This is a genomic window from Mesorhizobium sp. M0802, assembly GCF_040320115.1.
Taxonomy (GTDB): domain Bacteria; phylum Pseudomonadota; class Alphaproteobacteria; order Rhizobiales; family Rhizobiaceae; genus Mesorhizobium.
Window position 1 is genome coordinate 111,043 of the sequence record NZ_JAMYOY010000005.1, and the last position, 56,220, is coordinate 167,262.

General features: G+C 63.3%; 53 protein-coding genes (1 of these 53 only partly in view). 29 read left to right on the top strand and 24 right to left on the bottom strand.

The genetic code is table 11. The features are described 5' to 3' along the window. The 4 genes in view from NKI10_RS10300 to NKI10_RS10315 are tightly spaced (at most 37 nt apart) and all read left to right on the top strand, a layout consistent with a single transcriptional unit that may run on beyond the window. Positions 1-1,132: the 3' portion of an MlaE family ABC transporter permease gene (locus NKI10_RS10300; protein ID WP_023708615.1), read on the top strand. The gene continues 56 nt to the left of window position 1, outside the view; the window shows 1,132 of its 1,188 coding nt (coding positions 57-1,188); the start codon falls outside the window, past its left edge; it ends in the stop codon at positions 1,130-1,132. A 1-nt stretch (position 1,133) separates the two neighbouring features. Continuing rightward, complete coding sequence (locus NKI10_RS10305) at positions 1,134-1,952, top strand: ABC transporter ATP-binding protein (RefSeq protein ID WP_502897538.1); 819 nt, start codon at positions 1,134-1,136, stop codon at positions 1,950-1,952. Positions 1,953-1,966: 14 nt separating this feature from the next. Further along, the gene (locus tag NKI10_RS10310; protein ID WP_352859784.1) at positions 1,967-3,340 is read left to right on the top strand and encodes an MlaD family protein; all 1,374 of its coding nucleotides are present in this window, start codon (positions 1,967-1,969) and stop codon (positions 3,338-3,340) included. A 37-nt stretch (positions 3,341-3,377) separates the two neighbouring features. Further along, positions 3,378-4,019: an ABC-type transport auxiliary lipoprotein family protein gene (locus NKI10_RS10315; protein WP_502897539.1), complete on the top strand. Its 642-nt coding sequence runs from the start codon at positions 3,378-3,380 to the stop codon at positions 4,017-4,019. A 316-nt stretch (positions 4,020-4,335) separates the two neighbouring features. On the opposite strand, the gene NKI10_RS10320 is transcribed toward NKI10_RS10315, so the two are convergent. Next, positions 4,336-10,545 (bottom strand): kinesin, encoded by a 6,210-nt coding sequence (locus NKI10_RS10320; protein ID WP_352859787.1) that lies wholly within the window; start codon positions 10,543-10,545, stop codon positions 4,336-4,338. A gap of 313 nt (positions 10,546-10,858) precedes the next feature. Between NKI10_RS10320 and NKI10_RS10325 the strand changes: the two genes are divergently transcribed. The 3 genes from NKI10_RS10325 (at position 10,859) to NKI10_RS10335 (ending at position 12,811) form a co-directional block, all read left to right on the top strand. Beyond that, positions 10,859-11,197, top strand: a complete 339-nt coding sequence (locus NKI10_RS10325; protein WP_023688665.1) for an Hpt domain-containing protein — start codon at positions 10,859-10,861, stop codon at positions 11,195-11,197. A 157-nt stretch (positions 11,198-11,354) separates the two neighbouring features. After that, positions 11,355-11,675: a 2Fe-2S iron-sulfur cluster-binding protein gene (locus NKI10_RS10330; protein ID WP_023707481.1), complete on the top strand. Its 321-nt coding sequence runs from the start codon at positions 11,355-11,357 to the stop codon at positions 11,673-11,675. Positions 11,676-11,779: 104 nt separating this feature from the next. Beyond that, positions 11,780-12,811 carry an NAD(P)/FAD-dependent oxidoreductase gene (locus tag NKI10_RS10335; protein ID WP_352859789.1) on the top strand — a complete coding sequence of 344 codons (1,032 nt, stop codon included), beginning with the start codon at positions 11,780-11,782 and terminating at the stop codon, positions 12,809-12,811. Between the two features lie 20 nt (positions 12,812-12,831). Here NKI10_RS10335 and NKI10_RS10340 read toward each other — a convergent pair whose 3' ends face one another. Next, entirely contained in the window at positions 12,832-14,316 is a 1,485-nt protein-coding gene (locus tag NKI10_RS10340; protein ID WP_352760031.1) for an MDR family MFS transporter, read from the bottom strand. 232 nt (positions 14,317-14,548) lie between these two features. After that, positions 14,549-15,169 carry a DUF922 domain-containing Zn-dependent protease gene (locus tag NKI10_RS10345; protein ID WP_031196153.1) on the bottom strand — a complete coding sequence of 207 codons (621 nt, stop codon included), beginning with the start codon at positions 15,167-15,169 and terminating at the stop codon, positions 14,549-14,551. A gap of 148 nt (positions 15,170-15,317) precedes the next feature. Here NKI10_RS10345 and folP point away from each other — a divergent pair, with 148 nt between their 5' ends. From folP to folK, 3 genes are read left to right on the top strand one after another with little or no spacing between them, the layout of a single operon-like run. Further along, entirely contained in the window at positions 15,318-16,163 is an 846-nt protein-coding gene (folP, locus tag NKI10_RS10350) for a dihydropteroate synthase (protein ID WP_352859792.1), read from the top strand. 17 nt (positions 16,164-16,180) lie between these two features. Continuing rightward, positions 16,181-16,540, top strand: coding sequence for a dihydroneopterin aldolase (folB, locus tag NKI10_RS10355; protein ID WP_023673502.1), 360 nt, complete (start codon positions 16,181-16,183; stop codon positions 16,538-16,540). Then, positions 16,524-17,042 carry a 2-amino-4-hydroxy-6-hydroxymethyldihydropteridine diphosphokinase gene (gene folK, locus NKI10_RS10360; RefSeq protein ID WP_023685987.1) on the top strand — a complete coding sequence of 173 codons (519 nt, stop codon included), beginning with the start codon at positions 16,524-16,526 and terminating at the stop codon, positions 17,040-17,042. Before folB ends, folK begins: the two co-directional genes overlap by 17 nt. Here folK and NKI10_RS10365 read toward each other — a convergent pair. Together NKI10_RS10365 and NKI10_RS10370 are read right to left on the bottom strand one after the other, a co-directional pair. After that, entirely contained in the window at positions 17,039-17,587 is a 549-nt protein-coding gene (locus tag NKI10_RS10365) for a DUF924 family protein (RefSeq protein ID WP_023673500.1), read from the bottom strand. The two genes, folK and NKI10_RS10365, sit on opposite strands and share 4 nt — an antisense overlap. Beyond that, complete coding sequence (locus tag NKI10_RS10370; RefSeq protein ID WP_352859794.1) at positions 17,587-19,434, bottom strand: monovalent cation:proton antiporter-2 (CPA2) family protein; 1,848 nt, start codon at positions 19,432-19,434, stop codon at positions 17,587-17,589. Before NKI10_RS10370 ends, NKI10_RS10365 begins: the two co-directional genes overlap by 1 nt. A gap of 160 nt (positions 19,435-19,594) precedes the next feature. Between NKI10_RS10370 and NKI10_RS10375 the strand changes: the two genes are divergently transcribed. The 3 genes from NKI10_RS10375 to NKI10_RS10385 all read left to right on the top strand — a co-directional run bounded on the left by NKI10_RS10375 (position 19,595) and on the right by NKI10_RS10385 (position 22,303). Further along, positions 19,595-20,584 carry an AraC family transcriptional regulator gene (locus NKI10_RS10375; RefSeq protein ID WP_023706171.1) on the top strand — a complete coding sequence of 330 codons (990 nt, stop codon included), beginning with the start codon at positions 19,595-19,597 and terminating at the stop codon, positions 20,582-20,584. 60 nt (positions 20,585-20,644) lie between these two features. Next, on the top strand, positions 20,645-21,853 hold the full coding sequence (locus tag NKI10_RS10380) for an MFS transporter (protein ID WP_023827001.1): 1,209 nt from the start codon (positions 20,645-20,647) through the stop codon (positions 21,851-21,853). A gap of 183 nt (positions 21,854-22,036) precedes the next feature. Further along, positions 22,037-22,303 carry a hypothetical protein gene (locus NKI10_RS10385; protein ID WP_023688654.1) on the top strand — a complete coding sequence of 89 codons (267 nt, stop codon included), beginning with the start codon at positions 22,037-22,039 and terminating at the stop codon, positions 22,301-22,303. Positions 22,304-22,646: 343 nt separating this feature from the next. Here the strand turns inward: NKI10_RS10385 and NKI10_RS10390 are convergent, their stop codons facing one another. The 4 genes from NKI10_RS10390 to NKI10_RS10405 all read right to left on the bottom strand — a co-directional run bounded on the left by NKI10_RS10390 (position 22,647) and on the right by NKI10_RS10405 (position 26,410). Beyond that, positions 22,647-23,195, bottom strand: coding sequence for a hypothetical protein (locus tag NKI10_RS10390; RefSeq protein WP_023673495.1), 549 nt, complete (start codon positions 23,193-23,195; stop codon positions 22,647-22,649). 82 nt (positions 23,196-23,277) lie between these two features. Further along, positions 23,278-24,345: a YcjF family protein gene (locus tag NKI10_RS10395; protein WP_023834141.1), complete on the bottom strand. Its 1,068-nt coding sequence runs from the start codon at positions 24,343-24,345 to the stop codon at positions 23,278-23,280. Next, positions 24,342-25,820 (bottom strand): YcjX family GTP-binding protein, encoded by a 1,479-nt coding sequence (locus NKI10_RS10400; RefSeq protein WP_023693369.1) that lies wholly within the window; start codon positions 25,818-25,820, stop codon positions 24,342-24,344. The genes NKI10_RS10395 and NKI10_RS10400 overlap by 4 nt, the downstream gene beginning before the upstream one ends. 86 nt (positions 25,821-25,906) lie before the next feature. Beyond that, a complete protein-coding gene (locus NKI10_RS10405; protein WP_352859797.1) occupies positions 25,907-26,410 on the bottom strand; it encodes a SixA phosphatase family protein in 504 nt (167 codons plus the stop codon). Between the two features lie 255 nt (positions 26,411-26,665). Between NKI10_RS10405 and dksA the strand changes: the two genes are divergently transcribed. Continuing rightward, on the top strand, positions 26,666-27,082 hold the full coding sequence (gene dksA / locus NKI10_RS10410) for an RNA polymerase-binding protein DksA (RefSeq protein ID WP_023673491.1): 417 nt from the start codon (positions 26,666-26,668) through the stop codon (positions 27,080-27,082). 179 nt (positions 27,083-27,261) lie between these two features. Here dksA and NKI10_RS10415 read toward each other — a convergent pair whose 3' ends face one another. Beyond that, positions 27,262-27,978, bottom strand: coding sequence for a flagellar biosynthetic protein FliO (locus NKI10_RS10415; protein WP_023693371.1), 717 nt, complete (start codon positions 27,976-27,978; stop codon positions 27,262-27,264). A gap of 205 nt (positions 27,979-28,183) precedes the next feature. On the opposite strand from NKI10_RS10415, the gene cckA reads away from it, so the two are divergent. Beyond that, the gene (gene cckA, locus NKI10_RS10420) at positions 28,184-30,754 is read left to right on the top strand and encodes a cell cycle histidine kinase CckA (protein ID WP_352859799.1); all 2,571 of its coding nucleotides are present in this window, start codon (positions 28,184-28,186) and stop codon (positions 30,752-30,754) included. Positions 30,755-30,838: 84 nt separating this feature from the next. Beyond that, a complete protein-coding gene (locus tag NKI10_RS10425) occupies positions 30,839-31,549 on the top strand; it encodes a purine-nucleoside phosphorylase (protein WP_023736554.1) in 711 nt (236 codons plus the stop codon). A gap of 5 nt (positions 31,550-31,554) precedes the next feature. Here NKI10_RS10425 and NKI10_RS10430 read toward each other — a convergent pair whose 3' ends face one another. Further along, positions 31,555-31,857, bottom strand: a complete 303-nt coding sequence (locus NKI10_RS10430) for a ribbon-helix-helix domain-containing protein (protein WP_023670924.1) — start codon at positions 31,855-31,857, stop codon at positions 31,555-31,557. A gap of 220 nt (positions 31,858-32,077) precedes the next feature. Here NKI10_RS10430 and NKI10_RS10435 point away from each other — a divergent pair, with 220 nt between their 5' ends. The 3 genes from NKI10_RS10435 to NKI10_RS10445 all read left to right on the top strand — a co-directional run bounded on the left by NKI10_RS10435 (position 32,078) and on the right by NKI10_RS10445 (position 34,701). Further along, the gene (locus NKI10_RS10435; protein ID WP_352859802.1) at positions 32,078-32,473 is read left to right on the top strand and encodes a VOC family protein; all 396 of its coding nucleotides are present in this window, start codon (positions 32,078-32,080) and stop codon (positions 32,471-32,473) included. Between the two features lie 80 nt (positions 32,474-32,553). After that, a complete protein-coding gene (locus NKI10_RS10440) occupies positions 32,554-33,078 on the top strand; it encodes a gluconate 2-dehydrogenase subunit 3 family protein (protein ID WP_352859804.1) in 525 nt (174 codons plus the stop codon). Positions 33,079-33,129: 51 nt separating this feature from the next. Continuing rightward, positions 33,130-34,701: a GMC family oxidoreductase gene (locus tag NKI10_RS10445; RefSeq protein WP_023684618.1), complete on the top strand. Its 1,572-nt coding sequence runs from the start codon at positions 33,130-33,132 to the stop codon at positions 34,699-34,701. Positions 34,702-34,765: 64 nt separating this feature from the next. Here NKI10_RS10445 and NKI10_RS10450 read toward each other — a convergent pair whose 3' ends face one another. Together NKI10_RS10450 and NKI10_RS10455 are read right to left on the bottom strand one after the other, a co-directional pair. Beyond that, a complete protein-coding gene (locus tag NKI10_RS10450; RefSeq protein WP_352859806.1) occupies positions 34,766-36,679 on the bottom strand; it encodes a PhoX family protein in 1,914 nt (637 codons plus the stop codon). 117 nt (positions 36,680-36,796) lie between these two features. Further along, positions 36,797-37,192 (bottom strand): hypothetical protein, encoded by a 396-nt coding sequence (locus tag NKI10_RS10455; protein WP_352512622.1) that lies wholly within the window; start codon positions 37,190-37,192, stop codon positions 36,797-36,799. A gap of 313 nt (positions 37,193-37,505) precedes the next feature. On the opposite strand from NKI10_RS10455, the gene urtA reads away from it, so the two are divergent. From urtA to NKI10_RS10485, 6 genes are all read left to right on the top strand, one after another. Then, on the top strand, positions 37,506-38,816 hold the full coding sequence (gene urtA, locus NKI10_RS10460) for an urea ABC transporter substrate-binding protein (RefSeq protein ID WP_023684621.1): 1,311 nt from the start codon (positions 37,506-37,508) through the stop codon (positions 38,814-38,816). A 112-nt stretch (positions 38,817-38,928) separates the two neighbouring features. After that, a complete protein-coding gene (urtB, locus tag NKI10_RS10465) occupies positions 38,929-40,545 on the top strand; it encodes an urea ABC transporter permease subunit UrtB (protein WP_352859809.1) in 1,617 nt (538 codons plus the stop codon). Beyond that, positions 40,542-41,774, top strand: coding sequence for an urea ABC transporter permease subunit UrtC (urtC, locus tag NKI10_RS10470; RefSeq protein ID WP_352859811.1), 1,233 nt, complete (start codon positions 40,542-40,544; stop codon positions 41,772-41,774). Before urtB ends, urtC begins: the two co-directional genes overlap by 4 nt. A gap of 4 nt (positions 41,775-41,778) precedes the next feature. Then, entirely contained in the window at positions 41,779-42,525 is a 747-nt protein-coding gene (urtD, locus tag NKI10_RS10475; protein ID WP_352859813.1) for an urea ABC transporter ATP-binding protein UrtD, read from the top strand. 69 nt (positions 42,526-42,594) lie between these two features. Continuing rightward, positions 42,595-43,290 (top strand): urea ABC transporter ATP-binding subunit UrtE, encoded by a 696-nt coding sequence (gene urtE, locus NKI10_RS10480; protein ID WP_023688639.1) that lies wholly within the window; start codon positions 42,595-42,597, stop codon positions 43,288-43,290. A 531-nt stretch (positions 43,291-43,821) separates the two neighbouring features. Next, positions 43,822-43,998: a hypothetical protein gene (locus NKI10_RS10485; protein WP_023670936.1), complete on the top strand. Its 177-nt coding sequence runs from the start codon at positions 43,822-43,824 to the stop codon at positions 43,996-43,998. A gap of 92 nt (positions 43,999-44,090) precedes the next feature. Here NKI10_RS10485 and NKI10_RS10490 read toward each other — a convergent pair whose 3' ends face one another. From NKI10_RS10490 to NKI10_RS10525, 8 genes are all read right to left on the bottom strand, one after another. Further along, a complete protein-coding gene (locus NKI10_RS10490; protein WP_023670937.1) occupies positions 44,091-45,236 on the bottom strand; it encodes a GGDEF domain-containing protein in 1,146 nt (381 codons plus the stop codon). A 307-nt stretch (positions 45,237-45,543) separates the two neighbouring features. Then, complete coding sequence (locus tag NKI10_RS10495) at positions 45,544-46,347, bottom strand: DUF72 domain-containing protein (protein WP_023696502.1); 804 nt, start codon at positions 46,345-46,347, stop codon at positions 45,544-45,546. Between the two features lie 28 nt (positions 46,348-46,375). Next, entirely contained in the window at positions 46,376-46,840 is a 465-nt protein-coding gene (locus tag NKI10_RS10500; RefSeq protein ID WP_352859816.1) for a GNAT family N-acetyltransferase, read from the bottom strand. Positions 46,841-46,874: 34 nt separating this feature from the next. Beyond that, the gene (gene uvrA / locus NKI10_RS10505) at positions 46,875-49,796 is read right to left on the bottom strand and encodes an excinuclease ABC subunit UvrA (protein WP_023696504.1); all 2,922 of its coding nucleotides are present in this window, start codon (positions 49,794-49,796) and stop codon (positions 46,875-46,877) included. 783 nt (positions 49,797-50,579) lie between these two features. Next, the gene (locus NKI10_RS10510) at positions 50,580-50,801 is read right to left on the bottom strand and encodes a hypothetical protein (RefSeq protein WP_245261915.1); all 222 of its coding nucleotides are present in this window, start codon (positions 50,799-50,801) and stop codon (positions 50,580-50,582) included. A 146-nt stretch (positions 50,802-50,947) separates the two neighbouring features. Further along, entirely contained in the window at positions 50,948-51,556 is a 609-nt protein-coding gene (locus tag NKI10_RS10515; protein WP_023684630.1) for an ATP-dependent Clp protease proteolytic subunit, read from the bottom strand. A 29-nt stretch (positions 51,557-51,585) separates the two neighbouring features. Further along, entirely contained in the window at positions 51,586-52,053 is a 468-nt protein-coding gene (locus NKI10_RS10520; RefSeq protein ID WP_023696505.1) for an SRPBCC family protein, read from the bottom strand. Then, positions 52,050-52,364, bottom strand: coding sequence for an ArsR/SmtB family transcription factor (locus NKI10_RS10525; RefSeq protein ID WP_023670944.1), 315 nt, complete (start codon positions 52,362-52,364; stop codon positions 52,050-52,052). Before NKI10_RS10525 ends, NKI10_RS10520 begins: the two co-directional genes overlap by 4 nt. Positions 52,365-52,496: 132 nt before the next feature. On the opposite strand from NKI10_RS10525, the gene NKI10_RS10530 reads away from it, so the two are divergent. From NKI10_RS10530 to NKI10_RS10545, 4 genes are all read left to right on the top strand, one after another. Next, positions 52,497-52,898 carry a hypothetical protein gene (locus NKI10_RS10530; protein WP_023684632.1) on the top strand — a complete coding sequence of 134 codons (402 nt, stop codon included), beginning with the start codon at positions 52,497-52,499 and terminating at the stop codon, positions 52,896-52,898. A gap of 210 nt (positions 52,899-53,108) precedes the next feature. Then, the gene (gene ssb, locus NKI10_RS10535; protein ID WP_023684633.1) at positions 53,109-53,642 is read left to right on the top strand and encodes a single-stranded DNA-binding protein; all 534 of its coding nucleotides are present in this window, start codon (positions 53,109-53,111) and stop codon (positions 53,640-53,642) included. A gap of 37 nt (positions 53,643-53,679) precedes the next feature. After that, on the top strand, positions 53,680-54,078 hold the full coding sequence (locus NKI10_RS10540) for a DUF2306 domain-containing protein (RefSeq protein WP_023684634.1): 399 nt from the start codon (positions 53,680-53,682) through the stop codon (positions 54,076-54,078). Positions 54,079-54,101: 23 nt separating this feature from the next. Further along, a complete protein-coding gene (locus tag NKI10_RS10545) occupies positions 54,102-54,527 on the top strand; it encodes an OsmC family protein (RefSeq protein ID WP_023684635.1) in 426 nt (141 codons plus the stop codon). 9 nt (positions 54,528-54,536) lie between these two features. Here NKI10_RS10545 and NKI10_RS10550 read toward each other — a convergent pair whose 3' ends face one another. The 3 genes from NKI10_RS10550 to NKI10_RS10560 form a co-directional block, all read right to left on the bottom strand. Continuing rightward, on the bottom strand, positions 54,537-55,166 hold the full coding sequence (locus NKI10_RS10550) for a MarC family protein (RefSeq protein WP_023670949.1): 630 nt from the start codon (positions 55,164-55,166) through the stop codon (positions 54,537-54,539). Positions 55,167-55,272: 106 nt separating this feature from the next. Continuing rightward, positions 55,273-55,650: a VOC family protein gene (locus tag NKI10_RS10555; protein WP_023684636.1), complete on the bottom strand. Its 378-nt coding sequence runs from the start codon at positions 55,648-55,650 to the stop codon at positions 55,273-55,275. 33 nt (positions 55,651-55,683) lie between these two features. Further along, positions 55,684-56,220 carry a hypothetical protein gene (locus NKI10_RS10560; RefSeq protein ID WP_023670951.1) on the bottom strand — a complete coding sequence of 179 codons (537 nt, stop codon included), beginning with the start codon at positions 56,218-56,220 and terminating at the stop codon, positions 55,684-55,686.

Sequence of the window (56,220 nt, forward strand, 5' to 3'; positions counted from 1 at the left end):
CCAGCCCCGCGTTGCGGTCGGCGAGGAGGGCGGCGTCCTCGGCTGCGCTTTCTCCGGCATCTGGACTACGACGACAGTGGCGCTCATCGACGCCGAGATGCGCAAGATCGAGCAGCGCAAAGGCTTCCAGACGCTCGCTTTGGATCTTTCCCACATCGAGAAGATGGACACCGCCGGAGCCTGGCTGATCGATCGCCTGGTCAGTGTCTTCGAAAAGAAGGGTGTCGAGATCAAGATGCAGGGGCAAAGCGATGTCGCCTCGATCCTGCTCGGCGCCGTTGGCGAAGCTGTCCGGCGCGAGCCCGAATCGCGCGGCGTCCGGCGCCCCAACATCATCCTCCGCGGGCTGGAGGCGGTCGGCCGCCGCATCTATGAGATGCGCGACGATTTCCTCGCCTCGATGAACATCCTCGGCGCCACCATCGGCGGCGCCCAGATGAAGCTCGGGCGCGGCCATGCCATCAATCCGGCGGCGATCTTCAACCAGATCGATCGCATGGGTGTCGGCGCCATCCCCGTGGTGGTGCTGATGTCGGCGATCGTCGGCGCCATCGTCGCCCAGCAGGGCGCCTACCAGCTCAACTATTTCGGCGCCAACATTTTCGTTGTCGATCTGGTCGGCGTGCTGATCCTGCGCGAGCTCGGCGTGCTGATGACCGCCATCATGATCGCCGGCCGTTCCGGCAGCGCCATCACCGCCGAGATCGGCTCGATGAAGATGCGCGAGGAGGTCGACGCGCTGAAGGTCATCGGCCTCAACCCGATCGGCGTGCTGGTGTTTCCGCGCCTGGTGGCGCTGGTGATCGCGCTGCCCTGTCTCACCATCGTCGCCAATTTTGCCGCTCTTGGCGGCGGCATCCTAGCCGCCTGGCTTTATTCCGGTATTGCGCCGACGGCCTTCATCGACCGGCTGCGCGGGGCAATCGATATCAGCACCATCTTCGCCGGGCTGATCAAGGCGCCGTTCATGGCCATGATCATCGGTACCATTGCTTCCGTAGAAGGCATGAAGGTCGGCGGCAGCGCCGAATCGCTGGGTCTGCACGTCACCGCCTCGGTTGTGAAATCGATCTTCGTTGTCATCATCCTCGATGGCCTTTTTGCCATCTTCTACGCATCGATCGAGTTCTGACATGATGCGCAGAAACTCAAAGGCGACCAAGGCTGTGCAGGGAATGGAAGAAGACGATATCGTGCTGTCGGTGCGCGATATTACCGTTGCCCTGGACGACAAGCTGATCCTCGACAAACTGGCGCTCGACATCAAGCGCGGCGAAATCCTCGGTTTCGTCGGCGCCTCGGGCGCCGGCAAATCGGTGCTGCTGCGCACGATTCTCGGCCTGCTGCACAAGCAGTCCGGCACGATCAAGCTGTTTGGTCTCGACCTCGAAAAGGCCAGCGACATCGAGCGGTTGCGCATCGACATGCGCCTTGGCGTGCTTTTCCAGCACGGCGCCCTGTTTTCGGCGTTGACCGTGCAGGAAAACGTGCAGGTGCCGATGCGCGAATATCTCGATCTGCCGAAGAAACTGATGGACGAGCTGGCCTTGCTCAAGATCGAACTGGTCGGCCTGCCGCCGGACGCCGCGCAAAAATTTCCCTCGGAGCTTTCGGGCGGCATGATCAAGCGCGCCGCCCTGGCGCGGGCGCTGGCGCTCGACCCCGACATCGTCTTCCTCGACGAGCCGACGTCCGGCCTCGACCCGATCAGCGCGTCCGAATTCGACGAATTGGTGGTGAAGTTGCGCGATACGATGGATCTGACGGTCTATATGGTGACGCACGATCTCGACACGCTGTTTGCCGCTTGCGACCGCGTGGCGGTGCTCGGCAACAAGAAAATCCTGGTCGAAGGCACGATCGACGACATGCTGAAAAGCGAAGAACCGTGGGTCAAATCCTATTTCCGCGGAAAACGCGCTCGGCAACTTGATCTTGCCGCGCGCGCATAGACATAAGTGGGGCAATGGAAACCAGAGCCAACTACGTAATTGTCGGCATTTTCACCCTGGCTGCGATCCTGGCGGCGTTCGGGTTCGTCTATTGGACCGCCCAGATCGGTGATCGCGGCGAGACGGCGGAGCTGCGCGTGCGCATTCAGGGTTCGGCCTCCGGCCTCGGCCCCGGCAGTCTGGTGCTGTTCAACGGCGTCAAGGTCGGGGTGGTCAAGCGCGTCTATTTCGACCGCAATGACCCGAATGCCGCCATTGCTACGACCGAGATCGACCAGACAACGCCGCTCACCAAATCGACGCAGGCCGATATCGGCATCGCCAGCCTTGCCGGCCAGGTCAACATCGAATTGAAGGGCGCCGATCCCAAGGAACCGAACCTGCTGGATGAGGCGGCAAAGGAAGGCAGGACGGCCGAGATCATCGCCAATCCGTCAGCGGTCACCAACCTGCTGCAGACGGCGCAGAACATCTTCACCCGCGCCGACAAGGTGCTTTCCGACCTAGAAGGGTTCACCAGGGATGTGCGCGGGCCGCTGACCCAGACCGTCAAGAACGCCCAGACATTTTCCGATGCGCTGGCCAGGAATGCCGACGGCATCGACAAGTTCCTGACCGCCGTCAGCGCGCTGTCGGATGAGCTGAAGGGTGTTTCCGGCAAGCTCGACGGCACGCTGAAGGCTGCCGAAGGCCTGCTCAATGCCGTCGACAAGGACAAGATCAAGAGCATCGTCGCCAATGTGGACGCCGTCACCGCCAATCTGAAGGAGACCAGCGGACAGCTCGACGGAGTGATCAAGAACGTCGATACCGCGGTCGGCTCGGTCAACGATTTCGCCACGCGCACGCAAGGCACGCTGGCAAAGGTCGACAATGTGCTCGACGGCATCGATCCGGCGCAGGTGCGCGTGGCGCTCGCCAACATTCAGAAGGCCAGCGAAAATGCCAACAAGGCCGCCGCCGACATCGCCAAGGTGACCGACAAGTTCGCCGACCGGGCCGACGACATCGACGAGACGATCAAGGACGCCAAACAGCTTGCGTCGCGCCTCAACGATGCCTCGGTGCGCGTCGACGGCATCCTGAAAAGGGTCGATACGCTGCTCGGTTCGGGCCAAGCCGACGGCGTCATGGCCGATGCCAGGGACACGCTGAAGTCGTTCAAGCAGGTCGCCGACACGCTGAACGCCCGGCTTGGCACGATCACCGACAATATTGCGCGCTTCTCGGGCCAGGGCCTGTCGAATGTCGAGGCGCTGGTCCAGGACAGCCGGCGTTCGATCAGCCGCATCGAAGAGGCGGTGACCGATCTCAGCCGCAACCCGCAGCGCATCCTGTCGGGCGGCGACGGCGAGGTCCGGCAGTTCGATGGCAGGGCACGGCGTTGACTTCCGTGCCCGCCCGCAGCAATTACATGGACCGGGGATGCGGATTCATCATACGATCCGGGGACAGTGGGGATCACGCGTGACGTTCGGGTTGGGTGGGTATAGATCGGCAGTCGTTTTGCTTGGCCTGACGCTGGCTGGTTGCGCGGCATTGGGAGGCAAGCCGGCGCCACTCGATACGTTCGAGCTGTCCGCCCCGTCGATCGACGCCCATGGCCACAGCCGCCGCCAGATCCTGATCGCCCAGCCCTCCGCGCTCAAGGCGCTGGACAGCCAGAACATCGTCATCAAGCCGTCAGATCGCTCGATCCAGTATCTCAAGGGCGCGCAATGGGCCGACCGGCTGCCGCTGATCGTGCAGGCGAGGCTCGCCGAAACCTTCCAGCGCTCCGGAAGCTTTGCCGGCGTCGGCAAGCCGGGCGAGGGGCTGGCGATAGACTTCCAGGTGATCGTCGAGATCCGCTCCTTCGAAGTCCGCGTCAATGGTGGCGAGCATGCCGAGGTCAATCTCTTCGTGCGCATCCTGAACGACCGCAACGGCGAGGTGCGCGCCTCGAAGAGCTTCACCGCATCCGCTCCCGTCTCCGGCGGCGGCAATCCGGCCTATGTCAACGCGCTCGACAGCGCCTTCGGCGAGGCGGCGAAGGATATCGTGGGCTGGACGGATTCGGTTATCTGAGCCGGTCGAGGCTTCGAACGATCGTTCGTCGCGTTAAGCCAGCACTCGACCAAATATCGCAGGTCCGCGCTGACCCTCATTGCGCTGCCGGGCATTTCTCCCCGTATAGTGACGGGAGAAAGAACGCCATCGCCAATGATTTCGCCAATTGTCACCGTCGCAGTATGGGCGGCGAGGCTGATGCCATCTCCCTTCACCCCGTCGCTATACGGGAGAAGGTGCCGGCAGGCGGATGAGGGGCAGCGCAGACCGACGATTTTGCACAAAGAAAAGGCGGGAACTTCCCGCCTTTTCTGTGTCTGTGGTGTCGCCTCAATCAGTGCAAACGGCCGCTCGCATGGGCCAGCATGGTGTAGACCTTGCCGGTGTCCGACGTCAGGTAGGTCTGCGCCATGATGTTGTCGCGGTCGTTGCGCGAGACGTCCTTGAGCAGCTTCTCGAAATCGTCGCAGTAGCGGTCGACGGCGGCGCGGAACTCCGCCTCGGCCTGATATTTGCGGCGGATTTCGTCAAAGGTCTGCTGGCCCTTGAGCGTGTAGAGGCGGCGCGTGAACACGTCACGCTCGCCGCGCCGGTAGCGGTTCCACAGCTCGATCGAGGCGTCGTGGTCGATCGCCCGGGCAATATCGACCGAGAGCGAGTTGAGCGACTCCATGACATGCAGCGGCGAGCGCTGGGCGGGAGTTGCGCGCGGTGCTTCCGCGGGCGCTGCCGGCCTGGCGACTTCCTCCTCGCGCGATGCCCCGGTCAGGAGATCGCGTACCCAGCCGCCTTGCGGCGTGCGGGCGTTGGCGTCGCGCTGGCGCGGTGCTTCGGCAGGGCGTTCGATATCGAGCGTGCCACGCAGGCCGCCGAGCGGCGCCTGCGGAGCAGGGCGCTCCGGCTGTGGCGCCGGCGGCGGGCGGCGTACCGGCTCGGCCGGGCGCTGCACTGGCGCCTGCGGCGCCGGGCGCAGGGCGCGCGGTTCGGCATTGTCGCCGCCGCGTCCCGATTTCGCAACGATATCCGAAAGTTCCTTGAGCGCGTTGATCTGCTCGGCAACGGCACGGCGGATCGCCGAGGTCGATTCCTTGGCCTCTTCCGGCATCTCGATGACGCCCTTCTTGAGCTCGGCGCGGGTGAGGTCGAGCTCGCTCTTGATCGAGCTTGCGGTGCGCCGCATCTCCTCGGTCGCGTCGGCGAACCGGCTGGTTGCCGAATCGACCACTTCCGTTATGGCGATGCGGATCTTGTCTGCTGATGCCAGCGTCTTGCCTTCGGCATTCTGCATCGTCTGGCCGACAAGGTTTTCGAACGAACGCATGACCTTCTCGAGGTCTTCCGACTTCTTGACCAGGCCGACGGCTAGGTCTTCGAGCGACGACTGCCGCTCAAGCGTGTGTTCGAGATTGCTCTGCGCCGAGCTCAACAGATCCGAAGCCGAGGACAGCAAGCGGCTGTGCTCGTCGAACTTGGTGGCGATCGAGGCCACTTCGCGCAGGGTCGACGACGACAATTCGGTAAGCCGCGTGGTGTTCGAATCGACCAGGCGTGCCGAGCTGGCGAAGGTCTGCGCGGCCTTTTCGGTGGTCGCCGCGAAGCTTTGCGTGCTGCCGCTCAGACGTTCGTCGACCTGGCCGAGGTTGATCGCCGCCTGTTCGATCAGCTCACCAAGCTGCGAACTGGAGACGCTCATGCGGCCGATGAGGTCGGCGACGCTATCGGCGAGCGACGAGCGCGCGCCTTCGACGGCCGACAGCGTTTCGGCGGTGCGGCTGGCGAGCGCGTTGACGAGGGCGGCATTTTCGCTGCGCAACTTCTCGGTCGCGCGTTCGGTGACCTCTTCCATGCTCTTTTGCAGTTCCGAGCCGCCCTGGGCGAAGCGCTCGACCAGCGGCCGCGCGGTTTCGTCCAGGATCTTCGCCATCTCGGCCGAACGCGCCGCCAGCATCGTGTTGAGCTCGCGGGTATTGGTGCCGATGGTCTTGGCAGCGTCGTTGGTGCTCTGGCCGATGTGCTGACCGACCGCGGTAAAAGTCTCCGCAATCGTGTTGGCGCGCGAGATCAGCTGAGCTTCTGCGCTGGAAACCTGCTCGTTGAGCTTCTGACCCATCGTCTCCGTCGTATAAAGAAGGCGGTTCTCGACGTTGGCGACCTGTTCCTCGACGCGCGAAGCTGCGGACGCAACGCTCGCGGCCAGCCGCTCATCGGCGCCGGCAAGAGCCTGCTCCATCTCGCGGGCGTGGACGGCAAGTTCCTGGCCGGTCTGGCGTGCGCGTTCGGCAACACGCTGCTCGGTGCTGGCGAAGGCGCCGACGATGTTGTCGGCATGCTCGCCGATGGTCGACGTGGAATCGGCGATGCGCGACACCAGGCGGTGATCGGCCTCGTCGAAGATGCGGCTGATCTCGGTGGCGCGTGCCGACAGCGCGTCCGAACCCTCGGCAATGCGCGAGATCAGCTGCTGGTCGGCGGCGTCGAAGATGCGGCCGAGGTCGGAGGCGCGGGCGGCCAGCGCTTCGGCGGATTCGCCGATGCGCATGCTCAGCCGCTGGTCGGCGCCCTCGAAGTTACGCAGGATGTCGCCGGCGCGGTCGGCCAGCGACTGCGCCGTCTCGACCGCGCGGGCGACCAGCTTCTGGTCGGCGGCGTCGAACGTGCCGGCGATCTCGCCGGCGCGGGCAGCCAGCCGTCCGGCCGTTTCTTCGGCGCGGGCGAGCAGCGAGTTCGACGTCTCGTCATGCCGGGCAAGCAGCACGCTCGTTGTGTCTTCGGCGCGAGCAAGCAAGGCATTCGTCGTATCCTCGGCGCGAGCAAGCAGGGCGCTCGATGTGTCCTCGGCACGTGCGTGCAGACGGCGATCCGCGTCCTCGAAGGTGCGGGCGATGTCCTCGGCCCGGGCCAAAAGGGCGGCCGAGGTCTGCTCGGCACGCTCGGCGATCTTGCGGTCGGCGTCACTGAAGGCAGCACCGGCCTGTTCGTGCAGCGCGCTGGTGACTTCCATCACCTTCTCGCGCAGCGCGCCGGCAACGAAGACGGCGCTCTTTTCAAGCACGCTGCGGACATTGTCGACACCCACCGACAACGCGCGCTCCATGGTTCCGGCGCGCTCTTCGATGATGCCGGTCTGCTTGCTGAAGGCCTGCTCGATTTTCTCGACATCGGCAGCGATTGCCGCCGAGATATCGGTGCTTCTGCCGGCAATCTGGTCGATATGGCCCGACAGAGAGCGGTCGACGTCCTTACGTATGTCGGCGAGCTTTGCCAGATCGTCTTCCAGCGCCCGGGTCAACATGTTGCGGCCTTCGGCCAGCTTGCCGACATGGCCGGCGATGATGTCGTCAACCTCACCGCGGCTTGCCGACAGCTTCTGCAGGTCGGCTTCCAGCGCACGTTTCAGGATGTCTCGCCCCTCGGCCAGCTTCTCGACCTGGCCTGCGACCAGTCCGTCGATGCTCGACCGGCTCTCGGCCAGCTTGGCGAGGTCGTCCTCGAGAGCCTTCGACAGCGTCGCGCGATCCCGGACGAGCTTGTCGCTGTGACCCTCGATCAGGCTGTTGACATTTTCCAAATCCGCTTCCAGCACCCGTGCGAACTCGCCACGGTTTTCGCTCAGCTTCTGCGACTGGTCGGCAATGGCGCTCCTGATCGCATTGAGATCGGCTTCGAGCGCCCGTGTGAGGATGTCCCGGCCCTCGGCAAGCTTCTCGACCTGCCCGGCGACCAGCCCATCGATGTTGGAGCGGCTCTCCGCCAGCTTGGCGATGTCGTCTTCCAATGCCTTTGAGAGCGCCGAACGGTCCTGGACGAGCCTGTTTTGATGATCGGCCATGATGCCGCTGACATTGTGCAAATCGTCCTGAAGCGCCTGGGATAGCGTCGAACGATCCTGGACAAGCCGGCTCGAGTGGTCGGTGATCAGGCTGTTAACACTCTGAAGGTCCTCCTTAAGCGCCTGGGATAGCGTCGAACGATCCTGGACAAGCCGGTTCGAGTGGTCGGCGATCAGGCTGTTCACATTCTGCAGGTCGGCCTCCAGTGCCCTGGAAAGCTGACCGCGCTCTTCCGCCACCTTGTCGGAATGACCCGCGATGGCACCCTTGATGGTGTTGAGGTCGGCTTCGAGCGCGCGCTTGAGGATATCGCGGCCCTCGGCCAGCTTCTCGACCTGGCCGGCGACCAGCCCGTCGATGCTCGACCGGCTCTCGGCGAGCTTGGCGAGGTCGGCCTCGAGCGTCTGTGACAACAGGCCACGATCGTCGGCAAGCCGGCTCGAATGGTCGGAGAGCAGGCCTCTGATGCCGGACAGGTCGTTCTCCAGCGCCTTGCTGAGTTCGGTGCGATCCTCGGCCAGTTTCGCCGAGTGGTTCTCGATCACGCCCTTGATGCCGATAATGTCGTTTTCGAGCGCCTTGGTCAGGATGGCGCGGCCTTCGGCGATCTTTTCAACCTGGCCGGCGACCAGCCCGTCAATCGAGGCGCGGCTGTCGGCGAGCTTGCCGAGATCGGCTTCCAGGGCGCGCGACAGAATGTTGCGGCCTTCGGCCAGCTTACCGACATGCCCGGCGACCATTTCGTCAATGATCGTACGGGCTTGCACAAGTTTTCCGGAGTCTTCATGCAAAGCCTGGTTGAGCCGGTTGCGGCCTTCTTCAAGCCGCTCGAGATGGCTGCCCAGCGACGCGTCGATGGCGGCGCGCGACTCGTTGACCTTGCGCAGATCCTCTTCCAGGGCGCGCGAGATCAGGTTGCGGCCTTCGGCCAGCTTCTGCACCTGGTTGGTTACGGCCGCATCGATGCCGGCGCGGCCCTCGGCGAACTTCGCCAGGTCCGCCTGCATGGCAGCCGCCATGCGTTCGCGGCTTTCGGACAGCTTGCGGCTGTGGTTTTCGACGGCGTCCTCGATGCCGACACGGGCATCGGCAAGACGCTGGATGTCGGTGTCGAAGGAGCGCGACACGACATGGCGGGCGGCTTCCATCCGGCCGGCGAAATCGCTGGCGCGGGCTTCGAGCATCGACGAGGTCGACGAGACGATGTCGGCCATGTCGGCGCCGATCTGGGTCTTGCCCTGATCGATCATCGCCGACAAATGATCCTTGCTCTCGGCAAAGGTGTGGGCGATCTCGCGGGCGCGCTCGACCAGCGTTTCGTTGATCTGGCGGGCGCGCGCCTCGAGCGCGGCGTTGAGCTTCTGCGTGCCGGTATCGAGTGCTTCGGCGCGGGTCTGGAATTCGCTGATCAGCGCCTGGCCGCGCTCGGCCAGCGTCCGCTCGATGCCGTTCAGGCTGGACTCGAATTCCGAACTCAGGGTGCGGGCGGCGCCGCCGAGCAGCGACACCATACCGGTGGTGCGGTCGTCGAGCAGGTCGGTCAGCGACCGGGTTAGGCCGTCTGTGGTGTCCGTCAGCTTGGCGATGCGGGTGTCGAGCAGCGAAGCAAAGGCTTCGCCCGATGTCGACAGCCTGTCGGTGATCGAATCCAGCCGGGTTTCGACCGAATCGAAGATCGACATCGAGCTTTCATTGATGCGGTCGATCAGCGTGTCGCCGGAATTGGTGATCGTCATCGACAGCTTGGTCGACGCGTTGAGGATAGAGTCGCGAATAATGTCGGAGGCGGCGCCGATCTCGTCCTTCAGCGTTTCATGCGCGCCGGTGATCGAGGCGCGCACGCGCTCGGCATGAGTGACGACGGCTTCGCGCTCGCTGCCCAGCCCGTCGACCAGCGACCGGATGCGCGATTCATTCTCCGAATAGGAGCGTTCGATCTGGTTGACCTCGCTGTGGACCAGCGTTTCGAGTTCGACGGCGCGCGCCAGTGTGCGCTCGATGCCTTCGCCCATCGCCGCCACTTCACGGCGAACGGCCTGGCCGATCATCATCACGCGATCCTGGGCGAGGTTTTCCGGCTCCGCCAAGCGGAAAGCCACCTCCGTCATCGACTGCGCGGCAATGCGCATTTCCTGCGCGCGGCGGATCATCGCCGCGAAGGCCCAAAACAGGACGACCGGTATGATTGCCGCGATCGCCAGGCCGATCAGTTCAGGGCGGGCCAGGATTTGATCGAACGTACGAATTTTCCAGATGCTGGGGCCAAACAGCAGATTGGCGAGGCCGCCGGCGCCGGCGATCCAGGCCAGCGACACGAACGCCACGACCCAATAGATCGTGCTCGACGCGCGCCGGTTGAGGCTGTGCAGCAGCGTCTTGTAATCTTTTTGGCGGTCATCGTTTGCCGGCTTGAAGCCGGCTGGCTGAGCGCTGTTGCGCGATTCGACCGGGCGCAGCTCGGCGGGCTTGGCTGCCGGCTTCGCACTCTGGTTTTGTTGGACGGGCGCGTTTTGAGCGGGGGCGGGCTTCTGGGGGCGGCCTTCGCGCGCCAGTTCGTCCGCGGCCTGCGATATCTGCGCTTCCAGATCTTCCATCGACGCCGCGATATCGAGATCGCCGCTGCCGTCTCCGCTGAGATCGAGGTCTAGTGCCTTTTCGAGTTCCCTGGCTACGTCGCTGTCGAGAGTTCTGGTCGTCGTTGGTTTCTTCGCCATGCCTTCGCTACCCTGTACTAGCTGCCGAGGGACTTCTTATTTTTGCCTGATTCTGGCTCGTCTTATCCCACGCAGGAGGCTGAAAATGGACCTTCGTATCGTAATGACACACAGGGGTAAAGAAAACATGCATTCCGCGAGATACGTAAAACTTTAAATATAAGGTTAACGACAACGTGATCTAACCGCCTCAACGGCAACAATTTTCCAGCCCATTCATTAACGCGTTGGCGACGGAAATCGCCTAGTTTTTTCGGCGATCGGCACAAGGAGTTTCAAATTGGTACGCGGTGAAAGCGGCATTGCCTTCTCAATGCCGGGCGGCGATGCGTCGGGACCGGCCCGTTCGCGCCCAGTGGATCTGGCCCATCTGGCCCGTCAGACTATGGGCGATCGCGCCCTCGAACAGGAGGTATTGGCGCTGTTCGTACAGCAGGCGCTTTCCGTCCGCGACAGAATAGTCGATGCCGATGTCAGGGAGCGACTGCTTCTGGCGCATGGGCTGAAAGGTTCGGCGCGCGGGGTCGGCGCCTTTGCCATCGCCGACTGCGCCACCTCGATCGAACAGCAGCCGGAAGATGCGCGCATCCTCAAGCGCCTCGGCACCCTGATCGAGGAAGTGCGCGATTTCATCGCCGCCATCAGCCGGTAATGGCTGCCGCTCGGCAGCGGCCACCGGGATGAATCGACGGGGCCAGGGCGTGCTTTGGCCAGCTTTCCGAAAAAACGTCACAAAGCGGCGCTTTCGCGCCGCAGTTGACTTGTCCGGCGGAGTGATTATCTCGGCTGGGACTCCCTTCAGGTGACAAATGACCAAGCTGACCTTCATTGCCCATGACGGCACTCCTTTCGATGTCGAGGCCGAAAACGGCTCGACCGTCATGGAGAATGCGATCCGCAACGCGGTGCCGGGCATCGAGGCAGAATGCGGCGGCGCCTGCGCCTGCGCGACCTGCCATGTCTATGTCGACGAAGCCTGGACGGCCGAGGTCGGCGAGCCGGAGGCGATGGAAGAGGACATGCTGGACTTCGCCTATGACGTCCAGCCGAACTCGCGCCTGTCCTGCCAGATCAAGGTGCGCGACGCGCTTGACGGCCTCGTCGTGCGCGTGCCGGCTCGCCAGGGTTGATCTCCCGTAGCATCTGATTTTTCCCGCCGCCGCTTGGCAGCGGGCCAATGCTCATGCAGTCTCGCGCCAGTTTCGCCCCAGTTTGACAATGAGGCTCGCCTGGCATGACCGATATAATCAAGACGGACGCACTCATTGTCGGGGCGGGGCCGGTCGGCCTGTTCGCCGTGTTCGAACTCGGCCTCTTCGACATGAAGTGCCATCTGATCGATATCCTCGACCGGCCCGGCGGCCAATGCGCCGAACTCTATCCGGAAAAGCCGATCTACGACATTCCAGGCTGGCCCTCGATCTCGGCGCAAGGGCTGGTCGACAAACTGCTCGAGCAAATTCACCCGTTCAAGCCGGATTTTACCTTCAACCGCATGGTCTCCAGCCTGGAAAAGCTGGACGACGGCTCATTTCGGGTCACCACCGACGAGAACGAGGTGTTCGAAGCCAAGGTGGTGGTGATCGCCGCCGGTGGCGGCTCGTTCCAGCCCAAGCGGCCGCCCATTCCCGGCATCGAGGCCTATGAGGGCAGGAGCGTCTTCTATTCGGTGCGCCGTATGGAGGAATTCCGCGGCCACGACCTCGTCATCGTCGGTGGCGGCGATTCCGCACTCGACTGGACGCTGAACCTGCAGCCGGTGGCAAAAAGCGTGACACTGGTCCACCGGCGCGCGGAATTCAGGGCGGCGCCCGACAGCGTCAACAAGATGTATGCCATGCAGGAGATGAAGCAGCTGGAGTTCCGGGTCGGCCAGGTGAGCGGCCTGACCGGCGCCGACGGCGAGCTGGCCTCTGCTACCATCAAGGGCGGGCCTGACGGCGACATCGAGGTGCCGTGCACGCGCATGCTGCCGTTCTTCGGCCTGACCATGAAGCTCGGCCCGATCGCCGAATGGGGGCTCAACCTTCATGAGAACCTCATTCCGGTCGATACCGAGAAATTCCAGACTTCGGTGCCAGGCATCTTTGCCGTCGGCGACATCAACTGGTACCCAGGCAAGCTGAAGCTGATCCTGTCGGGTTTTCACGAGGTGGCGCTGATGGCGCAGGCCGCCAAGCGCATCATCAGCCCGGGCGAGCGCATCGTCTTCCAGTACACGACGTCGTCGACCAGCCTGCAGAAGAAGCTCGGCGTCGTGGAGTAGGCCCTACAGGGCTTTCCGGATCACTCCACCAGAACGACCGGCGCCTCGGCGTCGTCGCGGCCGCGCAGTGACTTCTCCGGCATCAGCGCCAGCGTGATCAGCGCCAGCACGAGCGTGACGGCCGCGGCAAGGAAGATCATCATGAAGGGCGTCGCCGAGACGATCTGTCCGGCAGCCGGCGCGCCTTCGCCGGCAAGCGGCAGGCCATAGCCGAGCGCGACGGCGCCGAGCATGGCGACGCCGAGCGCGCTGCCCAGCGAACGCAGGAAGGTCAGCACGCCGGTGGCAACGCCGAGATGCGCGCGGTCGACGGCATTCTGCACCGATACGGTGGCGACCGGGAAGGTGGTGCCGCTTCCAAGGCCGATGCAGATGGTCAAGAGCTCGACCACCAGCAGCGAGGCGCGGCCGGCGACCAGGCTGAGCACGCCAAGACAGATAATGGCGAAGAGAACGCCGACCATGGCGATACGCTTGTAGTGGAAGAAGCGCGGTATCGTGCGGCCGCTGAACGTCGCGCCGGCGACCGTTCCGAGCAGCAGGCCGAGCATGGCAAGGCCCGACTGGCTGACCGACAGGCCGATGATCGACTGCAGATAGACCGGCAGGTACACCGACAGGCCGATATTGGCGGCCTGCAGCAGGAACATCGACGCCGTGCCGGCAAGCACGATCGGATTGCTCAGCACTTCAAGCGAGATCAGCGGCTCGGCCGCACGCATCAGCCGCAAAGCGAACGCAGCCCAGAAGACCGCCGAACAGGCGAGCAGGCCGACGATCTCGCGCGAAGCCCATGGATAGGCGCTGCCGCCCCAGTTGAGGGCCAAAAGCAGCAATGCCGTCGCCACCACCAGAAGCAGCGCGCCCGGCGCGTCGATGCGATGCCGCTTTGCGGCGACCGGCAGTTTGCGCAGCGGCTTGTTGATGATGGCCATGGCCAAGATGCCGAGCGGGATGTTGATCCAGAAGATCAGCGACCAATGGAGATGTTCGGCAAATCCGCCGCCGAGCAAAGGCCCGGCGATGCTGGCGACAGCCCAGGTGCCCGAAATCCAGGCGGCATAGCGCGCGCGTTCGCGCGGCGGCACCAGGTCGCCGATGACGATCTGCGCCAGGGCGAACAGGCCGCCGCCGCCCGCACCCTGGATCGCCCGGCCGATGACCAGCACGAACATGTTGGGGGCCATGGCGCTGACCAGCGATCCCAGAAGGAAGATCAGGATCGCCGCATAGACGGTCGGCCGGCGGCCATAGACGTCGGAAATCTTGCCGTAGAGCGGCGCCATGGCCGTCGCCGTCAGGAGATATCCGGTCACGATCCACGGCAGGTAGTCGGCGTGGCCGAGCGAACGGCCGATGGTCGGCATGGCCGGCGCGACGATGGTCTGGTCGAGCGCCGCCAGCAGCATCGACAAAAGGATGCCGGCGATGATGACGTTCTTCTCGCTTTCCGTAAGCGGCGCGGCGGGCGCCACCCTAGCCGGCTTGTCGACAGCCTGGTCCATATCAGTGCATCCACAGTGTCTGCGAGCGATTGCGCGGCGCCAATGGCCGCTCCGCTATACGCCGCCTCGATTGGTCTTGATCTGGTGTTTCGAAGCTCGCGCCTTGCCACCTGACATATCTTGCGAGCCTGACATATGTCGTCCCGTATAGGCCGATTTCGACCTTTGCCCGAAAATTTTCTGGGGCTGGCCTCATGTTTCGGCAGAATTGGCTTGGTATCAGCCCTGTGGTTCAGCCGGGCGGAAGCTGGCCGTTCTGGACGCGCTGCATGCGGTAGCGCAGCAGCCGCAGGATGCGGCTTTCGAAATTCACGCCTTCGACGCGGTCGAAGCGCAATTGGTCCTGGTCATGCCTGGCGAGTTCGGCCGCGGTGATCTGCGCCGCCTTCGCCTTTGCCCCGGCGCAGGTCTTTTGCGCAAAGCTCGCGTTCAGCGCGTCTTCGAGCAGACGGCCGTGGTTCTTGGCGATCTCGACATGACGCTCCTCATGGCGCTTGATGTCGGCCGACAGCGTGTCCCAGAACAGCCTGACATCGGGATCGGCCTTGCGCGGCCTGCGCCACTCCGGAAGGATGACCTTGACCTTGACGGTGACGGCAGCCTTGGCGATGCGGCAGGTGTCAGCGGTTTGCGCGTAGCTGATGCGGGTGGTGAACGCCATCTGGGTGGCGCCTGGATGCCGCATCCCGGTGCTTTTTACCTCGGGTCCATGCTTCGACAATTGCGTCTCGATGTCATCGAGCGTGCTGCCGCCGATGGCAAAATAGCTGTAAGTCTTCACCAGATTGGCAGCATTCGCCGGCAGGACGGTCAAAGCCAGCATCAGGGCGCAGAGCAGGGGTCGTTTCATCATGTTGCCTCTTCACTCACCTTGCTTTACGGCCGTTGCCGGCGCAACGGAATTGATCTTCCACCGATCACGCATCGTTGATGGATTGCAAGCGCTCGATGAGCCACATGCCAATGAGCCACATGCCAATGAGACACATGGTTGAAGGACAATGACGACAAGGCGATGGCAACTGGCGCATAAGTGCCATCTCGACCTTGGCGAGAAAGCCATTGTGGTCGGCATTCTCAACGTCACGCCGGACAGTTTTTCGGATGGCGGACTGTTCATCACGCCTGACCAGGCGGTGGCGCAGGCGCACCGCATGGTGGAAGAAGGCGCCGCCGTCGTCGATATCGGCGGGGAATCGACGCGCCCCGGCGCCTCGCCCGTGACGCCTGAAGAAGAGCAGACCCGCATCCTGCCGGTGATCGCAGCACTCGCCGGTTCAGGCGAAGCCCTGATTTCGGTCGACACCTATCGCGAGGAAACCGCGCGCCTCGCCGTCGCCGCCGGCGCGCATATCGTCAACGATGTCTGGGGCTTGCAGCGTGAACCCGGCATCGCCCGCGTCGCCGCCGAGACCGGCGCCGGACTGGTCATCATGCATACCGGGCGCGGGCGGCAAAAACTGCCCGACGTCATCGCCGACCAGTTTTTGTTCCTCAAGGCTTCGCTGGAAGTCGCCAGGCGCAGCGGCGTTGCGGACGATCATATCGTACTCGATGCCGGCTTCGGCTTCGCCAAGGAGACGGCTGAGGAAAACCTCGACCTGATGGCGCGGTTTTCCGAGCTTAAGGAGCTCGGTTTTCCCTTGATGGCCGGCACCTCCAGAAAACGCTTCATCGGCACCGTCACCGGCCGCGAAGCCGGCGCGCGCGCCGCCGGGACGGCAGCCACCAGTGTCATTCTGAGGCTGAAGGGCGCCGATCTGTTTCGCGTCCACGATGTCGCAATCAACGTGGACGCACTGGCGGTCGCCGATGCTATGCTGGCGCGCGAAAAGCCAGGACGCTGAGCCCAGGACACTAAGAAATGTACGTCATCCGCATGAAGAACTGCGCCTTCTTTGCCCGGCACGGCGTGCTGGATGAGGAAGAGGCGCTTGGCCAGCGTTTTTATGTCGATGCCGAGTTGACGGTCGAGCCCAGCCGCCCGCTGGAGGATGATTCCATCGAGGACACCGTCAATTACGGCATCGCCTTCACGGTGATTGAAAAGATCGTCACTGGACATCGCCGCTTCCTGATCGAGGCGCTGGCGCTCGAAGTGGCGAAGGCGCTGACTTCACGGTTCCCGCAGATCAGGAAGGCCGAGATCACCGTGCGGAAGCCCAACGCACCGGTGCCCGGCGTGCTCGATTATGTCGAGGTGACCGTTGTCTGGCCAGAGTAACAATAACACGGTCTATCTCAGCCTTGGCGGCAATCTCGGCGATCCCTCGGCCTCGATGGCGGCGGCGCTGCGCCTGCTCGACGCCGACGAGAGCACGCGCGTCGTCGCCGTCTCCTCACTTTACCGCACGCCGCCCTGGGGCAAGCTCGACCAGCCGGATTTCCTCAACGCCGCTGCCGAAATCTCGACCTCGCTGGCGCCAAGGGCGCTGCTCGACCTCTGCCTCGAGGCCGAGCGCAAGCTGAAGCGGGTGCGCGAGGAGCGCTGGGGTCCGCGCCTGATCGACATCGACATATTGGTGTTCGGCGACCGCACAATCCACGAAACCGGGCTGGAGGTGCCGCATCCCCGAATGGTGGAGCGAGCCTTCGTGCTGGCGCCCTTGGCAGAGATCGCGCCGGATCTGGCGGTGGGCGGCAGGAGCGTGACCGAGCGGCTCAGCGCCGTCGATACGTCAGGCATAGAGCGGCTGGCTTCCGGCCGCGATTGGTGGCTGGGTTAACCGGAGAAGCCGCCGCCATCGAGAAATGCCTGTTCGTCCGCCGTCGTCTCGCGGCCAAGCATCTTGTTCCTGTGCGGAAAGCGGCCGAAGCGCTGGATGATGTCGCGGTGCTCGATGGCGTATTTCACATACTCCGGCGCCCTGGCGGTGGTGAGCTCGACCGATCTGTCCTGGTCGGCGGGCAGTTCCGAATGTTCGTAGGGCAGGTACAGGAAGACGCGCAGGTTTTCTTCCAGCGAAAGGTCATGGCCGGCCGCAATCGCCTTGGCGGCAAAGTGCCGTGCCAGCGGATCGGTGGCGTACATATGGCCTGAGCCGCGAAAGCAGTTGCGCGGAAACTGGTCGAGCAGGATCATCAGCGCCAGCGAACCCTCGGCATGCTCCGACCATGCGTCGCACTCGCGCCGCGCGGCGGCAAAGTGCAGGTCGAGAAACCTGCTGCGGAAATCCGCGTCGAAGACGTCGTTCTTCTCGAACCACGCGTCTTCGCCGGCCTCGCGCCAGAATTTGGTGACGGCGAGCGCGCGCTCATCCGATGCGGTCATCAGCTTTCCCCCTGATCGGCGGGCTCGGGCTTGTGCAGCACGCCGGCCGTCTCTTCGTTCAGCGCCTGGCCGGGCCGGCGCGGTTGCGTCAGCGGCGTCGGGATCGGCGTGCCGGTATTGCCCCTGAGGAAACGTTGCCCGGCGCGGACGCCTTCGGCCAGCTGCGTCTCCAGTCGGGCATTGTCGCGCCGTCGCACATCCTCGATGAGATCGGCGACATCTTCCGGCTCGACGCCCAAAACCTCGAGCGCGGAACCGCCGAAGACGAGGGCCGATTCGAAGGTCTCGCGCAGCTGGAAGTCGACCCCGGCGCGGATGAGCGACAGCGCGGTGCCACGATCGAAGGCACGCGCCAGGACAGTCAGCAGCGGGAACTCCGCCTTGATCAGTTCCGCCATGCGCACGGCGGCGTCCGGCTTGTCGACGCAGATCAGCACGGCGCGGGCGCGGCCTGCACCTGCGGCGCGCAGAATGTCGAGCCGCGTGCCGTCGCCATAATAGACCTTGAAGCCGAAATCGGCGGCCGCCTGGATCATTTCGACATCATTGTCGATGATCGACACGTCGATGCCGCGCAACAAAAGCGGCTGGCTGGCGATCTGGCCGAAACGGCCGAAGCCGATGACCAGCACACTGCCGGTAAGGCCGTCGGCGATGTCGACGCCTTCAAGCGACTGCTCGTCGCGCGGCGTCACATATTTGAGCGCAATGATGGCCAGCGGCGTCAGCACCATGGAGATGATGATGATCGCGGTCAGCGTTGCGTTGGCCCGGCTGTCGATGATGCCAACCGCCGCCGCGGCCGAATAGAGGACGAAGGCGAATTCGCCGCCTTGCGCCATGATCACGGCGCGTTCCAGCGCTTCACGATGACCGCTCTTCAGCAAGCGGGCGACGAGGTAGATGCCGAGCGCATTCATCGCCATGTAGGCGACGACATAGACGGCGATCAGCCGCCAGTTGTCGGCCACCACATGTAGGTCGAGCGACATGCCGACGGCGAGGAAGAAAAGGCCAAGCAGGATGCCGCGGAATGGCTCGACGTCGGCCTCCAGCTGGTGGCGGAAGGTCGATTCCGACAACAGCACGCCGGCGAGGAAGGCGCCCATCGCCATCGAGAGGCCGGAAAGCTGCATGACCAGCGCCGACCCCAGCACGACCAGAAGGGCTGCCGCCGTCATGACTTCGCGCGCCTTGGCGTCGGCCAGGATGCGGAAGAACGGGTTGAGCAGATAGCGGCCGGCCACCACCAGCCCGACGATGGCGCCAAGACCGATGCCGATTTCGGTCAGCCTTTGCTGCAGGGTCATCTCGCTGCCGCCCGGCGCCAGGAAGGCGACCAGCGCCAGAAGCGGCACGATTGCCAGATCCTCGAGCAGCAGGATGGACACGATGCGCTGGCCCTTGGGGCTGGCCATCTCGCCACGCTCTTCCAGAAGCTGCATGACGATCGCCGTCGAGGTCAGGACAAAGCCGGCGCCGGCAACGAAGGATTGCGCGATCGGAAAGCCGCCGGCGAGACCAACACCGGTGAGCAGCAAGGCGCAGACGCCGACCTGCAGCGCGCCGAGGCCGAAAATCTCGCGGCGCAGGCCCCATAGCCGCGACGGCTGCATCTCCAGCCCGATGATGAACAGGAACATGACCACGCCGAGTTCGGCGACATGCAGGATGGCTTCCGATTCGGAAAAAATGCCAATACCGAACGGGCCGATGACCACGCCCGCGGCGAGATAGCCTAGGATCGAGCCCAGCCCCATGCGTTTGAAGATCGGAACGGCGACGACGCCTGCGGCAAGCAGCGCCACCACCTGAATGAGATCGCTGCCCGATGCTTCCGCTGCCATGCCTCTTGTCCCTGTGTCCGACAGCACTCCTTGCATGCACCGGGAGCGGGAGGCAAGGGCGGGAAGCCTGCCAGGATGGGTAGGGTGCCGTGGCAGCGATTCCCCGGTGGAACAACAGTCTGCGCTTGCCTGTCGGACGGCCGGTATCTATATCTGACAAATGCCTGATTATTCGTCCCGGCCGTCGCCGCTGCCACATATCCCGATGGATGCGCTCAGCGAAGTTCTGCAAGACTTTCGCTTGAGTGGCGTCAACTATGGCCGCTGCGAACTCCGGCACCCATGGAGCATAGACTTTCCGCAACAACAACTGCTTCGTTTTCACTTTGTCGGCCAGGGTCCATGCTGGATTCACACCGAAGCGCAAGGCTGGCAGGAGTTGCGCGATGGCGATCTGGTGCTGCTGCCGCAAGGCATCGCCCATCGGCTGGCGAGTGCGCCGGACGTGGTGGGCGATTCGCTCGAGGGCTGCCAGGTGATCAAGTTGGGCGGCAACGTTTGCGAAGTGATACGGCAGGGAACGGGCGCGACAAGCACCCTTTTCTGCGGCTCCATGTCTCTCGGCTCCTATGCGCTCAATCCGTTGATCACGTTGATGCCGCCTCTCATCAAGGGTTGCGACGTGGCCGGCAATGACCCGATGGTCGGCCCTTTGCTGGCGGCCATGACGGTGGAGGCCGCGCAACCGCAGATGGGCAGCGCCACCATCCTGTCGCGTATGGCGGATTTGCTGACAGCCAGGCTCATACGCTGCTGGGTCAATTGCAACGGCGCCTCGACCATCGGTTGGCTTGCAGCCATCCGCGACCCCCATATAGGGCGCGCTCTGGCGGCCATGCATCGCGATCCCGGCCACAACTGGACGCTGGGAAGCCTGGCCGGCGTGGCAGGCCAATCGCGTTCGATTTTCGCCGAGCGCTTCAGCGCGGTATTGGGTGAGGGCGCCGCACATTATCTCGCCCGCCTGCGCATGCAGCTTGCCCGCGAATTGCTGGGCCAAAACGGCTTGTCTGTTGCCGAAGTCGCTACCCGTTTGGGCTATGATTCCGAGGCGTCCTTCGCCCGCGCGTTCAAGCGCATCACCAATGTCTCGCCAGGCGTTGTGCGCCGCACAATTCCCGGACGAATGGATATGAATTTCGGATTTTAAGGTACATAACATCCGGCCGGACTCGCCTATCTAAGATCTCCAAACTGTGGAGATCTTCCCGTGACTGACACAACATTACAGCTTGAAGACGCCGCCATTGGCCTTGATGCCGATGCACCAGCCGCGTGGAGCGCGGCCACCTGGTTCGCGGTCCTTTCATTGGCGGCCACCAGCTTTGCCCTGGTGTCTGCCGAATTCTTGCCGGCAGGTCTGTTGACGCCGATGGCGCGCGATCTCGGCATCAGCGAGGGAACGGCCGGACAGGTCGTCACCGCCACCGCTTCCGTTGGCGCCGTGACGGCCATGTTGAGCAATGTTCTCATCGGTCGATTGAACCGCAAGGCGGTGCTGGTTGGCCTCATGGCCCTGGCGGTCGGTTCCAATATTCTTGCGGCGCTGGCGCCCAATTTCTGGCTGCTGTTGCTGGGCCGGGCCGGGTTGGGGATCGCTCTTAGCGCTTTCTGGGCACTTTCCGTTGCCGTCGTGGCGCGGCTGGTTGGCGCCAATGCGACAGGTCGCGGCATGGCGATCGTGACCCTCGGCGTCTCACTCGCCACCATTGCCGCGCCGTCGATGGGTGCGTTGATCAGTGACTGGCTGGGATGGCGCAGCGCCATGGCCATGACGGCGGGGCTGGCCGCGCTTGCCATGCTGCTGCAGCTTCTCAGCCTGCCGACCTTGCCTGCGGCGGCAAGCAACAGCCTTGCAGACGTCTTTCGGCTGACACGGCGGCGTGGCATCCAACTCGGCATGCTTGCCATTGTTCTGCTGATGACCGGGCATTTTGCCGGCTCGGTCTATGTGCGCCCGTTCCTCGAACAGGTGACGCTCCTCACAACCGGGCCGATTGCCCTGGCGCTGCTCGGGTTCGGCATCGCCGCTGTGATCGGCAATATTGCCGGTGGTCGCCTGGCCGACACCAACATCCACATGGCCCTCGCAGTAACCGCCGCGTTGATGGCGTTTGCGGCACTCGCTTTGGTGCTTTGGGGCGCGCAAACCAGCGTTGCCTTCGGCTTTGTTACGCTGTGGGGCTTCGCCTTCGGCATGGCGCCGGTGGTGCTGCCGACCAATATGTCTCGCGCGGCACCTGATGCGCTGGAAGCAGCAGGCAGCCTGATGGTCACTTCCTTCCAGGTTGCCATCACCGTCGGTGCGGTTGTCGGCGGCTATGTCGTGGACACCTATGGCGCTACGGGGCCTTTGACCCTTACCGCCGTCCTTGCCGCGGCGACGGCCGCACTGGCGCTGCTGCAGCCTCGTGGCTGAAACCTTGCTTCGTCTGACACGGGCGGCCTCAATCAGGCCGTCCGCGCCGTTGCAGCAGCGCTGCACAGGTTTATGCGCCGCACACGTTGCGTTTTGCCGCAATCGGCGGCTATGGGACGCCAGGCTTCGGCCGTTGGAAGGCAGCGACGATCAAGTTCTGCCTTCGTGAGGAGAATGACTGACATGAAGAAGTTTTTGCTCGTCGGCGTGGGTGTCGCCATGCTTGCCGCATCGGCCTGTTCGAAGGCGCCTGAATGCACGCAGGAGATTGCCGCCAAGAAGGCGCAGGAGATGACCGCCGCGCTGCAGGAGGCGATCACCAAGGATCCGTCCAAGGCCGCCGACCTGACCGCCAAGGTGCAGGCTGTGACGACCAAATATCAGGGCGCCACCACGCCGGCCGACGCCTGCAAGGCCTATGACGAGCTGACGGCCGCCATCAAGGGCTGATTCTTCGTTCGGAAATTGAGAAAGGCGGTGGCTCGAGTAGCCGCCGCCTTTTTTGCTGGCGTTCTTAAAGCGGATCGCGCGGACACGAAGGACGGCCGGCACGCACAGGACCCTGACACGTTGGCCTTGCTGTGGCTTGGGCCGTCGGAGACGCTGACATCGTCGGTTGCGCGCCACATGTCCGATCGCGGCAGAAAGGTGCCGCACCGAGCGGCCCGTGCTTGAGGAGCGCCAACCCGGCCGCAAGGTGGCCTGTCATTTCCCGACATCGAGCTGAGCGGAACAGCTCAGCTATCGCGCAGTGCAACCCCGTTCCGCGCTTTTTGGGGGAACCGCTTGAGAGTCAGTTTTTGGCGATGGAGCCAACTTCGACGGCATCGACGCGCTTGAGGCTCATACCGATGACCGGCACCAGCTGCTGGTCGACGCGCACCGCGATGGTCACCGTCATCGAATTGTCGTCGGGAATGCGGGCCTGCATGACGCCGCGCAATTGGTTGCGGTTGATGGTGAAGACGACTTTGCGGGCATCGACCACATTGCCGCCGATGATGTCCAGGCCCGACCCCGCGGCGCCGCCCATGAAATTGCCCTTGTAGTCGCGGCCCTTGCGCTCGACGGTCGCCGACATTTTCTGGGTGAAGACACCGACGCGGCAGTCGCCATCGAGCGTCATGCCGGTCTTGTTGTCCGGCGTCGAGCCGTCGAAGCTGCAGGTGAACTTCGTGCCCTTGTATTTGCCGGCGATGATTTCGCCCGGGCCGACCCATTTGCCTTCAACGGTCCGGAAGAACTGCTTGTCGGGCTCGGCTGCAAAGGCTTTCCCGGTCGGGCCCAGAGGTGCTGCAAGCGCGACCAGGGGCAGGACGCAGGACAAGATTACGCTTTTCATAGACGACACCCGGCAACAAGGAGGCTGTTGTTGGACGACCATGAACAAGATTGGTTAATGCTTGGTGACCGCGAGAGGGCGTTCACTTGCTTGAGGCGGGTGCTTCATTCTCTTTTTTGGCCGCAAACGAGGTCAGCGCCGACAGGAAATCGCCCATACCCGGCCGCCTGCCGGCAATGAAGGGCAGGGGCCGCGCCGTCTCCATGGCAGCAATGCCGATACGCGCCGTCATCATGCCGTTGACCACGCCTTCGCCGAGTTTCGCCGAAAGCCGTGCGGCAAGGCCATGCCCGACGATCTGCTGGACAAAGCTGTCGCCGACGGCGATCGAGCCGGTCACCGCCAGATGGGCAAGAACGCTGCGCGCCAGCCGGAAAAAGCCCAGCGTGCCCGGCCTGCCGCCGTAGAGTTCGGACAAGCGGCGGATCAGGCGCCCGGCCTCGAACACGACATAGGCAACGTCTACGAGTGCGCGGGGGCTGACGGCGGTGACCAGCGACACGCGTTTGGCTGCTTCGAGGATCATCACCTTGGCTCTCGCATCGAGCGGCCCGAGAATCTCGGCCTCGGCCAGTCGCACCAGATTGCCGCCGTCGATGATCTCGCCGCGCAATTCGGCCAGGGAGCGCCTGCCGGCCGCGGTTTCGGGTTTCGCAGCGACAAAGGCCGAAAGCTCTTCGACGACGGCCCTTGCAGCCTTCGGATCGTCGCGCGCCACGGCATCGAGCGCCCGCTTTTGCAGTTTTTCGACCTCGGCCAGCCGGGCAATAGCCAGGAATTCCCGCACCAGCACGACCGCGAGCGCCAACACGGCAATTGCGGCCATTCCCGCTGCCAGCCACCCCAGCCACTCTGCGCGCTCGAACAGGTCGCGGATGAGTTGGTCGGTCCACAGGCCGACGGCGAGCGAAACCAGCACGCCGACCGCGCCGAAAAACAGGCTGGCAAACAGCGAGCGCCTGCGCGGCGCGGTCGCCAGCGGCGGTTCGGCGGCGACAATGTCGGGTTCGTCGAAGACATCGATCTCGGCCGGCACGACGACGGCGCGCGACTTGCGTGCCGGCGGCTCGGCATGGGGGCGGCGCGTTTCCTGCTTCGGTTCGGCCTCCGGCTCGATGCGGAAAGCTGCCGGTCTGCGGGGCGCGGTCATGCCAGATGGTCTCCGATCAGGAACTGCAAGGCGCGGTCGAGCCTGATATGCGGCAGCGACAGCGTGACGCCTTCAGCGGTGCGTTCGAGCTTTGGCGGGCGAAAGCGCACGAAACGGATCGCCGGATCGTCGCTGCTCTGCCGGTGGTCGGCTTCGGAAACGTCGAAAACCGCGTCAATTTTCTCCGGCAAGTCCCCGGGAAATATGGCGGTTTCGGCTTTACCATCAAAGGTTTCGCCGTTGATCTTCTCGCCCTTCAGCGGCGTGCCGATGATCACCGGCAGGGTTTCGCGGCCTTGCTTGACCGTGCCTTCGCGCGTCGCGCGCACCGCCGCCATGGCGACCACGTCGACATCGGCGCCGGTGAAATTTGCCCGCGCCACGGCGCGGTCGGCAAGCCGCCGCACGATTGCCTGCAGCCGGTCATGGCTTTCGTGATGCAAATGGTCGGCCTTGGTCGCGGCAACCAGGATGCGGTCGATGCGGCGTGAAAACAGGTCGGTGAGGAAATTGCCTCGGCCAGGACGGAAACAGGAGAGGATTTCGGTCACCGCGCGTTCCAGGTCGGCCATCGCGCCGGGGCCGGCGTTCAGCGCCTGCATGGCGTCGATCACCACGATCTGGCGGTCGAGGCGGGTGATGTGTTCGCGGAAGAACGGTTTCACCACATGCGTCTTGTAGGCCTCGTAGCGGCGCTCCATCATCGCTTGCAGCGAGCCGGACCGCGGCCGTTTCTCACCCTTGAGCAGCAAGGGCGCGAAGGTCAGCGCCGGCGATCCCTCGAGGTCGCCAGGCATCAGGAAACGGCCGGGAGGCAAGGTCGAAAGCGCCCGCTCGTCGAGCTTGCAGGCCTTGAGGTAGGCGGCAAAACTCTCGGCGAGGCGCCGCGCCGTCATCTCGTCGGCGTCGGCATTGGGGTCGATCCTCGCCGACAGCGCCCGCCAGTCCTGCGACAGGTCGGCCCGCACCGGCAGCATAGCCATCTCAAAAGCTTCATGCGAAAAATCGGCGAAGGATTTGCCGAGCAGCGGCAGGTCGAGCAGCCATTCGCCGGGGTAGTCGACGATGTCGACCGACAATCGGCCGCTGGAAAACATCCGGTTCCAACCGGAGGCAGACTCATATTCGATGGTGAGCCTGAGTTCCGAAATGGCGCGCGTCGAGTCCGGCCAGACACGGTCGTTGACCAGGGCGGAGATATGGTCCTCGTACTGAAAACGCGGCACGGCATCGTCCGGCTGTTCCTCGAGGAAGGCGCGAGCGATCCGTCCCGACTTCTGCGCCTCGAACAGCGGCAGGCGCCCGCCATGGATGAGATTGTGGACGAGAGCCGAGATGAACACCGTCTTGCCGGCCCGGGACAGGCCGGTGACGCCCAGCCGAAGCGACGGCGAAAAAAGCCCGCTCGCACGCCCCGACAGCGTATCCAGGGCAATTCTCGCTTCGTCGGTGAAAGTGGTCAGCGATGATGCCAAAATCTGTTCTCTCTGGCGTGCTCTTGCGCCCGATATAGGCTTTGCGGTTCAAGTTTGAAATGGCGCCCGGCCTCGGCCGGCTCGGCTCAGAGATCGACGGGCGTCAGGAAGGCTTCGAGGTAGCCCGCGCCTTGCGCAGCCTCGGTGAGGGTGCCGTCGAAGCGCACGACCGCAAGGCCGGAGGTCGGGAAACCATGGTTCATGATGGCCCGAGCAGCCTCGTCGCCGTCGCCCGAGACCGCCATGGCAAGGTCTTCCGTCATCGGATTGTGGCCGATGACCAGCAGCGAGCCGGGGCCGCCATTGCTGCGGATGATGGCGAGGTAGCCGGCGGCATCCTCGCTGTAGAGCGTGTCGAAGAACAGCACCCGGCCGGTATCGGTGTGGCCGGCGATGCCTTCCAGCGTCTGGCGCGCCCGCTTGGCGTTGGAGCAGAGCGTGATATCGGGGATGTAGTTGCGGGCACGCATCGCCGTCCCCATCATTTCGGCATCGGCAATGCCGACTGCGTCGAGCGGGCGATCGAAGTCGCGCACGCCGGGCAGGGCCCAGCCAGCCTTCGCATGCCTCAACAGATACAGTCTGCTCACCGGACCCCCAATGGTGTGCTGCCCACCAATGACACAACTGGATTAGCCACGAGAAAGGCCTGAGGCACAATGGGCGCCGCCGCCCAAGCGCAACGAATCATGTGCGAATTCGCCCGCGCCCCTGCTATGGAAGGCTTTGCTACGGATCGCCCGCGCGGGCATTAATAATTGCGTGAAACGCGCGCGGATTACGCTTGTGCAGCCTTCTCTGCGCGAATATATAGGCGCCAAATTTGGGGTTGTTGGGTGAGTCGAATGAACGATATCGTTACAGCCAATTACGTACCCTCCGAAGACGAGCCGTTCATGAACGAACGGCAGAAATCCTACTTTCGCCTGAAGCTCGTCACCTGGAAGACCGACATACTGCGCGAAGCGCGCGAAACACTCGAAATCCTGCAGCAGGAAAATGCCAACCACCCCGATCTCGCCGATCGCGCTTCCTCGGAAACCGACCGCGCCATCGAGCTTCGCGCCCGCGACCGCCAGCGCAAGCTCATTTCAAAGATCGATTCGGCGCTGCAGCGCATCGATGAAGGCACTTACGGCTATTGCGAGGAAACCGGCGAGCCGATCGCGCTGAAGCGTCTCGACGCGCGTCCGATCGCGACCTTGTCGATCGAAGCGCAGGAGCGCCACGAGCGCCGCGAGAAGGTCTATCGCGACGATTGAGCCGCTGCCGTCAGGCAGGACTGTTTCATCAGAAATGGCCGGGTTTCCCGGCCATTTGTGTTTTTAGCGAAGGGTTTAATCGCACGAAGTTAAAGCGCGTCGCGCTGAACGGATTTGTGCGACGCGCTTTAAGCGGCGTTCCGATCGGGAATCGGCAAGATGTGACGGTTCGCCGGGCTTTATCGTTTCTGGCTGGCGAGTTCGCCGAGCAGCTTGGTCATCTCGTCGTCGAGAGACTGCGGTGCCTTCGCAGCCGGCTTGCTTGCCGGTTTGGGGTGCGAATCGTCGAGCGAGACCTCGAGCTCCCGCATCAGGGTATCGTCGATGGACTCATGCTTCGGTGGCGGGGCCTGCCGGGCAGTATTGGCGGCGGAGCCATAGGCCGGCAGCGGTGTCACATTGCTCGCCTGGTAGATTTGAGCCGGTTTCGGCGCCGGTGCGGCCTGGCGCGGCGGAACGGCGGCTGGAGCAGCCCTTACCGGTTGCGGCGGTGGCGCCTGCCTTGCGGGCGCGGTGGGAGCGGGTTGTGCTGCGCGCGGCCGCGGCGCCTGTTGCTGCTGGCCAACACCGCCATCGCCGGTCAATGCCGGACGGCGTGGCGCTGCAAGTCTGATATCGCGCTCGACGACAACGTCGGTCGGGCCGCCGATCAAAAGCAGGTGTTCGATGTCGTCGCGACGGATGAGCACCAGCCGGCGGTGGCTGTCGACCGCCGTGGCGTCCATGACCGCCAGCCGTGTCTTGCGGTTCCTGCCGCCGGCAACGAAGGTGCCGAAGGTCAGGTTGCGGACCAGCCTGATGATGATGAGCACGATGACCAGCAGGACAAGGGCAGCAAACGTCCACAGCAGCGCTGCGGCATATCCGGGACCCGCCACATTATCCAGCCACTGCATCGGTGCCCCCAATCGGCTTTTGAAGTGGAGGGACACTAGACCGTTGCGGCCAGCCACCGCAAGTTGCCTTCACGCTTCGTGAACAGCTTGAAAACACCGACGCGTCATTTTTATCCGACATTTGCCGCCAGGGCCTTTTCCGGATTAGGAGAATGTGATTCAACCGGCCGGGGGCGGTGTCGGACAACTCACGAGCAGGGGGCATATGGCCAGGGAAACGCGCGGCGATTTCTATCCGGTACCGATCGTCGATCAGAACACGCGGCCAGGCGCGGTTACCCGGCTCATCGTGTTCATCATCGTCCTGACCGGGGCCGCGATCGTTTTCGGCATTTTCCGCGAGCGTCTTGGCGATCCGTTCCTGCTCGGCATGCTGGGCGTGCTTGCCATGATCGGCGTCGGCTTCCTGTTCGCCACGGCCATCGGCTTCGTGCAGATCGCGCCGCGTTCGACCGGGGATGAACTGTCGAAGGCCTTCGTCGATTCCATGTCGCAGGGCCTGATCGTCACCGACACCAAGGGCCGCGTGGTCTACGCCAACCGGGCCTATGCCGAGATGACCGGGGCTGCGTCGGCCGCCGATCTGAAGACGGTCGAAGGCCTGCTTTCCGATGTCCCCGAAGCTTCGGTGACCATATACCGGCTGGCCTCGGGCTTGCGCGATGGCCAGGCCGGCGACGGTGAGTTCCGGCTGGCACAGTCGATCCGGCCGGGCGCCGAACCCGGCGCGCGCTGGTACCGGGCGCGAGCCCGTACCTTCAGCGTTCCCGGTCAGCGCCTGCCGATGCTTGCCTGGCAACTCGCCGACATCTCGCGGGAACGGGCCGAGCAGGAGCGTTTCTTCCTCGACCTGCAAAAGGCTATCGACCATCTCGACCATGCGCCGGCCGGTTTCTTCTCGGCCGACCAGGAAGGCCGTGTCACCTACATCAACGCCACGCTCGCCGAATGGCTGGGCATCGATCTGGCGAGCTTCACCCCTGGCGCCGTGACACTCCCGGAAATCGTCGCCGGCGACGGCATGGCGCTGGTGCGCTCGGTCAAGGCCGATCCCGGCACCACCCGCAACGCCGTCATCGATCTCGATCTGACGACGACAACCGGCGAGGCGGTGCCGGTGCGCTTCATGCATCGGGTCTCGGCCAGCCGCGAGGGGACCAACGGTCCGACCCGCACCATTGTGCTCAACCGCACCCAGGGCGAGGACGCATCGGCCGACCTTCGGGCTTCGGAAGTGCGCTTCACCCGTTTCTTCAATTCGACGCCGATGGCCATTGCTGCCGTCGACAATGGCGGCCGCATCCTGCGCACCAACGCGCCGTTCCTGTCGCTGTTTTCCTCCGTCGTCGACGGCGACGCGGTTGACCGCCGCGTGCGGCTGGACACCGTGATCCATGAGCGCGACCGGCCGGCCTTTGCCGCCGCGTTCGAAAAGGCGCGGCTGAGGCAGGCCGACATCGAGCCGATCGACACGCTGCTGCCAGGCAATGAGGAGCGTCACATCCGCTTCTACGTCAACGCCGTCGCCGACGGCACCGGCGAGGGCGCCGAGGAATCGGCCATCGTCTATGCCGTCGAGACCACCGAGCAGAAGGCGCTCGAGGGCCAGATGGCGCAGAGCCAGAAGATGCAGGCGGTCGGACAGCTCGCCGGCGGCATCGCCCACGACTTCAACAATGTGCTGACCGCCATCATCATGGCGTCGGATCTTTTGCTGACCAATCACCGGCCGTCGGACCCGTCCTTCCCCGACATCATGAACATCAAGCAGAATGCCAACCGGGCGGCCTCGCTGGTGCGGCAGTTGCTCGCCTTCTCGCGCAAGCAGACATTGCGGCCGGAAGTGCTGAACCTGACCGACGTGCTTGCCGATCTCCGGATGCTGCTTGCCCGCCTGGTTGGCAACGAGATCAAGCTGAAGGTCGACCACGGCCGCGATTTGTGGCCGGTCAAGGTCGATATCGGCCAGTTCGAGCAGGTGGTGGTCAACCTGGCCGTCAACGCGCGCGACGCCATGCCGGCCGGCGGCGACCTCACCGTGCGCACCCGCAACGTCACCGCCGAACAATGCAAGAGCTTCTCCTACCGCGAGCTCACGCCTGCCGACTATGTCGTGGTCGAGGTCGAGGATAGCGGCTCGGGCATTGCGCCGGACGTGCTGAAGAAGATTTTTGAGCCGTTCTTCACCACCAAGGAAGTCGGCAAAGGCACCGGCCTTGGCCTGTCGATGGTCTATGGCATCATCAAGCAGACCGGCGGTTTCATCTTCTGCGATTCCGAAGTCGGCAAGGGTTCGACCTTCCGCATCTTCCTGCCGCGCCATATCGTGGAGGCGAAGAAGCCCGGCGACGTCAGCGAGGCGCCGGCTGCGCCGGTGAAAGCCGCCGACAGCGCCAAGGACCTGTCGGGCTCGGCCACGGTGCTGCTGGTCGAGGACGAGGACGCCGTGCGCATGGGCGGCTCGCGGGCGCTGACCTCGCGCGGCTATACCGTCCATGAGGCCTCCTCGGGCGTCGAGGCGCTGGAAGTCTTCGAGGCGCTCGGCGGCAAAGTCGATATCGTCGTGTCCGACGTGGTGATGCCGGAAATGGACGGACCGACGCTGCTCGGCGAACTGCGCAAGCGCCAGCCCGACATCAAGTTCGTCTTCGTGTCCGGCTATGCGGAAGACGCTTTCGCCAGAAACCTGCCGCCGGACGCGCAATTCGGCTTCCTGCCGAAGCCGTTCTCCCTCAAGCAGCTGGCCACCGTGGTCAAGGATGTGTTGGAGTCTTAGGGCGCCCTAATTCAAAGCTTGCGCAATGACGTGACGCTGCCATGATTGCAGGCGAAACGGGCGGCGGGTATTGGGGAGCATGTCGTGACGCCGCACAACGAGGCTGCCAGGGGCGACTATGCCGCAACGGTGCTGTTACCGGGCGATCCGCAACGCGCCGAGTGGATGGCAAAGACATTTCTTGAGGCACCGCGCTGCGTCAACCGCCGCCGGGGCGCACTCGGCTTCACTGGTCTCTATCGCGGCCGTCCCATCAGCATCCAGGCCACCGGCATCGGTGTCCCGTCTTTCCTGGTCTATGTGCATGAACTCCTGGATGTTCACGGCGTCAAAACGCTGATCCGCACAGGTACCTGCGGCGGCCTGACACCCCGCGTGCCGCTGCGCTCCTTGGTGATCTCGCAGTCGGTGCGCGCCGAAAGCGACCAAAGCGGCCAGGTCTTCGGCCTCTACGATGCTGCCGCCGGGCCCGATCCCGGCCTGTTCGCCCACGCTTTGGCCTGCGCCGCCCAGCTCGGCATCGACCACCAGGCCGGGCTGACCATCTGCAGCGATGTCTTCTACCACCCTGAAGGGCGCGACCGCTTTGCCGAAGCGCAGGCGCTTGGCGCTCTCGCTGTCGATATGGAAACCAGCGCACTCTACCGAATCGCGGCGCATTTCGGCGCCCGCGCGCTGTCGCTGCTGACCGTCGTCGACAACATCGTGACCGGCGAACAGACTGCCTATTCCGAACGTCAGGCGCTGTTCACCGATATGGCGCGGCTCGGGCTCGACGTTGCGGCGGAAGGCTAGCTTCCTCAGGCCGCTTCGCGCTTCGGCGTCAGCTCATCCATGTCTGGCCGGTGACCGCGCAGATAGAGCGCGCAGGTGGTACGCAGCATCGACGCGAAGTTGGGAATGGCGCCGTTGATCTCGATCGCCTCGTCATAGAGTTTTGAGATGAACTTCGGCGTCGTCAGGCCCTGGCTGTCGGCAATTTCGTCAAGCAGCGCCCAGAACGTTCCTTCAAGCTGGATACTCGTAGAGTGACCGTCGATGCGGATCGACCGGTTGATCTGTCGATAGCCTTCCGGATCCTGCCCGGCAAAAACCCTGCACATCCTTACCTCCCGATATTGTTGGTTTTGGGCGCAGCGTGTCGCGCCTTCAAGTTGTGGTTGTCCCTGCATGTTCGGCCTTGTGGGCCGAATCGGCAATCGGACTTTCGTCTTTAGGCGCAGGCATAGCAGCGATTGCAAATTTAGCCGTGGTAACCGGCTGCCACCACCTTTCGCGCGTGCCGCCCATAATCGCCTCCAACATGCAGCGGCGGAGACTGATTTGGCGAAGGCAATCCATTCCATGATCCGGGTTCTCCAAGAGGCCAGATCCGTCGATTTCTACAGAAACGCTTTCGGGCTCGACGTCGCCGACAGGCTGGATTTCGAGACATTCACGCTGATTTACCTTGCCAACGCCGAAACGGGGTTCGAGCTCGAACTCACCGTGAACAAGGGCCGCACCCAGCCTTATGGGCTTGGCGACGGTTACGGCCATCTGGCGGTCTCGGTGTCCGATCTCGACAGCGAACACGACCGGATCGGCGCGCTCGGCCTCAACCCCAAGAAGATCGTCGAATTCAACCGCGACGGATCGCTGATCGCCCGCTTTTTCTTCATCGAGGACCCCGACGGCTACAAGATCGAGGTTCTGCAGCGTGGAGGGCGCTTCCAGTAGGGGATTATCAGCCGCATTCAGCCGCGCGGCGCCAGCAACGGCGCTGTTCAAGGGCGCAAACAGCAAGCAGGGAGGAACAAATGGTCACGATCTATGACGCGAGGCTCTCACGTCGTGCACTTCTCAAACGCGGCGGCATCGGCGCGTTGCTCGTCATTTCCGGCAGCGCCGTCATCAGCCCTGAAAATGCCTGGGGGCTCGAGACATCGGCGCTCAAGCCCGAAACCATGGCGACGCTGATCCAGATGGCGCGCGACATCTATCCGCACGATCAGGTGCCCGACAAATACTACGCCATCGCCGTAAAAGGGCATGACGAGCAGGCCGGCAAGGACGCTGCCTACAAGGCGATGATCGAAGACGGCATCGCCGACCTCGACAAGAAGTCGGGCGAGGGCGGCTATCGCGGCCTCGGCTGGGAGGAGCAGCGCGTTGCCGTGCTACAGCAGATCGAGGCGACGCCGTTCTTCCAGTCCATCCGCGGCGGCCTCGTCGTCAGCCTCTACAACCAGCAGGAGGTGTGGCCGATCTTCGGCTACGAGGGCGAATCCTACTCCAAGGGCGGCTACATCGCGCGCGGTTTCGACGACATAGAGTGGCTCTGAGCCCTTCCGTCGTTCTGAAACCCGGCAAACAGGAATTCATGGGAGGAAACCATGGCAGCTTCATTTGATCTCAACAACGACGGCGTGGTCGTGATCATCGGCTCCGGCGCCGGCGGCGGCACGCTCGGCAACGAACTCGCCCAGAAAGGCGTCGATGTCGTCATCCTCGAGGCCGGCGCGCGCCACGAATACGAGGATTTCATCAATGACGAGTGGGGTTCCTTCAGCCAACTCGCCTGGACGGACAAGCGCACAACCTCAGGCGACTGGCGGGTGTCGAAGGATTTCCCCAATTTGCCGGCCTGGATCGTCAAATCGGTCGGCGGCTCGACCACGCACTGGGCCGGCGCCTCGCTGCGCTTCCAGGAGCATGAGTTCAAGACGCTCTCGACCTACGGCAAGCTGGAAGGCGCCAACCTGCTGGACTGGCCGGTCACATTGGCCGAGATGGAGCCTTACTACGCCAAGGCGGAAGCCAAGATGGGCGTCACCGGCACCAATGGCTGGCCGCGGCTGCCCGGCAACAACAACTTCAAGGTGCTCAAGGCCGGCGCCGACAAGCTCGGCTATAAGGAATGTCATACCGGCAACATGGCAATCAATTCGGTCGAGCGGGACGACCGCAACTCCTGCCAACAGACCGGCTTCTGCTTCCAGGGCTGCAAATGGGGCGCCAAATGGTCGACGCTCTACACCGAGATTCCCAAGGGTGAGGCGACCGGCCATCTCGAGGTCCGGCCAAACGCCATGGCGATCAAGATCAACCATGACGCTAGCGGAAAAGTGACCGGCGTCGTCTATGCCGACAAGGACGGCAAGCTGCAGGAGCAGAAGGCCCGCATCGTTGCCGTCGCCGGCAACTCGATCGAAAGCCCGCGCCTGCTGCTGAACTCCGAGTCAGCGAAGTTTCCGCAAGGGCTTGCCAATTCGTCGGGGCAGGTCGGCAAGAACTACATGCGCCACACCACCGGTTCGGTCTACGCCATTTTCGACCAACCGGTGCGAATGTATCGCGGCACCACCATGGCCGGCATTATCCGCGACGAGGCGCGGCACGATCCCTCACGCGGCTTTGTCGGCGGCTATGAATTCGAGACGCTGTCGCTCGGCTTGCCCTTCATGGCCGCCTTCCTCAATCCCGGCGGCTGGGGCCGTTCCTTCACCACCGCGCTCGACCACTATGATCACATGGCTGGCCTGTGGATCGTCGGCGAGGACATGCCGCGCGCGGAAAACCGCGTCACGCTGCACAAGGACGAGAAGGACGCGCACGGCATGCCGATCGCCGACGTGCATTTCGATGATCATCCCAACGACACGGCGATGCGCAACCATGCCTACAAGCAGGCCACAGCGCTTTACGATGCGGTCGGCGCGACGCGCTCCTTCCCGACGCCGCCCTATCCCTCAACCCACAATCTCGGCACCAACCGGATGAGCGAAAAGGCGGAAGACGGCGTCGTCAACAAGCACGGCCAGGCGCACGACATCAAGAACCTGTTCGTGTCGGACGGCAGCCAGTTCACGACCGGTGCGGCTGAAAATCCGACGCTGACGATCGTGTCGCTGGCTATCCGCCAGGCCGAATACATCGCTTCGCAAATGTCGGCCAAGACGATCTGAGCCGTCCTCCCGGATCGCTACGCGGAACGCGCATGGCGCGTTCCGCCTTTTTCACTAGGACTCACTATGCGCCGACCGGCTGTCCGTCCCTGCGGCGGATGGCGACGACGGAAGGTCGCGGCAACTGGCCGTCTTTGAAATCGGGCCATAGCGTCTGCGCCTTGTCGAGCGTCTCGGCATCTTCCGCAGGGTGCTGCACCGACAGGAACAAAGTCGTGCCGTCCGGCGTGAAGCACGGGCCGGTCGCTTCGGCGCCGTGCGGGCAGGTGAACAGCAGCTTCGGCAGGCCGCGCGCCGCACCTTCGGTGTCGACGCCATAGACGCCGTCCGGCAGGTCGAAATCATTGGCGCCGTCCGTCGCCACCCACAGCCGCCCCGCCGGGTCGAAGGTGATGTTGTCGGGGCAGACGAACCAGCCATTGTCCGACGTGTCCGGATGAAAAGTGGCGCCGACCTTGGCATCTTTCGGGTTGCCGCAGAGCACGAACAGGTCCCAGGCATACTTTTCCGCCGTGTGGTCGGCATCCGCGCCGCGGCCGCCGGGCGGGATCAGTTCGACAATATGGCCCCAGAGATTTTCCGGCCGCGTGTTGGCCGGATTGACCTTTGACCGGTCGCGCTTCTTGTTCTTGGTCATCACCGCATAGACGCGGCCGGTCACCGGATTGGTCTCGATGTCCTCGGGCCGGTCCATCGGCGTGGCGCCGAGCGCATCTGCCGCAAACCGCGTCTTCAACAGCACCTCGGCCTGGTCGGCAAAACCGTTCTCGACGGTAAGCTTGCCCTGGCCGTGCACCAACGGCAGCCACGTCATCGAGCCATCGGCATCGAAGCGGGCGACCGACAGCACGCCATCGTCGAGCAGATCGGCGCCGGAGGCCGGGTTGGCCTTGTCATAGGCCTTGGCCGAGACGAAGCGGTACATATATTCGAAATAGTCGTCGTCACCCATATAGACGACAACGCGGCCGTCCTTGTTGAGGACCACGGTCGAGGCCTCATGCGACATGCGGCCAAGTGCCGTGCGCTTCACCGGCCTGGACTGAGGATCGTAAGGGTCGATCTCGACCACCCAGTCGAAGCGGTTGGCCTCGTTCGGTTCCTTGTCGAGGTTGAAGCGGTCATGGAAGCGGCCGCGGCCATAGATGTCGGAGCCGTCGAAGCCGTAACGGTCGAGCAGGTCGGCAGTCGGCGCCTTTTTCGGGTCGCCGCCGAAAATGTCGGACACGCCTTCCTCGCAGGTCAGCACCGTACCCCAGGGGGTGAAACCGCCGCTGCAATTATAGCTGGTGCCGAGCACTTTCGTGCCAGTCGGGTCGGCCGAAGTTTTCATCAGCGCATGGCCGGCAACCGGTCCGGAAACGGTCATTTCGGTGTTGGCGGTGATGCGGCGGTTGAGCGGGCTGTCCGCCACGGTTTCCCACTTGCCGTCCTTCACCTGCACCTCGAGGATCGAATGGCCCATCGCGGCCATGCCGAGATTGACCTGTTCCCTGGTCATCGTCTTGCCGGCATCGCCCTCGGTCATCCCCGGAAACATCACATTGGGCGAGATGTATTCGTTGTTGACGCAGAGCAGGCCATGATCGGAATTCACCGTGCCCTTGGGCAGCGGCATGAAGGCGATGTAGTCGCAATTGTAGCCGAAGCGCTTTTCCTGTTCCTCCGCCGCGACCTTGTTGCCGTCGAATTCGGCGAGGCCGGCTGCAAGCGGGTCGCCCCAGCGCGCGACGATGGTCGTCTCATAGCCTTCGGCGGCGGCATGGGTCTTGTCGTAGACCCGCTTCAGCTCGGGAAAGCCGAGCGTCGACTGCGCTGCGGCGGCATGCGTTTCGCCGGCAAACAAGGAGCCGACAAAGCTGCCGCCGGCAATCAGCGCGCCGGAGGCGAGGCTGCCTTTCAAAAGAGACCGGCGCGAGACGCGCTCGGCAATGATTTCGCGGATGACGGGGGAGGATGAAGACGGTGTATTGGCCATGGTGTCTGCCTCTCAGGGTGGATGTTGCGGCGCACCGTTGCCCTAGTCTGCTTAGGCAACATTCACATGACATAAGAGGAAGGTTTTGCCGCAACTGGGCGCGGCACTACGCATCGCTCAGCCCTTGGTGCAGGTCGAGGCGGTGAAGGCGCCGTCGGGCTGCTTCAGAATGATGTCGAATGACGGGGCGGTCTCGCCGTCCAGTGTTGCCTGTGTCATGGAGACGGAGTTGCCACCGGTGGTATAGCCGCCCAGCGGCCCGAGCCAGGTGATCTCGCCATTGGCGTTCATCTGATAGTTGTAGCCTTGCAGCGCCGTTCCGAACGTCACCGGGCCGGTATAGACATTGCCCTTGATAGTGATGTCGCCGAGGTTGAGGAAGGCGCCGAGCAGGTAGACCTCGCAATGATAGGTGCCGTCAGGAAGTTTGCCCTCGCTGAAATCGGCGCGCGCGGCGCCGCTCGTTGCCATCAGCAGCAGGATGCCGGAAATGCGTGAGATGCGAGATGTCATGACGTCTCTCTTTTGAAGGGCGAGCTTGCCCTATTTTTGCGCGGTGCCGCAACATTGTTCGCCCGGAACCCACGGCCGGAGATCAAAAACTAGGCATTTGTCTCAATTGGGCGAAAATTAGGCAAAAGTCGTGTGCGCTGCGCAAATTTGCCTCAATCAATTTTACCGGCTGCCTTTGTTGTTTCTCCAGGCTAATATACCAACCGGCTGATAACGCTCGGCTATTCCATCTTTGTGAGCGGCGCCTTCGCGTTTGGCACGGCAGTTGCTTTGCATTGTCGCGGTGCAATCAAACAGCTTGGGAGTCTTCGGTATGAGGGGTAATTTCTCCACAATAACAAAAATGTTTTCGGCGGGCGTGATCGCCGCCGGCCTGTCGATGTCGTCTCCGGCCAAGGCCGCCGAAGACACGATCAAGGTCGGCATTCTGCATTCGCTATCGGGGACCATGGCGATTTCGGAGACGACGCTGAAAGACGCCATGCTGATGCTCATCGAAGAGCAGAATGCCAAGGGCGGTCTGCTCGGCAAGAAGCTCGAGGCGGTCGTTGTCGATCCGGCCTCCAACTGGCCGCTCTTTGCCGAAAAGGCGCGCGAGCTGATCTCGAAGGACAAGGTCGCCGCCGTGTTCGGCTGCTGGACCTCGGTGTCGCGCAAATCGGTGTTGCCGGTGTTCTCGGAACTCGACAACATCCTGTTCTACCCCGTCCAGTATGAGGGCGAGGAAAGCGAGCGCAACGTGTTCTACACCGGCGCCGCCCCGAACCAGCAGGCGATTCCTGCCGTCGATTATCTCATGAGCGAGGACGGTGGCTCGGTGAAGCGCTGGGTGCTGGAAGGCACCGACTACGTCTATCCCCGCACCACCAACAAGATCCTCGAGGCCTATCTGAAGGCCAAGGGCGTCGCCGCCGAAGACATCATGGTCAACTACACGCCGTTCGGCTTCTCCGACTGGCAGACCGAAGTCTCCGCAATCAAGAAATTCGGCTCTGCCGGCAAGAAGACCGCCGTCGTCTCGACCGTCAATGGCGACGCCAACGTTCCGTTCTACAAGGAACTCGGCAACCAGGGCATCAAGGCCGAGGACATCCCGGTCATGGCCTTCTCGGTCGGTGAGGAAGAGCTGGCCGGTCTCGACACCGCGCCGCTGGTCGGCCATCTCGCCGCCTGGAACTATTTCGAGAGCGTCGACACACCCGAAAATAAGAAGTTCATCGCCGACTGGCACAAGTTCATCAAGAATGACAAGCGCACCACCAACGACCCGATGGAAGCCCACTATATCGGCTTCAACATGTGGGTGAAGGCGGTCGAGAAGGCCGGCACCACCGATCCCGACAAGGTCATCGACGCCATGGTCGGCGTGTCCGTGCCGAACCTCACCGGCGGCTATTCGACCATGATGCCGAACCATCACATCACCAAGCCGGTGCTGATCGGCGAGATCCAGGCCGACGGCCAGTTCGAGACCGTGTCGCAGACGCCCGGCCTCGTGATGGGCGACGAATGGTCCGACTATCTGCCCGATTCCAAGGACCTGATTTCGGATTGGCGCGCGCCTCTGTCCTGCGGCAACTTCAACGTTGCCACCGGCAAATGCGGCGGCAAGGGCACGAACTGATCCCTCCCGGGACTGACCGATCGTGGACGCGTCCACGATCGCTACCGCCAAGCGTCCGGGCGCTTCAGCCCGCCCGGACGCGGAATTTCCCCACAGAAGAGTATCTGAACGGATGATCCTGTTGCGCACTCTCGGCCTCATGCTGGTGTTCCTGGTGGCAAGCCTATTGCCGTCGAACGCAGCCGAAGCCGATCTGCGCGCCATCGTCGCCAAATTCGCCACGGGCACGGGCTTTGCCGCCACTGAGGCTGTTGTGCGCGAACTTGCCGCCACCGGCGATCCGCTGGTTGAACGGCCGCTTGCAGCCCTCGCCGAAGGCAATCTCTACATTCGTAAAGCCGATTCAGCCGTCTTCGTCGGCGCTGAGGCCGCCGACAGCGTCACGCTGCTCGACCCGCTGAGCGGCGAGAAAGCCGGCGACGCCGCCAAGGCCGACATCACCAAGATCAAGGTCAACAACACGCTGCGCCGTGTCATCCGAGATGCGCTGGGAACGCTGACGTTGCGCGCGAAAGATCCTTCTGTCCGCATCGCCGCCGCCGACACCATGTTCAAGACCCCCGATGCCGCCAATACCGAGCCGCTCGATGCAGCCATCGCCGCCGAGACCGACGCCAAGGTCAAGGCATTGTTCGAACAGGCGCGCGCGGCATCGGTGCTGGTCTCCGACAAGCCGGAGGCCGACAAGCTTGCCGCCATTGCCCTGGTCGGCGCGCGCGGCGACCGCGACGCGGTCTCGCTGCTCACCGCGGTCGAGGCCAATGCGCAAGGCGCGGTCAAGGAAGCCGCGACGGCGGCAATCGCCAGCATCAATTCGAGCCTGGCGCTGTGGGATGCCGGCCAGAACATATGGTACGGCATCTCGCTTGGCTCGGTGCTGCTGCTGGCCGCCATCGGCCTCGCCATCACCTTCGGCGTCATGGGCGTCATCAACATGGCGCATGGCGAGATGGTGATGCTCGGCGCCTACACCACCTTCGTCGTCCAGCAGGTGATCCGAACCTCATTCCCCGGCCTGTTCGACTGGTCGCTGGTGATCGCGCTGCCGCTCGCCTTCCTGGTTGCCGCTTCCGTCGGCCTGATCATCGAGCGCGGCGTCATCCGTTTCCTCTACGGCCGGCCGCTGGAAACGCTGCTCGCAACCTGGGGCGTCTCGCTTGTCCTGCAGCAGGCGGTGCGCTCGATCTTCGGACCGACCAACCAGGAGGTCGGCAACCCCTCCTGGATGTCGGGATCGTTCGATGTCGGCCAACTCGCCGTCACCTGGAACCGCCTCTGGATCCTGGTCTTCGCGCTCACCGTCTTCGGCGTGCTGCTCTTTGTTATGAAGCGCACGCCCTGGGGCCTGCAGATGCGCGCCGTCACCGCCAACCGCCGTATGGCCGCCTCGATGGGCATCAGGACGCCTTGGATCGATGCGCTGACCTTTGCGCTCGGCTCCGGCATTGCCGGTATTGCCGGCGTCGCGCTCAGCCAGATCGACAATGTCTCGCCCAATCTCGGCCGCGGCTACATCATCGACAGCTTCATGGTCGTGGTCTTCGGCGGCGTCGGCAATCTCTGGGGCACGCTGGTCGGCGCCTTCTCGCTCGGCATCGTCAACAAGGTTCTCGAACCCTATGCTGGCGCGGTGCTCGGCAAGATCGTCGTGCTGGTGCTGATCATCCTGTTCATCCAGAAGCGCCCGCGCGGCCTGTTCGCGCTCAAGGGCAGGGCGGTGGAAACATGATCACGGGACGCTTCTTCGCCGCGGGTGCCGACCGTCGCATCGCCATCACTATTTTCATCCTGCTGACGTCCGCCATTATCGTGCCGCTGCTCAACCTCGCAGTGTCGCCGCAAAGCGCGTTCTATATTCCGTCCTACATCGTCGCGTTGACGGGCAAGTACCTCTGCTATGCATTGCTTGCCTTGGCGCTCGATCTCGTCTGGGGCTATTGCGGCATCCTCTCGCTCGGCCATGGCGCCTTCTTCGCCCTCGGCGGCTATGCGATGGGCATGTACCTCATGCGCCAGATCGGCTCGCGCGGCGTTTACGGCAATCCGATCCTGCCCGATTTCATGGTGTTCCTGAACTACAAGGAATTGCCCTGGTTCTGGACCGGTTTCGACCACTTCTGGTTCGCCGCCATCATGGTGCTGGCGGTGCCCGGCCTGCTCGCCTTCGTCTTCGGCTGGTTCGCCTTCCGCAGCCGCGTCACCGGCGTCTATCTCTCCATCATCACCCAGGCGATGACCTACGCGCTGCTGCTCGCCTTCTTCCGCAACGACATGGGTTTCGGCGGCAACAACGGCTTGACCGATTTCAAGGATATTCTGGGCTTCAACGTGCAGGCCGACGCCACCCGCTCGGCCCTGTTTGCCGCCAGCGCCATCATACTCGCACTCGCCGTCTTCATCACCTGGGCGATCGTCGGCTCCAAATACGGCAAGCTGCTGATGGCGGTGCGCGACGCCGAGAGCCGCACCCGCTTCCTCGGCTGGCGGGCGGAGAACGTGAAGCTGTTTGCCTTCACCGTCTCGGCTGTCATGGCCGGCATCGCCGGCGCACTCTATGTGCCGCAGGTCGGTATCATCAATCCCGGCGAATTCGAGCCGTCCAATTCCATCGAAGTCGTGATCTGGGCAGCCGTCGGTGGGCGCGGCACCATTGTCGGCCCGATCGTCGGCGCGCTGCTGGTCAACGCCGGCAAATCCTGGTTCACCGGCCTGCTGCCGGAGTTCTGGCTGTTTGCGCTCGGCGGCCTGTTCGTCGCCGTAACCCTGTTCCTGCCCAAGGGCATCGTCGGCATGTGGGATTCCTGGCGCGGTAACGCTCGGGCGATGCGGGCTGCAGCGATTGCAGAGGAAGCGGGCACAGACCCTGATGCCCCGCCGCCATCGAAGATCGTGCGCAGCGCAGCAACAACGCCCGGTGCCTGGTCCGCGTCCGGGCCCGAACCGCAGCCGGCGGAATAGAGCGATGTCGAAGTCCAACACCATCCTCTATCTCGACGGCGTCTCGGTCTCCTTCGACGGTTTCCGCGCCATCAACAATCTGTCGCTGGTGCTCGACAAGGGCGAGATGCGCGCCGTCATCGGTCCCAACGGCGCCGGCAAGACGACGATGATGGACATCGTCACCGGCAAGACCCGGCCCGACGAGGGCGAAGTGTTCTTCGACGGCCAGGTCGATCTGACCCGGCACGACGAGGCGGAGATCGCCATGATGGGCATCGGCCGCAAATTCCAGAAGCCGACCGTCTTCGAAAGCCACAGCGTCGAAGACAATCTGATGCTGGCGCTGAAAGGCCCGCGCTCGATCTTTCCGGCGCTGTTCCATCGCCGCTCGGCCGCCGAAGCCAGACAGATCGACGACATCCTCGGCATCATCCGGCTGGGCGACAAGCGCCACGATCTGGCAGCCAATCTCAGCCATGGCCAGAAACAGTGGCTGGAGATCGGCATGCTGCTGGCGCAGGACCCGAAGCTGCTTTTGGTTGACGAGCCGGTCGCAGGGATGACCGATGCCGAGACCGAGGAAACCGCGCGGCTGCTCAAGGACATAGCGCGCGAGCATTCGGTCATCGTCGTCGAGCACGACATGCATTTCGTGCGCGAACTCGGCGTCAAGGTCACCTGCCTGCATGAGGGCTCGGTGCTGTCGGAAGGCTCGCTCGATTTCGTCTCGGCCGACGAGCGGGTCGTCGAAGTTTATCTCGGGAGATGAGCATGGTCTGGCGGGTGCAATTCCATCGCTTCGACTTTTCGTTCCTCCGCTTCTGGAGAAGGCGCTGACATGCTCGAAGTTTCCAACGCCACGCTCCATTACGGCGCTGCTCAGGCGTTGCGCGGTGTGTCGCTGACGGCGGGTGCCGGCAAGATCACCTGCGTGCTCGGCCGCAACGGCGTCGGCAAGACCAGTTTGATGAGATCGATCGTCGGCCACCACCGGCTGACGAGCGGAAGCGTTGCCTTCGAGGGGAAGGCGCTCGACCGGAGCGCGGCGTATGATCGCGCCCGGTCGGGCATCGCATTCGTACCGCAGGGCAGGGAGATCTTTCCGTTGCTGACGGTGCGCGAAAACCTGGAGTCCGGCTTTGCGCCGTTGAAGCGCGCCGACCGCAACGTGCCGGCGCATGTCTTCGAACTGTTTCCGGTGCTGAAGCAGATGCTGGGGCGGCGCGGCGGCGATCTCTCAGGCGGCCAGCAGCAGCAGCTCGCAATCGGCCGGGCGCTCGTCATGCGGCCGAAACTGCTGGTGCTCGACGAGCCGACCGAAGGCATCCAGCCCTCGATCATCAAGGACATCGGCCGCGCGATCCGCTATTTGCGCGATCAGGCCGGCATTGCGGTGCTTCTGGTCGAGCAATATCTCGATTTCTGCCGCGAGCTCGCCGACGAGGTCAACATCATGGACCGCGGCCAGATCGTCCACACCGGCCCGGCCGAAGATCTCGACCGGGCGGACGTCAGGAAGTTTCTGACGGTTTAACGCAGGTCGACGGCTGCACGGATCGTACACGTCGAAGATTGGCTGAAATGCCCACAATCACTTCGTCATTCTAGGGCGGAGCCAAGGAGCGGAGCGACGCGCGCAGACCCTAGAATCCATGCCGCGACATCAGCCAAAGAGTGCCGCGATGCAGAACAAGATCGCTTCTGCGGCACATTGGCATTCCACATTCTGCACCGTTAATGACGCTTCTTCGTCCCGGCATGGATCCCTGGGTCTTCGCTCCGCTTCGCGTCGCTACGCCCAAGGATGATGAAGTCGCGAAGGTCCGCACCCGTTGCGTCGGACTTTCGTCCGATGCCGCCACACTCTGGCACGCCGAATACTGCATGCTAGTCTTTCCTAGGCCTCGGTGAGTCGGCCGCTTCCGTATCAGTCTGGTTCTGTAGCAGATCGAGGGAATATGCTGGCTCAGCCTGCAAGTTCCACGCAAGCAAGCCACCCTAGCTTCCCTCGCAGTTCTGATTGTCGGTCAATGCGTTCAGATAATCTTGCCAGGAGAATAGGGCTATGGAACGGTTCGTCGAGGACCACCAGAAACGACGGCTAACAGAGCGTGTCGACATCATCACCGCCATCAACATTCTGCGCTCGCAAGGCTACCAGCAGGATGAGCTGATCGGCGAAATCACCAAGGTTTTCTACGTCGACCTCGACACTTACAACGAGATCGTCATAGCGGCCTAAAAGCGCGTCGCGCCTGAACGGCCTCATGCGACGCGCTTTGGGGTGTTGTTTTACGTGTGGTGAGGTTCAGGCCGGCTGAATATCAGCCCAGCCTACCCGGCGCGCCGGAAGGCGAGCACACGGTTGCGGCCGCCGCGCTTGGCGCCGTAAAGCGCCTTGTCGGCGGCGCTGAGCACCTTGTCGAATTTGGTGCCGCCCTCGCTGCCGAAGGCGTAGCCGGCGCTGACGGTGCAGGAGAGCAGGCGGGTCTCGGTATCGATCCGGCGCATGGCAAAACTGGCCCGGATCCGCTCGGCTATGAATTCCACCTTTTCAGGCAAGGTGCGATCGAGCACCAATGCAAATTCCTCTCCGCCCATGCGCGCGGCGACATCGCCTGGCTGGAGATTGGCGGTCAAATCCTTGGCGAATAGTTTCAGCACCTCGTCGCCGGTGGCATGGCCGAACTCGTCATTTATGGCCTTGAAGCCGTCGAGATCGAACACGATCACGGCGGTGAAGGACCGGACCGGTGTTTTGCCGTGCAGGTCGAACAAAGCGCGCCGGTTGAGCAGTCCGGTCAGCGGATCGGTCAGCGCTTCGCGGCGATGATGCTGCGCCAGGCGTCCCTGGTTAAGCGCCAGCGAGAGCGCGCCGATGCCGGTCATGCAGGCGATGACGACGATGAGGCTGAAATCCTCGGCCCAGTTGCTCGGCGCATGGCCAAGCACCAGCCTGCCATCCCAGACAAGTGCACCGGAGCACAGCACGAAGGAAATTGCGGTGGCGGTGTAGAGCCCTGCAATGCCGAGGATCGGGGCCGGGAATTCCGTACGACCCTTCCAGTATTCATAGGCCGTCGCAAACAAAAGCAGCGCGGCGAAGGCATTCTCCAGCATGAAGCCCAGCCCGTCATAGCCAAGCGCCATCGGCGGCAAGGCGACTGCCAGCGAGACGCCGGCGCCGACAGCGATGCGCGGCAATGGCGAGCGGCCGGTCGTGAACTGATGGGCCGCGCCCAGCATGGTCGCGAAGCCGAGCAGCAGGAACGTGAAGCTGGCGAGGCCGAGCAGGCGTCCGGGCGCGTCGATATAGGCCTGGTAGGCGAAGACGTCGGCGACGATCAGAAGCACGCTGACCGCCCAGGTCAGCAGGAATTTTTCCGAGCGCGCGGTAAGCCAAATGCCGAACAGCGTCAGGCCGAGGCAAGCGGCGGAAAACCCGACAGCCAACAGAAGGGAACTGTAGTCGAGCGACATGCCCTCGTCCTTGCGCGCGGCGGCCGGCCTCTAGAAAGGACCCGCACCGGATTTATGAGGATGGAGGTATCGATAAGGTTACGATGCGCATAAGCTATCACGCTTCGGTTCATCGTAGCAATTCTGGGTTGAAACCCTTTTCAAGGGAAAGCGCTGACCGCTTTCCCGGGAAAACCGTCCCACACTTTTCCTGGAATTGCTCCTAACGCCCAGAAGTGTGCCGCGGTTCTGGGACAACGGCATGCATCAAGACAAAGACTTAAATCGCGTCGTATGAATCCGTTTCAGCGCGACGCGCTTTAACCGATCAGCTCACCCGCTTCATCAGCGCCATGGCGCCGAACGGCGCGCGCACCTTGCCCTCGGTGATGAAGTAGACGAACACGTCGCGCGGTTTCACCGGCGCGTCGAAAGTCGGATCGGCGCGCCGCAGATCGGCCGGCTGCTTGCCTTGCGCCCAGGTCTTCACCCGCGCTGCCCATTCGTCCAAGCCATTCGGCGTATAGCAATCCGGATTGTCGTCGCTGCCGGTCTGCAGCCGCGCATAGATAAAATCGCCGGTGATGTCGGCGATACCAGGATATTTGGCATGGTCGGCATAGACGATCGCCGCCTTGTATTTGCGCGCCAGGCCCACAAATTCCGGCACGCTGAAACTGTCGTTGCGCACTTCCAGCGCATGGCGCAGCGCCACGCCATCCTGCTTTTCCGGCAGCAGCTTCAGGAAGGCCTCGAAATCGTCGGCGTCGAACTTTTTCGTCGGCGCGAACTGCCACAGGATCGGGCCCAGCTTGTCGCCCAGCGCGGCAATGCCGGAGCCGAGGAAGCGCGTGATGGACTCGCCGGCTTCGCCAAGCACGCGGCGGTTGGTGACGAAGCGATTGCCCTTCAGCGAATAGACGAAACCGTCCGGCGCCTCGCCCGCCCATTTGACGAAGGTCGGCTCCTTGAAGCTGGAATAGTAGGTGCCGTTGACCTCGATGCTCGGTACCTGGCGGGTGGCGTAACTCAGCTGTTTGGCCTTGGAAAGCTTGTCCGGGTAGAAGGACGTATCCCAGGGTTCGAAAGTCCAGCCGCCCATCCCGGCGCGGATTGTTCCTTGGCTGATCATCGTCTTCCTCCCAGTTCTAAAAATGCGGTCAGGCTATTTTTCCAACCGGTTTGATCATGTCGACCACGGTCCATCCGGGACGGTGGGGATTGGCTCGGCGGCCCGTTTCGTGGAAGCCATAGGCCGTATAGATCTCGATGTTCCGCTCCATGCGCGAATTGGTGTAGAGCCGGACCTCCGGCACCCCCCATAGCCGCGCCTGTTCCTGGGCGAACTCGAGCAGCGCGGTGCCGAGTTTCCTGCCCTGGAAAGCGGGGGAGACCGCGACGCTGAAGATCATCGCATGATCGGGATGGCGCTCAATAACGATCAGCCCGGCGAGTTCCGCGCCGCTCTCCAAGAGCCAGACCTCGCCACGCTCGATGCGTGGCGCATAGTCCTCGGTGACTGGGAGCGGCGGCGCGCCTAACAGGGGCGTGTAGTGCTCATAGGCGGTCTGCGTCAGCGAGACGACTGCGTCGAGATCACCGGCAAGCGCCTGTCGGACTGTCATTCAAAGCTCTCCAGGCGCCCGACCGGTCTGTCAGTTACTCCGCCGCTTCGCGCTTGCCTCCGGGCCGCCGCTCCAAAAGCTCCTTCAGGAACTGGCCGGTGTAGCTGCGCTTTTCGCGCACGATGGCTTCCGGTGTGCCCTGTGCCACCAGTTCGCCACCGCCATCGCCGCCTTCGGGGCCGAGGTCGAGCACCCAGTCGGCGGTCTTGATGACTTCGAGATTGTGCTCGATGACCACCACCGTGTTGCCCTGGTCGACCAGTTCGTGAAGCACTTCCAGCAACTTGGCGACGTCGTGAAAGTGCAGGCCGGTGGTCGGCTCGTCGAGGATGTAGAGCGTCTTGCCGGTCGCCTTGCGCGACAATTCCTTGGCGAGCTTGATGCGCTGCGCCTCGCCGCCCGACAGCGTCGTCGCCTGCTGGCCGATATGGATGTAGCCGAGGCCGACCTGCTTCAGCGTCTCCAGCTTGTCGCGCACCCCGGGCACGGCGGCAAAGAAATCGACGCCTTCCTCGACCGTCATGTCCAGGACGTCGGCGATCGACTTGCCCTTGAACAGGACGTCGAGCGTCTCGCGGTTGTAGCGCTTGCCGTGGCAGACGTCGCACGTGACGTAGACGTCGGGCAGGAAGTGCATCTCGATCTTGATGACGCCGTCGCCCTGGCAGGCCTCGCAGCGGCCGCCCTTCACGTTGAAGGAGAAGCGGCCCGGCTGATAGCCGCGGGCCTTGGCCTCGGGCAACCCGGCAAACCAGTCGCGGATCGGTGTGAAGGCGCCGGTGTAGGTGGCCGGGTTCGAACGCGGTGTGCGGCCGATCGGCGACTGGTCGATGTCGATGACCTTGTCGAGGAATTCGAGGCCCTCGATGCGGTCGTGATCGGCCGGATGCTCGCGCGAGCCCATGATGCGGCGCGACGCCGCCTTGAACAGCGTCTCGATCAGGAAGGTCGATTTGCCGCCGCCAGACACGCCGGTGACGGCGGTAAAAGTGCCGAGCGGGATTTCGGCAGTGACGTTCTTGAGATTGTTGCCGCGCGCGCCGACGATCTTCAGCCGGCGGTTTTTCTTGGCCTCGCGCCTGACACCGGGCGTGGCGACTTCGAGCGCGCCCGACAGATATTTACCGGTGATCGAGTTGGGATTGGCCATCACCTGCTGCGGCGTGCCCTGGGCGATGATCTCGCCGCCATGAATGCCGGCGGCCGGACCCATGTCGACGACATAATCGGCATGCAGGATGGCGTCCTCGTCATGCTCGACGACGATCACCGTGTTGCCGATGTCGCGCAGATGCTTGAGCGTGTCGAGCAGGCGGGCATTGTCGCGCTGGTGCAGGCCGATCGACGGCTCGTCCAGCACATAGAGCACGCCGGTGAGGCCGGAGCCGATCTGCGACGCCAGCCTTATGCGCTGGCTCTCGCCGCCCGACAGCGTGCCGGAATTGCGCGACAGCGTCAGATAGTCGAGGCCGACATCGTTGAGGAAGCGCAGGCGGTCACGGATTTCCTTGAGAACGCGCACCGCGATCTCGTTCTGCTGGTCGTTGAGATGTGGCGGCAGTTCGGTGAACCACTGGTCGGCCTTGCGGATCGACAGCTCTGTGACTTCGCCTATATGCTTGCCGGCGATCTTCACCGCCAGCGCTTCCGGCTTCAGCCGGTAACCCTTGCAGACCGGGCAGGGCGTCGCCGACATGAAGCGCTCGATCTCCTCGCGCATCCAGGCGGATTCGGTTTCCTTCCAGCGCCGTTCGAGATTGGGAATGACGCCCTCGAACGTCTTGGTCGTCTTGTAGGAGCGCAGGCCGTCATCATACTGGAAGGTGACCTCGCGCTCGCCGGTGCCGCGCAGGACGGCTTCCTTGGCCTCTTCGGTCAGGTCTTTGAACTTGTCGCCGAGCTTGAAGCCATAGGCTTTGCCCAGCGCTTCCAGCGTCTGGGCGTAATAGGGTGAGGTCGACTTCGCCCACGGGCTGACGGCGCCGTCGCGCAGCGAGACGTTTTCGTCCGGCACGATCAGGCTGGCGTCGATGGCGCGCTGGTTGCCGAGGCCGTCGCAGGTCGGGCAGGCGCCGAACGGGTTGTTGAACGAGAACAGCCGGGGCTCGATCTCCGGAATGGTGAAGCCGGAAACCGGGCAGGCGAATTTTTCCGAGAACAGGATGCGCTCATGCGTCTCGTTCTTCGATTTGTTGACCGAGTCCTCGCCGGTCTGGCTGGCGTCGAGCGGCCGGTCGGCGAACTCGGCCACCGCCAGCCCTTCCGCCAGCTTGAGCGCCGTTTCGATGGAATCGGCAAGCCGTGTCGCCAGGTCGCCGCGCACGACGATGCGGTCGACGACGACATCGATGTCGTGCTTGTACTTCTTGTCCAACGCCGGCACATCGGCGATCTCATAGAAGACGCCGTCGACCTTGACGCGCTGAAAGCCCTTCTTCTGCAGCTCCAGCAGTTCCTTGCGATACTCACCCTTGCGGCCGCGCACGATCGGCGCCAGCAGGAAAAGGCGCGTGCCTTCCTCGACCGCCAGCACCCGGTCGACCATCTGTGAAACCGTCTGGCTCTCGATCGGCAGGCCGGTCGCCGGCGAATAGGGGATGCCGACGCGCGCGAACAGCAAGCGCATGTAGTCGTAGATCTCGGTGACGGTGCCGACCGTCGAACGCGGGTTCTTCGACGTGGTCTTCTGCTCGATCGAGATGGCCGGCGACAGGCCGTCGATCTGGTCGACATCCGGCTTCTGCATCATTTCGAGGAACTGGCGCGCATAAGCCGACAGGCTCTCGACGTAACGGCGCTGGCCCTCGGCATAGATGGTGTCGAAAGCAAGCGACGATTTGCCGGAGCCCGACAGGCCGGTCATGACGATCAGGCTGTCACGCGGCAGGTCGAGATCGACATTCTTTAGGTTGTGTTCGCGTGCCCCGCGAATGGAAAGGTATTTATGGTCGGCCATCGCCGGTCGCCGCCTCAGGTCTGGTGTCAGTGGGATCGGCGGGTTTTCCCGGCCATTCCCTATGTAGGTATTTTTGCCGCCACGTCGAGAGACGCCACACTTCTCGACCAAAGCCGTTTAACCGTCTTTCGCGCGAACGGGCAAGCGGAAAGAACAAAGACCGAACACGCTCCTGACAAAGCTGTGCAGAAACTGACAAGGGTGTTTCAGAAACTGACCCTGACGTAAGCTCCCGACGATCACATTTTCCGTAACCGGCTATTCAAGGTTGACGCCGTCGAATCAGGGGCGCACTCTGCCGGAGTCAACGGAGCCGGCCGTCTTTGATGGCCTCGCCGCCCATAGCGGCCTGCGAGACGCCGCAGGTTTTTGCGATTTGTGCTTCGGATTGACACCAGTCGCAACGGACATAGGAGCGGAGCATGACGCCACCGGATAGTCCCTTGAGGCTCCACCTGCTAGTGGAGCCGCGGCGGGCATAAGTGCCAGGTAGTTTCAAGGCATTGGAGTGTATGCGTCCAAACGAACGCATCGCGTCAGTCCAACAAACCACCAGACAAACCGTGACCTGCCGAATCCCACAAAAATCAGAGACGGCTAGTCGGATCGTCGGCTGAATGCCGCGAAGCATCCGAAATCAAAGTCGGTATAACACTACCGGCAGTTTGGATTTGGAATCCAAAAAAAGCCCCGACCGTTAGCGGAAGCAACGGCGGGGCTGTTCTTTTGCGAGGAAGTCGTCGGCGCAGGCTTTCTCTCCCGTATAGTAGCTGGGAGAAGGGGCTACCGGCGCGGCGGCTTGATCCCACCCGTGCCGACATCGACAGTGATGCTGCCGGAAATCCTGACATCGGTGTCGCCGATCTTGAACGTGCCGTTCTCGACGGCAGGCAGCGCGTCGTCCGGCTCCGGCTGCGGCGCGGGCTTGGCGATGCGGTAGTCGCCGGCCACGCCGGGCAGGGCGCCTTTCCGCGACGTGCTGGTGCTGCCCCCGGCAAAGGCCATGCTCGATGTCGCCGCCGTGATGGCAATGGCTATGGTCAGTCTGTTCAGGTGGTAGCGCATGGCAAGACTATAGTGCCGCGCTCAAGGCGAGGCCAGACCAGCGGCGTTGAAATTGAGGGAACACCGGCCTGCATTCAATCCGCCGATCAGGCCGCTGCCTGCTTGCGGGTGTCGAAGACGTGGTCGACGAGGCCCCAGTCCTTGGCCTCCTTCGCGGTCATGAAGAAATCGCGGTCGAGCGTGCGTTCGACCTCTTCGTGGGTGCGGCCGCAATGGTGAGCGTAGAGGTCGGCCATGTGCCGCTTGGTGCGCAAAATGCCTTCGGCATGGCGCTGGATGTCGGAGGCCTGGCCCTGGAAGCCGCCCAGAGGCTGGTGCAGCACGATGCTGGCATTGGGCAGCGCGATGCGCCGCCCCGGCGTTCCCGCCATCAGCAGGAAGGAGGCCATCGACGCGGCAAAGCCCATGCACACGGTCGACACCGGGCAGCTGACATATTGCATCGTGTCGTAGATGGCGAAGCCGCTGGTCACCACGCCGCCCGGCGAGTTGATGTAGAGCGAGATCTCCTTGTCGGGATTGTCCGATTCCAGCGACAGGAGCTGGGCGCAGACCAGCGCCGACATGCCGTCATTGATCTCGCCATTGACGAAGATGATGCGCTCGCGCAGCAGCCGCGAGAAAATGTCGAAGGCACGTTCGCCGCGGCTCGATTGCTCGATCACCATCGGCACCAGATTGGCAAAGCCGCTCATCTCATTGTCTCCGTTTTGATTTTTCCGGGTCAGGCAGCGCGCAGCAACAGGCGTGGCGCGTTGGCGGCGACAGGCGGTTTGGGCTTGTATGCGCGCAGCCAGAGCCGGCAGCCGGCGCCGGCCATCGCGACCGCAGGCGTCAGGACAAACCCGTCATGGACGATGCGCAGATGCGTGCCGCCGGAAACGGTGCGGGCGAGTGTGAAGGTGACGATGCTCTCCAGCTCCTCGCGGTTGGCGTCGCCGGAACGCTCGCGCCAGGAATAGCGCAGCAGGCGCCCCGGCTCGGCATCGAGCACTTCGCACTCGATCGGCTTCTCAGGCCCGGCAAAGGCAAAGCGGCTGCCGGTTTCCGGATTGATGTCGTTCGGCATCATCCATTCCGCCAAGAGGTCCGGCACGGTCAGTGCCCGCCACACTTTTTCCGGTGCGTCCGGCAGATCGCATTCGAAGGCGAGGGCATCCTTGGCGGTCTGCGTCTGCTTTTCGTCGGTCATTGGTCCATGTCCTTCAAAACGGCCTTCAGTCTTTCGATGCGCTCCGGCCAGAATGCGCGGTAGCGTTCGATCCAGCCGAGCAGCGGCTCGAGCCCTTGCGGATCGGCGCGATAGTAGGCGTTGCGGCCGGCGCGTCTTTCGCTGACCAGGCCTGCGCCGCGCAGCACGGCAAGGTGCTGCGACACCGCCGGCTGCGACACGCTCATGCCGGTGCGCAACTCCGACACGCTCATCTCGCCGGAAGTCAGCCGCTCGTAGACGGCGCGTCGCGTCGGGTCGGCCAGGGCGCGAAAAATCTCTGCTTCGATCATGGCAAAGCATAAGTCGATACTTATCGATTTGGCAAGGGGTGTTTTGAATGCTGCGTATTGATTGGATCCTGCCGGGCCTCTAAGCCGTGGGGAACAAGATGGGCCGATCATCGCGAGGCAGGAGTAGTATTTATGAATTCCAACGTCGATCTTTCGTCCGCCGAGAACCTCAACGAGGCTCTGAGGCTCTATCGCCGCCTCGTACTCGGTATAGGAGCGATCGCCGTCATCGGTTTCGTGGCCGTGATCTTGTTGGCCAAGCTGGGTACGGCGCTATCGCCGCCATACGGGATTTACGTCTTCGGCGAAGGATTGGGGACCTGGGGCCTGATCGCGGTGGTAGCGGCGCTCGTCGCTCAGGTGTGGTGGCACGGGCGCGCGATCGGGAAATTGCTGAATGACCCGGCTCTGAAATCTGAACCTGCAGTCGGGCTGATGTCGGCGCCAACCGTGATCGCACAGCGCGCCCATGGCATGGGCATGGAGTGGAGCGGCTTTTTCGGTCCGTTGCGGCCAGCTAAAAAACGGCGCTGACGACACCGCTTCTCGCCCCTGCGTGTCAGCTAAATCCACGCGCCCGCGTCGGCGATTGCTGCCATTCCTTGACAATCCGTGGTTAACAGTATAGGAACGAAAAGGGAACAAAAACCTTGTGGGAAAAGCCAGCCGCGGCAAGCCAGGATTGTGCGCGGCCTGTAAGGTGAACGACTTGAAATTTGTTTCGGATGAGCACGGAGAAGTGTCATGGCGGGTAGCGTCAACAAGGTCATTCTGGTCGGTAACCTCGGCGCGGACCCTGAAATCCGCCGCCTGAATTCCGGTGATCCGGTCGTCAACATCCGCATCGCCACGTCGGAAAGCTGGCGCGACAAGAACTCCGGCGAGCGCAAGGAAAAGACCGAATGGCACAACGTGGTCATTTTCAATGACCAGATCGCCAAGGTCGCCGAGCAGTACCTGAAGAAGGGCATGAAGGTTTACGTCGAAGGCCAGCTGCAGACACGCAAATGGCAAGACCAGACCGGCGCCGACAAGTACACGACCGAAGTCGTGCTGCAGAAATTCCGCGGCGAGCTGCAGATGCTCGATTCTCGCGGCGAGGGCGGCGGTCAGGTCGGCAACTATGCCGGCGGCAGCGGCGCGAGCCGTGGCTCGGATTTCGGCCAGTCTGGCCCCAATGAGAGCTTCAACCGCGGCGGCAACAGCGGTGGCGGCGGTTCCAAGGGCGGCGGTGGCGGCGGCTCGTCGCGCGAACTGGACGACGAAATCCCGTTCTGAGCTGACGGTAGTCAGCGATATCTGAGGAGAGGGCGCGATGTCGCTCGGACCGCTTCTATCGGCGCGCCCTCCCATTCCATGGCACGCCTTCGCGGCCCTTGCCGCGCTGGCCATTGGCGCTACGCAACTAGCGCTGCCGAAAGGCACGACGCGTCATCGTGTCGTCGGCTATACCTGGGCGGCGCTGATGCTGGTCGTCGCCATCTCCAGTTTCTGGATCCAGCAGATACGCCTCGTCGGTCCGTTCAGCCCGATCCATCTCTTGTCGATGTTAGTGTTGATCGCCGTGCCGCTGGCGGTCTGGCACGCGCATATGCATCGGGTCGCCACACATCGCAGGGTCATGATATCGCTGTATGTTTTCGCCCTGATCGGCGCCGGCGTGTTCACGCTGCTGCCGGGGCGGATCATGCACACGGTCGTCTTCGGCCAGTGACGCTTTCTGAAAGGAAGATTGCCGTGAAAGCCCGGATCAAATGGGTCGAGGAGCGCACCTTCGTCGGCGAGTCCGGCAGCGGCCACAAGGTTGTGCTAGGAACCGCCTCCGGGCCGGAAGGCAAGACGCCGGGTCCGAGCCCGATGGAGCTGGTGCTGATCGGCACCGGCGGCTGCTCGGCCTATGATGTCGTCCACATCCTCGAAAAAGGCCGCGAGGCGATCGAGGACTGTGTTGTCGAACTCGACGCCGACCGGGCCGAAACCGACCCGAAAGTCTTCACCCGCATCCACATGCATTTCATCGTCACGGGCCACGCGCTGTCGCGCGACAAGGTCCAGCGCGCCATCAACCTGTCGATCGAGAAATACTGCTCGGCCTCGGCCATGCTGGCCAAGACGGCTGTCATCACCCACGATTTCAAGGTCGTCGATACGGCGGTGGAGTAGGGGCTGCCGTTACCCCGCCATCAGCGCCTTGATGCCATCCGCGACGAACTGAACCGCAAGCGCGGCCAGGATGACGCCGAGCAGGCGGGTGAGGATCGAGCGGCCGGTCTGGCCGAGGATGCGGTCGATGCGCTCCGACAGCACGAACACCAGATAGGTGATGGCAAGGCAGACGAAGATGATGCCGACCAGCGCCGCTTGTGCTGCAAAACCCTGAAACGAGCCCGACAGTAGCACGGTCGCCGAAATCGCACCGGGGCCGGCGATCAGCGGGATCGCCAGCGGGAAGGCCGCGATATTGTGGATCATGTCCTTGGTGATGGCGACGTCGCCGATCTTCTCCTTGCGGTCCTGGCGGCGCTCGAACACCATTTCGAACGCGATGAAGAACAGCAAAAACCCGCCGGCGACGCGGAAAGCCGGCAGCGTGATGCCGAACACCGACAGGATGGAGGCCCCGGCCACCGCAAACAGCGCCATCACCAGGAAGCCGATGATCGAGGCGCGCACCGAGACCTGCTGACGTTCCTCGCGGTTCATGCCGCGTGTCACCGCGAGGAAGAGCGGCGCGAGACCTGGCGGGTCGATGGTCACCAGAATGGTGACGAAGGCGTTGAACAGGCTGTCGAAACTCGGCATCGCTGACCCCTCCCGCCGGGCCGGACCCCTGCGCCACGATAGTGGTAGAGCAAAGCCTGGCCGGTGGGAACCGTCTGAGATGCCGATACCGGAGACGCCGGCTATGTTAGGCGGCAGCGTTGCAATAGGCCTCCAGGCGATAGCCGTCGGGATCGACGATGAAGGCAGCGTAATAGTCCTCGCCATAGTCGGCGCGCAGGCCCGGCGCGCCATTGTCGCTGTCGCCTGCACGCAAGGCGGCGGCATGGAAGGCGACGACACTCTGCCTCGTCGGCGCGGCAAAGCAGAAATGCAGACCGGGCTTCTCGTCCGATGGCACTGGCCGCTCCGCGTCGTTCACCCACAGCGCGACGGCTTGCGCACCATAACCCAGTGAGCCTGGCGACTGGCCGAGGCAGGAATAACCGAGCGGCTTTAGCGCGGCATCGTAGAAGGGCTTCGGAACGTTGGTGTCGCGGACGCCGATCGAGACATGGTCAAGCATGTTTTTTCACCTTTTTTGCAATATGTTGCGTCATCAGTCCTGGGCGACGCGGCGCGCCAGGAACTCGACTTCGAGACGCCATGTCTTGCCATCGTCGTGCGAACGCTCGCCGAGCCAGCGGAAGCTGTCCTTGGTGATGCGCGAAAAGCTCCAGCGGACCGAGGAACCAGTGCCGTCGGCGCCGACCTGCACAATCGTGTCGCCTTCGGCGCGACCAAGCTGGCGGCTGTAGTATTGGTTGCGCGGGTCGCTCCAGAAGATGTGCCAGGCATCCGAGCCGGGATCATAGGCCCGCAGCGTTGTGCCATAGAAAGTCCATTTGCCGAGAGAAGGCGAGGGGCCGGCATCCCGCGCGGGCAGGATCCATACATCCTGGATCGCCCTGCCTTCCAGGACCCAGCCGAAATGCACCTCGCCGCCTCCGGTGAGAACCGTGCCGTCCTCGAGATGGCGCGTGGCATCGAATGTCCAGGCGCCGACGAAGCGGCCGTAGAGATCCAGCTTTTCAGCCAGGCCGGAATTGGGGCCGTCGCTGTGGAGCGCTTCGGCAAAGGAGGATGTACCGATCAT

Coding starts and splice junctions, on each gene's coding strand:
- NKI10_RS10305 (WP_502897538.1), top strand. CDS start 1,134: ATGATGCGCAGAAACTCAAAGGCGACCAAGGCTGTGCAGGGAATGGAA.
- NKI10_RS10310 (WP_352859784.1), top strand. CDS start 1,967: ATGGAAACCAGAGCCAACTACGTAATTGTCGGCATTTTCACCCTGGCT.
- NKI10_RS10315 (WP_502897539.1), top strand. CDS start 3,378: ATGCGGATTCATCATACGATCCGGGGACAGTGGGGATCACGCGTGACG.
- NKI10_RS10320 (WP_352859787.1), bottom strand. CDS start 10,545: ATGGCGAAGAAACCAACGACGACCAGAACTCTCGACAGCGACGTAGCC.
- NKI10_RS10325 (WP_023688665.1), top strand. CDS start 10,859: ATGCCGGGCGGCGATGCGTCGGGACCGGCCCGTTCGCGCCCAGTGGAT.
- NKI10_RS10330 (WP_023707481.1), top strand. CDS start 11,355: ATGACCAAGCTGACCTTCATTGCCCATGACGGCACTCCTTTCGATGTC.
- NKI10_RS10335 (WP_352859789.1), top strand. CDS start 11,780: ATGACCGATATAATCAAGACGGACGCACTCATTGTCGGGGCGGGGCCG.
- NKI10_RS10340 (WP_352760031.1), bottom strand. CDS start 14,316: ATGGACCAGGCTGTCGACAAGCCGGCTAGGGTGGCGCCCGCCGCGCCG.
- NKI10_RS10345 (WP_031196153.1), bottom strand. CDS start 15,169: ATGATGAAACGACCCCTGCTCTGCGCCCTGATGCTGGCTTTGACCGTC.
- folP (WP_352859792.1), top strand. CDS start 15,318: ATGACGACAAGGCGATGGCAACTGGCGCATAAGTGCCATCTCGACCTT.
- folB (WP_023673502.1), top strand. CDS start 16,181: ATGTACGTCATCCGCATGAAGAACTGCGCCTTCTTTGCCCGGCACGGC.
- NKI10_RS10365 (WP_023673500.1), bottom strand. CDS start 17,587: ATGACCGCATCGGATGAGCGCGCGCTCGCCGTCACCAAATTCTGGCGC.
- NKI10_RS10370 (WP_352859794.1), bottom strand. CDS start 19,434: ATGGCAGCGGAAGCATCGGGCAGCGATCTCATTCAGGTGGTGGCGCTG.
- NKI10_RS10375 (WP_023706171.1), top strand. CDS start 19,595: ATGCCTGATTATTCGTCCCGGCCGTCGCCGCTGCCACATATCCCGATG.
- NKI10_RS10385 (WP_023688654.1), top strand. CDS start 22,037: ATGAAGAAGTTTTTGCTCGTCGGCGTGGGTGTCGCCATGCTTGCCGCA.
- NKI10_RS10390 (WP_023673495.1), bottom strand. CDS start 23,195: ATGAAAAGCGTAATCTTGTCCTGCGTCCTGCCCCTGGTCGCGCTTGCA.
- NKI10_RS10395 (WP_023834141.1), bottom strand. CDS start 24,345: ATGACCGCGCCCCGCAGACCGGCAGCTTTCCGCATCGAGCCGGAGGCC.
- dksA (WP_023673491.1), top strand. CDS start 26,666: ATGAACGATATCGTTACAGCCAATTACGTACCCTCCGAAGACGAGCCG.
- NKI10_RS10415 (WP_023693371.1), bottom strand. CDS start 27,978: ATGCAGTGGCTGGATAATGTGGCGGGTCCCGGATATGCCGCAGCGCTG.
- cckA (WP_352859799.1), top strand. CDS start 28,184: ATGGCCAGGGAAACGCGCGGCGATTTCTATCCGGTACCGATCGTCGAT.
- NKI10_RS10430 (WP_023670924.1), bottom strand. CDS start 31,857: ATGTGCAGGGTTTTTGCCGGGCAGGATCCGGAAGGCTATCGACAGATC.
- NKI10_RS10440 (WP_352859804.1), top strand. CDS start 32,554: ATGGTCACGATCTATGACGCGAGGCTCTCACGTCGTGCACTTCTCAAA.
- NKI10_RS10445 (WP_023684618.1), top strand. CDS start 33,130: ATGGCAGCTTCATTTGATCTCAACAACGACGGCGTGGTCGTGATCATC.
- NKI10_RS10450 (WP_352859806.1), bottom strand. CDS start 36,679: ATGGCCAATACACCGTCTTCATCCTCCCCCGTCATCCGCGAAATCATT.
- NKI10_RS10455 (WP_352512622.1), bottom strand. CDS start 37,192: ATGACATCTCGCATCTCACGCATTTCCGGCATCCTGCTGCTGATGGCA.
- urtA (WP_023684621.1), top strand. CDS start 37,506: ATGAGGGGTAATTTCTCCACAATAACAAAAATGTTTTCGGCGGGCGTG.
- urtB (WP_352859809.1), top strand. CDS start 38,929: ATGATCCTGTTGCGCACTCTCGGCCTCATGCTGGTGTTCCTGGTGGCA.
- urtC (WP_352859811.1), top strand. CDS start 40,542: ATGATCACGGGACGCTTCTTCGCCGCGGGTGCCGACCGTCGCATCGCC.
- urtD (WP_352859813.1), top strand. CDS start 41,779: ATGTCGAAGTCCAACACCATCCTCTATCTCGACGGCGTCTCGGTCTCC.
- urtE (WP_023688639.1), top strand. CDS start 42,595: ATGCTCGAAGTTTCCAACGCCACGCTCCATTACGGCGCTGCTCAGGCG.
- NKI10_RS10485 (WP_023670936.1), top strand. CDS start 43,822: ATGGAACGGTTCGTCGAGGACCACCAGAAACGACGGCTAACAGAGCGT.
- NKI10_RS10490 (WP_023670937.1), bottom strand. CDS start 45,236: ATGTCGCTCGACTACAGTTCCCTTCTGTTGGCTGTCGGGTTTTCCGCC.
- NKI10_RS10495 (WP_023696502.1), bottom strand. CDS start 46,347: ATGATCAGCCAAGGAACAATCCGCGCCGGGATGGGCGGCTGGACTTTC.
- NKI10_RS10500 (WP_352859816.1), bottom strand. CDS start 46,840: ATGACAGTCCGACAGGCGCTTGCCGGTGATCTCGACGCAGTCGTCTCG.
- uvrA (WP_023696504.1), bottom strand. CDS start 49,796: ATGGCCGACCATAAATACCTTTCCATTCGCGGGGCACGCGAACACAAC.
- NKI10_RS10510 (WP_245261915.1), bottom strand. CDS start 50,801: ATGGCCTTTGCCGGGGGCAGCACCAGCACGTCGCGGAAAGGCGCCCTG.
- NKI10_RS10515 (WP_023684630.1), bottom strand. CDS start 51,556: ATGAGCGGCTTTGCCAATCTGGTGCCGATGGTGATCGAGCAATCGAGC.
- NKI10_RS10520 (WP_023696505.1), bottom strand. CDS start 52,053: ATGACCGACGAAAAGCAGACGCAGACCGCCAAGGATGCCCTCGCCTTC.
- NKI10_RS10525 (WP_023670944.1), bottom strand. CDS start 52,364: ATGATCGAAGCAGAGATTTTTCGCGCCCTGGCCGACCCGACGCGACGC.
- NKI10_RS10530 (WP_023684632.1), top strand. CDS start 52,497: ATGAATTCCAACGTCGATCTTTCGTCCGCCGAGAACCTCAACGAGGCT.
- ssb (WP_023684633.1), top strand. CDS start 53,109: ATGGCGGGTAGCGTCAACAAGGTCATTCTGGTCGGTAACCTCGGCGCG.
- NKI10_RS10540 (WP_023684634.1), top strand. CDS start 53,680: ATGTCGCTCGGACCGCTTCTATCGGCGCGCCCTCCCATTCCATGGCAC.
- NKI10_RS10550 (WP_023670949.1), bottom strand. CDS start 55,166: ATGCCGAGTTTCGACAGCCTGTTCAACGCCTTCGTCACCATTCTGGTG.
- NKI10_RS10555 (WP_023684636.1), bottom strand. CDS start 55,650: ATGCTTGACCATGTCTCGATCGGCGTCCGCGACACCAACGTTCCGAAG.
- NKI10_RS10560 (WP_023670951.1), bottom strand. CDS start 56,220: ATGATCGGTACATCCTCCTTTGCCGAAGCGCTCCACAGCGACGGCCCC.